Below are 57,671 nucleotides of genomic sequence, written 5' to 3'. Positions count from 1 at the left end.
GTTCCAGGAGTTCGACCGAGACCACTCGGTTGGATTCGAGGTTTCGACCAACAAGAGGCTCAGGGTCAGCGCCGGTTTTACTCTTGAAACTCTACGTGCCAACGAGTACCTGACAGATGTTGGGTACCAGGACTTACGGACGTTCGAAAATCGACAACGTGACTGCTGAACTCGCCCTCGTCCAACTGGTCGAAGGTCGTCTCTGGATACCAGCAGCCACCCGAGTGAGGTCTTAGTAGCAGAAAGGAGGCGTCTGAACCGCCCTGGCCCAGGAACCCAGGGCGGTTCACCGATGCATCAGACGATCTCGATGACCATCGCGGCGCCCATGCCGCCGCCGGCGCACATGGAAACGACGCCCAGGCTCGCGCCGCGGCGGCGCAGCTCGCCGATCATGGTGACGATCATGCGGGCGCCGGTGGCGGCGATCGGGTGGCCGAGGCTCGCGCCGCTGCCGTTGACGTTGACGATCGCGGGGTCGAGGCCGAGCTTGCGGATCGCGGCGACCGGGACGGAGCAGAACGCCTCGTTGATCTCGAACAGGGCGATGTCGGAAATGGTCAGCCCGGCGCGGTCGAGGGCCTTGGGGATCGCCAGGGTGGGGGCGAGGCCGGTCAGGGCCGGGTCGATCCCGGCGGTGGCCCAGGAGCGGATCCGGGCCAGCGGGGTGAGACCGTGGGCTGCGGCGTAGTCGTCGCTGGTCAGGGTGACCGCGGCGGCGGCGTCGTTGAGCCCGGCCGAGTTCGCGGCGGTGACGGTGGGGTTCGGGTAGTCGGGGCGGATCACCGGCAGTTCGGCGAGGCGCTCCAGGGTCGTCCCGCGGCGGGGGTGTTCGTCGGTGTCGAACCGCTTGGTGGTGCCGTCGGGCAGGGTGACGTCCAGCGGGATGATCTCGTCGACGAAGGCGCCGGCGTCGATCGAGGCCAGCGCGCGCTCCTGGGTGTAGACGGTCCACTCGTCGACGTCGCGGCGGGTCAGGCCCATCTCGCGGGCGGTGTTCTCGCCGACGGTGATCGGCATGTCGAACGAGGGCGCCTCCGGGGTGTCCGGGTTCGGCGGTGACATCCAGATCTTCTGGTTGCCGTCGGCGTCGCGGCGGGAGCCGAGGATCTGGTTGCTGAGGCTTTCGGTGCCGCCGGCGACGACGACCTTCTCCATCCCGGCGCGGATGCCGGCGGCGGCGATCGCGACGGCGCTCAGGCCGGAGGCGCAGTGCCGGTTGGTGGCCAGGCCCGACACGTCGGTCAGGCCGAGGCGGACCGCGGTGTGCCGGGCGATCACGCCACCGCCCTGGTAGCTCTCGGCCAGCACGAGGTCGTCGATGTCGCTGACGGGCACGCCGGCGCGTTCCACCACGGCGGGAACGACCGCCTCGGCGAGGGCGAAGGCGTCCAGCCCGACGAGGGAGCCCTTGCGGGCCCTCCCGATGGCGGTGCGGGCGGTCGACACAACAACAGCGTCGGTCACGGGTGTCTCCTCGGGAGGTCTGCGGCGGCACGGCAGGTGCCAGTTCGCAGTTTGAATATTATATTCGACCTGACGACGGCGCCTCCGGTGCTGACAGCCGGCCGGCCAGCTGGTCTGCTGGGCATCGTCGAAGGTCACCGTGACCCGGGAGAGGTGCGGCATGGCGGATGAGGCGCTGCGAGCGTTCGGCGCGGACGACCACCACGAAGCTGATCTGGACCTGACCCGCCGGTCGACGCCCGCCGGCCCTGCCCGCCACCACCTCCCGACCTCCGAAGGATCATGAAGCCATGGCGTTTCCCCTGGGAGTCCCGGTCATCGACACGATGATCGCCTTTCCGACCAAGGACTCCTCCCAGTACGACTTCATCCGGCGTCAGCTCAAGGRCTCCGAGTCGAGGGCGTTCGCGTTCCCGGCCGAGTACATGTTCAAGAGCGTGCCGCACGATCTGCCCACTGATGACCCGGTCAGCGTCACCCTGGGCGAGATGGACCGCTACAACGTCGAGAAGGGCCTGATCGGCTGCCGCGGTGAAGCCGCCCAGGTGGCTCTGCGTACCTTCCCGGACCGGTTCGTGCCGAGCGCGACGATCGAGAACCCGTCCGATGTCATGGGCAGTGTTCGCGGTCTGGTCGCCGATTACGAGRCCCATGGGGTGAAGGCGGTGGGTGTCTTCCCCGCCGGCACCTTCCCGCAGGTCGCGATCAACGACGAGAAGATGTACCCGATCTACGCCAAGTGCGTCGAGCTGGGGATTCCCATCTTCGTCTGCGCCGGCGTGCCCGGCCCGCGGCTGCCGTTCGCTCCGCAGAAGGTCGAGCTCATCGACCAGGTGATGTACGACTTCCCGGACCTGGTGTTCGTCACCCGGCACGGCTGCGAGCCGTGGACGGAGCTGGCGGTGAAGCTGCTGCTCAAGTGGCCGAACCTCTACTACTCGACGTCCGCCTTCGCGCCGAAGTACTACCCGAAGGACATCATCGACTTCGCGAACAGGCGCGGGGCCGACAAGGTCATCTACGCGGGCTACTTCCCCATGGGGCTGACCCTCGAGCGCATCATGCGGGACATGCAGGACGTCCCGTTCCGCGACGAGGTGTGGCCGAAGTTCCTGCATGAGAACGCCCGCCGAGTTCTGAAACTGGACGCCTGAGCCGGCAGCGGCACGGCAGCTGACGGCAGCTAGGAGAGACAGACGTGTCCATCGGTCTTGACGACGACCACGCGGCACTCGCCGACTCGGTGCGGGGGTTCGTGGCCCGCCACGCGCCGTCCGCCGTGGTCCGGGCGGCGATGCCGGAGTGGGTCGGCGGCGCACTGCCCGACTACTGGCCGGGCGTCGTCGAACAGGGGCTGACCGCCCTGCACCTGCCCGAGGAGCACGGCGGGGCCGGCGCCGGGCCGGTGGCGCTGGCCGTCGTGGTCGAGGAGGCCGCGCGCGGCCTGCTGCCCGGGCCGCTGCTGCCATCCCTGCTGACCAGCTCGGTGCTGGCCCGCTACGGGGATGACGACCTGCGCAAGCGGACCCTGCCGGCACTGGCGGAAGGGTCCGTCGGGGCCACCGCCCTCTCCGCGGCCGGGCTCGCGGCGAAGCCGGCCGGTGACGGCGGCTACCGGGTGAGCGGCACGACCGATCCGGTGCTCGGCGCGCCCGGCGCCTCCCTGCTGCTGCTGGGCGCGACCGCACCGGCCGGTGACGAGGTCTGGTTCGTCGTGGAGCCCGGCCCGGGGGTGGACGTCCGCGCCGGCGAGCCGGTCGACCACACCCGTGCGGTCGGCCCGGTGACGCTGGACGACGTGCTGATCAGCGCCGACCGGTGTGTCGCGGTCGGTTCCTCGCAGGTGCGGGCCGTCGCCGCGGTGCTCTTCGCCGCCGAGGCGACCGGCCTCGCCCAGTGGTGCGTCGACACCGGCGTCGCCTACGTCAAGGTGCGGGAGCAGTTCGGCCGGCCCGTCGGCTCCTTCCAGGCGATCAAGCACAAGTGCGCCCGGATGTTCGTCGACGTCCAGACCATGGCCGCCGCCGCGTGGGACGGTGCCCGGGCGCTCGACGAGAGCGACGAGCAGCTCGCGGTCGCGGCGGCCGGGGCGGCGGCGGTCTGCCTGCCCGGCGCCACCGACCTCGGGCTCGCGACGATCACCCTGCTCGGCGGCATCGGCTACACCTGGGAGCACGACGCCCACTTCTACTGGCGCCGGGCGATGGTGCTGGAGAACCTGCTCGGCCCGGCCAGCCGCTGGCAGCGTGAGCTCGGCGAGCGGGTCCGGACGACGTCCCGCGACTTCGACGTCGACCTCTCCGACGCCGACCCCGCGTTCCGGGAGCGGATCGCCGGCATCCTCGCCGAGGTCGCGGCGCTGCCCGCCGACGGCCCCGCCCGGCGCCTGCGCCTGGCCGAGGAAGGGCTGGTCGTGCCGCACTACCCGCGGCCGTACGGCCTCGGCGCGAGCCCGATCGAGCAGCTCGTCATCCAGCGTGAGTACGAGCGTGCCGGCCTGACGCCGCCGATGCTCATCGTCGGTGACTGGGCGCTGCCGACGGTCCTCGCCCACGGCACCGACGCCCAGCGGGACTTCTTCGTCCCGGCGACGCTGCGCGGCGACATCGAATGGTGCCAGCTGTTCAGCGAGCCCGGCGCCGGCTCCGACCTCGCCGCGCTGTCCACCCGCGCCGAGAAGGTCGACGGCGGCTGGCGGCTCAACGGGCAGAAGGTCTGGACGTCGAAGGCGCACGAGGCGCAGTACGGCATCTGCCTGGCCCGCACCGACCCGGACGCCCCCAAGCACAAGGGCATCTCCTACTTCCTGGTCGACATGGCCGCCCCCGGGCTGGAGATCCGCCCGCTGCAGGAGGCCAACGGCGGGTTCCTGTTCAACGAGGTGTTCCTCAACGACGTGTTCGTGCCGGACGACCGGCTGGTCGGCGAGGTGAACCAGGGCTGGACGCTGGCCCGCACCACGCTCGGCAACGAGCGGGTCAGCATCAGCGGCATGCAGCACATCCCGGTCGGTCTGGTGGAGCTCGCCGGCGAGCCGGGCCTCGCGGCGGAGCAGTCGGACGCCCTGCGGGAGCTGGGGGAGACCTTCGGGCCGGCGCACGCGCTCGCCGCGCTGGCGCTGCGCACCACACTGCGCAGCCTGTCGGGGCTGCGCCCCGGTGCGGAGTCGAGCGTCTCCAAGGTGCTGGCGGGCACCCTGGCCACCCGGGTGGCCGAACGGGCGATGCGCTGGACCGGGCCCGGCGCCGCCGTCGCCGACGGTCCGGCCGGGGCCCGCGCGCAGGGCTATCTCACGGTGCCGCCGAAGCTGATCGGCGGCGGGACCGTCGAGATCCAGCTGAACGTGATCGCCGAACGCATCCTCGGCCTGCCGCGTGGCTGACGTCGCCGGCGCTGCGYCTTCTCCTCTGTTCACCGGCCTACTGACGGGAATCTGATGGGCATCACGATCGATCTGACCGGCCGGCGCTTCCTGGTGGTGGGGGCGTCGTCCGGCATCGGGCGGGCGACCGCTCTGGCCCTGGGCCGCGCCGGCGGGCGGGTCGCTGTGGTCGGGCGGCGCGCCGCGCAGCTCGACGAGGTCGTCGCCACCCTGGACGGCGGGCTCGCGTTACCCGCAGACCTGCGCGTGGACGCCGAATGCGAGCGTGCCGTGGTGGCGGCGACCGAGGCCTTCGGCGGCCTGGACGCGGTGCTGTTCCCGATCGGGTACTCGCCGCTGAGCCTGCTGACGAGGACGGACGCGGCCACCTGGTCCGACGTCTTCGCCACGAACGTGACCGCACCGGCGCTGGTCACCGCGGCCGCGGTCACCGCCCGGGGCGACGAGCCGGGCCTGTTCGTCTACCTGTCGTCCAACTCGGTCGGGAACCCGGTGCACGGGCTCGGCGCCTACACGGCGAGCAAGGCCGCGCTCGAGCACACCATCCGCAGCTGGCGCCGCGAACACCCCGAGCACCGGTTCCTGCGCCTCTCGGTCGGGGCGACGATGCCCACCGAGATCCACCGGGAGTTCGGCGACGACATCCTCGGTGAGCTCCTGCCGAAATGGGCGTCCTCCGGCCTGGTCACCGCCGACTTCATGCACGTGGACGACGTCGGCGCGGCGGTCGCGCAGAGCACGGCCCTCGCGCTCATGTATGGCGGGATCGCACTCGACGACGTGACGCTCAACCCGGCCAGCGCTCCGCTCGATCCGGCGGCGCTGCAGGAACTGGGCGCGCACGCGGCCACCGGCGAGCGGCCTGACGGGACGACCGGCCAGTGGAGCACCGGCTGATGGGCGGGGCGCCGGCCCCGGGGCCGCTGGTGACCGTCGAGCAGGTGGACGGGTTCGCGGTGCTCACGCTGAACGACCCGGCGCATCGCAACGCGCTGTCGTACGAGATGAGCTGCGCGATCGCCGAGGCGGTCGAGCTGGTGCTCGCCGCGGACGCCGGTGCGATCGTGCTCACCGCGGCCCCGCCGGTGTTCTGCGCCGGCGGCAACCTGGACGACCTGATCGCGCCGCGCGTCCCGCTCGCCGACACCTACGCGGGCATGCTCGCGCTCGCGCACGCCCCGGTGCCGACGATCGCGGCCGTCGGCGGGGCGGCCATCGGCGCGGGGGTGAACCTGCCGCTGGCCTGCGACATCATCATCGCCGGGGAGTCGGCGTCGTTCGACCCGCGCTTCCTCGACGTCGGTATCGCTCCCGGCGGTGGTCATCTGTGGCGCCTCGCCGGGCGGATCGGCACCCAGGGCGCCGCCGCGCTCGTGCTCTGCGGGGACAGGCTGACCGGTGCGGAGGCCGCCCGCAGCGGGCTGGCCTGGCGATGCGTTCCCGACGACGAGCTGACCGCGGTCGCGACCCGGCTGGCCCGGCGGGCCGCCGGGCGCCAGCACGACCTGGTGGCCCGCACCAAGGAGACGCTGCGGACCACGGCCGCGCTCGCGGACGCGGACGAGGCGGTCGCGGCCGAGCTCGTCGTGCAGCAGTGGTCCGTCGACCGGCCCGGCTTCGCCGATCACGTCCGAGGAATACGTGACCGGCTGCGAGCCGCCCGCAGCGGGTGACCGGTCGCTAGACAGTCAGCGAAAAAGTGTGACAGTGATGTCATACCGAGGAGCGGAGGCTCGGCATGAAAGCGGACGATCTCATTCTCATCAGCGTGGACGACCATCTGGTCGAGCCACCGAACATGTTCGACGGGCGGCTGCCGGCCCGGTTCGCCGACGTGGCGCCGCGGGTGCGCCGGCTCGACGACGGCTCCGATGTGTGGACCTTCAACGGGTCGGTCATCCCGAACATCGGGCTGAACGCGGTGGCCGGGCGGCCCAAGGAGGAGTACGGCGTCGAGCCGACGGCCTTCGACGAGATGCGCCCGGGCTGTTTCGACATCCACGAGCGGGTGAAGGACATGAGCGCCGGCGGGGTGCTGGGCTCGATGTGCTTCCCGTCGTTCCCCGGCTTCAGCGCCCGGGTGTTCTCCGCGGCGGACGACAAGGATCTCGCCCTGGCGGTCGTGCGGGCCTACAACGACTGGCACATCGACGAGTGGTGCGGGGCCTACCCGGGCCGGTTCATCCCGATGGCGCTGCCGATCCTGTGGGATCCGCACCTGGCTGCCGCGGAGGTGCGCCGCCTCGCGGCCAAGGGCTGCCACTCGATCACCTTCACCGAGAACCCGGCGACCCTCGGGCTGCCCAGCTTCCACGACGAGCACTGGGACCCGCTGTGGCAGGCGCTGGTCGACGAGAACGTGGTGCTCTCCATCCACCTGGGCTCCTCGGGCAAGCTGTCGGTGACCGCGGCCGACGCCCCGGTCGACGTCATGATCACCCTGCAGCCGATGAACATCTGCCAGGCCGCTGCCGACCTGCTGTGGTCGCGTGTGATCAAGAAGTTCCCGGGGATCCGGATCGCGCTGTCCGAGGGCGGAACCGGCTGGATTCCGTACTTCCTCGACCGCATCGACCGCACCTACGACATGCACCACCTGTGGACGGGCCAGGACTTCGGCGGGAAGCTGCCCAGCGAGGTGTTCCGCGAGCACTTCCTGACCTGCTTCATCGCCGACCCGGTGGGCATCAAGCTGCGGGACATGATCGGCCTGGACAACATCGCCTGGGAGTGCGACTACCCGCACTCGGACTCGTCCTGGCCGAACGCGGGCGAGGAGCTGGCCGTGGTCGCCGCCGACGTCCCCGACGACGAGCTCAACAAGATCACGTTTGAGAACGCGATGCGCTGGTACTCGTTCGACCCGTTCGCGCACCGCCCGCGCGAGCGCTCCACGGTCGGAGCGCTGCGCGCGGAGGTCGCCGGGCACGATGTCTCGACTCGCTCCTTCGACAAGGGCCGCTTCGAGCGCACCGGCGCCGGCACCGACCTGTCCGCCCTCGCGAGCAACGCCACCGCCTGACGCCGCCGGCGGCCCGTGTCCCGCCGCGCTGACCGTGCGGTCCGCCGCGCAGCGAAGAGCAAAGGGTGAAGGATTCTGGTCGTTGGGACGACCAGAATCCTTCACCCTTACTTCGACCACCCTTACTTCGACTTTGTGCGTGGCGATGGTCGGCGGCAGGGCGAAGCAGGGTTATCCACCATGTTGGAGTGTGGCGTAGTTTTCCACAGATTTGGGGATGATCGGTACGGTCGAGAATTCTCGGCGACTGTGGAGTGGTGTCACCGACGCCGGTAGAACCGTCCCCGCTCACGTGGCAGGTGATCGCCGAGGCGCAGGACGGTGTCATCACCGTTTCGGCGGCCCTCGCTGGTGGAATGACCCGGGCTGAACTGCGCTGGCGGGTGTCGTCGGGCCGATGGCAACAACCGTTCGCGGGCGTGGCCATCACCCACTCCKGCCCGGTGACCGAACGGCAGCGAATGTGGTGCGCACTGCTGGTCGCCGGCCCAGGCGCGGCGCTGGCCGGGGCGACGGCCGCCTCGCTCGACGGTTTGCGGGGCCATACGTCGACCGTTGTGCACGTTCTCGTGCCGATGCACCGACCACGGATCGCCAGGCCTGGCGTCGTCATCCGGCGGACGGCCTACCTCGGCGAACAGGACGTCCATCCGACGAGGGTGCCCCGGCGAACCCGGCTGCCACGTTCGGTCGTCGACATGGCGAGCTGGGCCGCGAGGGACGACGATGCCCGTGCCGTGCTGGCGAGTGCCGTCGGGCAGCGGCTCGTCACGGTCGAGCAGCTCCGTCCGGAACTCGAACAGCGGATGACGTTGCGGCGACGAGCGCTCATCCTTGACACGTTGGACGACCTCTCCGACGGTGCCCACTCGGTCGCCGAGATCGTCTACCGACATATCGAGCGGCGTCACGGCCTGCCGGCCGCGCAACGGCAGGTGGCCGTCGACCTCGATGGACGCCGGTATCTCGACGTCTGGTACGAGCCGTGGCGGGTCTGGGTGGAGATCGACGGTGCCGCCCATCGGGAACCCCGCCAGTGGTGGGATGACCTCGCCCGTCAGAACCTGGGCGTCCTCGACGACCGGCTCGTGCTCAGGTTCCCGACCTGGCTGCTCCGCCAGGAACCGCAGCACGTGGCCGCGCAGGTGAGGCTCGCGCTCCACCAACGCGGCTGGAACCCCGATCCCGACAGGAGTAGACGGAGGAGCTGAGACGCAGTCGCCTGGGCTGAATCCAAAGAACGAAGAATTTTGGTTGTTCTGACGACCAGGTTCCTTCACTCTTCGCCCCAAGTCCTCGTGGCTGCCGGGCCGGGCGGGGCGGGGCGGGATCGTGCTTGTTCGTCAGGGCTGCCAGATTCCGAGGATCTCGGCTGTGGTGGTGATCGTCGCGACCAGCGAGAGGGTGTTGGCGATGAGGACGTCGGCGTAGTCGGCGGGCACCCCGCAGATCGCGTCGCGGGGGAGGACGACCTGGTAGCCGAGGTTCACCGCGTCGAACACCGCGTTGGGAATCGCGATGTTGGCGGACACGCCGACGATGACCAGGGTGCGGGTGCCGAGGTTGCGCAGCAGGGTGTCGGCGTCCGTGCCGGCGATGGGGGACAGGCCCGCCAGCCGGGTGGAGACGAGATCGGACGGGGCGTGCCCGATCTCGTCGACGACCTCGACCGCCGGGGTGCCGAGCAGCTGCTGGACCGGTGCGCGTTCCACCGCGGCGAACAGCCGGGCGTTGTGGCTGGCGCCGCGGCCGTCCGGCCGGCGGGCCGCGATGGCGTGCAGCACGCCCGCCCCGGCGGCCCGGGCGGCGGCGGCGAGCCGGCCGGCGTTGGCCAGCATGCCGCTGTCCCGGGCCGCCGCGGCCAGCGCCGGCAGCGAGCTCTGGGCCCCGACCACGCCGTTCTGGCATTCCTGGGTGAGCAGGACCGTGTGCGCCGGGCGCAGCAGCTCGGCGAGGTCGACGGGCATCTCTCGGCTCCTCGGCTCCTCGGTTCCTGGGGTCAGAAACGCATGCCGGGGGCGCGGGTCTCGAACAGGTCCTGGTTGATGACCTCGCTGAGCTTCGTCGCGTCCCACCGCTTCTGGCCGGCGGCGATGACCTTGCGCTCCTTCCAGCCCTGCATCCAGATGATCCGGTCCTCGATCGAGCGGATGACCTGGCCGGTCACGTGGTCCGCCTCGTCGCTGGCCAGCCAGGCGACCAGCGGCGAGCTGTTGGACGGGTCCATCGCGTGCCACTCGTCGTCGGCCACCGCGTCCGGCTCGAACGAGTCGCCCATGCCGGGGATGCTGGCGGTGATCCGGGTGAGTCCGGACGGGCCGACCGCGTTCACCGTGACCCCCGAGCGGTACAGCTCCATCGCGAGCGTCTGGGTGATCGCGACGATCGCCGCCTTGGCGGCGGCGTAGCCGGTCTGGCCGAAGTTGCCGCCGAGGCCCGCGCCCGAGGTGGTGTTGATGATCCGTCCGTGCACGGTCTCGCCGCTCTTGGCGGCCGCCCGCCAGTAACGCGCCGCGTGGTGGCAGGTCGACCAGGTGCCGCGGACGTGGACGCGGATGACCGCGTCGAAGTCCTCCGGAGGCATGTTCCAGATCGCCGCGTCACGCACGATGCCGGCGTTGTTCACGAGGATGTCGAGCCGGCCGAAGGCGTCGATGGCCCGCTTGATCAGCGCGCCGCACTGCTCGTGGTCGCCCACGTCGGAATAGTCGGCGACCGCGGTGCCGCCGCGCTTCTCGATCAGCGCGACGGTCTCGTCGGCCGCCCGTCCCTGCCCCTCGCCGCGCACCGATCCGCCGAGGTCGTTGACGACGACCTTCGCCCCGTGGCGGGCCAGTTCGAGCGCGTGCCCGCGCCCGATGCCGTGGCCGGCGCCGGTGATGATCGCGACCTTGCCGTCGAGCAGCCCCATGGCGTGCCCTCCCATCCGCGCCGACCGGGGTGGGAACGCCACCCCGGTCGGCTTCTCGCCTACAGGATCAGATGATCAGATGTCTGGTGTTTCGATCGGCCCGAACGCGCCGGCGGCGCGCGCGGCGGCGATCCGCTCGTCGTCGTAGCCGAGTTCGCCGAGGATCTCGGCGGTCTGCTGCCCGGGGGTCGGGGCCCGCCGTGCCGGCACCGGGTTGCGGCCGTCGAGGCGCACCGGGAACGGCAGCTCGTCCACCCCTAGGTCGGCGGCCGGCAGCCAGGGCAGCCGGTCGGCGAACTGCGGGTCGGTGTCGATCGCCTCGGGTGAGTTCACCGGCGACAGCGTGGTGTCGACCTCGCCGCCGAAGCGCACCCACTCGGCGGTCGTGCGGGTGGCGAAGATCTTGCGCAGCTCGTCGCGCAGCTCCACGTCACCGCGGGCGTGGTCGGCGTACTCGGCGCCGGGCCGGGCCTCGTACAGGTCCATCCGGCCGACCCCGGCGCAGAAGTTGCGCCAGAACCGCCGCTCCGAGGCCATGAACAGCACGTGGCCGTCGGACGTCGCGTACACCTGGTAGCGCACGGCGTCGCGCATCCCGCCGGTGCCCGGGGGGCGGCGCTCGTAGTTGTCGGACGGGTTGCCGGTGACCTCGTCCTCGGGGCGCTGGTAGGCCCGGTACGTCTCGATCCGCAGCCAGTCCATCGCGGCCGCGGCATCGGACTGGCCGACCTCGACGTGCCGGCCCTGCCCGGTCTCGCGGGCGGAGAGCACCGCGGCGACCAGCGTCAGCGCCCCGTACAGGGGCCCTGCGTGGATGCCGATCGAGGCGTGGTCGGGCAGGTAGGTGAAGCCGTCCTCGTCGACGGCGGGGGCGACCACCCCAGCCCAGGTGTCGTAGGCGATGCCGTGGCTGGGCAGGTCACGGTATGGACCGCTCGCCCCGTAGCCGGAGATCGACGCCAGCACGATCCGCGGGTTCAGCTCGCGCAGGGCGGCGAAGCCGAGGCCGCGTCGCTCCAGCGCACCGGGGCGCATCGCCTCGACCACCGCGTCCGCGCCGCGGACCAGGTCGTGGAACACCGCGACCCCCTCGGGCGTGCGCAGGTCGAGGACGATGCTGCGCTTGCCCCGGGAGATGTGCAGGTGCAGCAGGGACACCCCGTCGACGAACGGCCAGACCATGCGCCGTACGTAGTCGCCGCCGGGCGGCTCCACCTTGATGACGTCCGCGCCCAGGTCGGCGAGGTGTGTCGTGAGCGCGCCGGGCCCGAGCATCGACACGTCGACAACCCGGACGCCGGCGAGCGGCGCTGTCGCGTCGGGCATCCCAGCACTCCGTTCTTCCGGACTCGATTGAATAACTTATATAATCTGCGACTGTCGCGTGTCGCGTTGTGGGTGATACCGCCCGTCCCGGCGGCCGCGGCACCGGGCCGTACATCGGTGCTCGAAGCCGGGCCGGCCCTCCCGACGGCGAAGGGTGCCACATGAGCACGCGACCACAGGCTGCGGTGACGACGGCAGACACCACGGCGACGACAACGGTGACCACGTCGGCGGACCCGGCGCCGGGGGGCATGGCGTCGGCGCACCAGGCCTCGGCGGAAGTGGCGTCGCCGGAGACCGCGGGCAGTCCAGAGCAGGTGCCGGCGACGATCCCGGCGGCGCTGGCCCGGGCGGCGGCGCGGTGGCCACACGACGAGGCGATCGTCGACGGTGACCAGCGGCTCACCTTCGCCGATCTCGACGCGCGCACGGCCGAGGTGGCCCGCGCGCTGGTGGCCTCGGGCGTCCGTGCCGGTGACCGGGTCTCGGTGTGGGCGCCGAACACCTGCGAGTGGGCGCTGGTCGCCCTGGGTGTCTACCGGGCCGGGGCGGTCCTCGCGCCGATCAACTCCCGCTTCAAGGGCGCCGAGGCGGCCCGGATCCTGAGTACCGCCGGCTCCCGGCTCCTGTTCGTCGTCGACGGCTTCCTCGACACGGACTACCTGGCGATGCTCGCCGAGCAGCCGGCCCCGCCGGCGTTGGCGGAAATCGTGCTCATGGGTTCAGCCGCAGGCCGGGCGGGGGCGACCGGCTGGCCGGACTTCCTCGCCCGCGCCGAGGGGCAGCGCGGAGCCCTCGACGCCGAGGTGGCGGAACGGTTGGCGGCGCTGAGCGGCGATGACCTGTCCGACATCGTGTTCACCTCGGGGACGACCGGCGCGCCGAAGGGCGCCATGCTCACCCACGGCGCGTCGACCGGTGTCTACACCTCCTGGTCACAGCTCGTCGGGCTGCGCCACGGCGACCGCTACCTGCTCGTCTACCCCTTCTTCCACGCCGCGGGACTCAAGTCGGGGCTGCTCGCCTGCCTGCTCGTCGGCGCGACACTGGTGCCGCACCCGGTGTTCGACGTCCCGAGCGTGCTGCGGCGCGTCGAGCAGGAGCGGATCACGATGCTGCCCGGCCCGCCGGCGATCTACCAGAGCATCCTCAACACCGACCTGGCCGGCTACGACCTGTCCAGCCTGCGCCTGGCCGTCACCGGCGCGGCCGCGGTACCCGTCGAGCTGGTCCGCCGTCTGCGCTCGGAGCTCGGCCTGCAGACGGTGCTCACCGCGTACGGCCTCACCGAGACCACCGGCACCGCCACCGCGTGCCGGCAGAACGACGACCCGGAGACGATCGCACTGACGTCCGGCCGGGCCATTCCGGGGGTGGAGGTCCGGGTCGTCGACGACACCGGCGCCCCGCTGCCGCCGGGGGAGCCCGGGGAGATCGTCATCCGGGGCTACAACGTGATGCGCGGCTACTTCGACAACCCAGAGGCGACCGCCGAGGCGATCGACGCCGACGGGTGGCTGCACTCCGGCGACATCGGGGTCCAGGACGAGGCCGGCAACATCCGGATCACCGACCGCAAGAAGGACATGTTCATCGTCGGTGGCTTCAACGCCTACCCGGCGGAGATCGAGGCGATGCTGCTGGAACACGGCGGGATCGCGCAGGTCGCCGTGATCGGGGTGCCCGACGAACGGCTCGGCGAGGTTGGCATGGCCTTCGTGATCCCCCGGGCGGGAGTGACCGTCGACCCGGCCGAGGTGATCGCGTGGAGCCGGGAGCGGATGGCGAACTACAAGGTGCCCCGCCGGGTGGAGGTCGTGGACGCCCTCCCGCTGAACGCCACCGGCAAGATCGTCAAATACGAGCTGCGTGACCGGGTCCGCGCGGCGGAGCAGCGGGCCGGGGCCGATCAGGTCGGCTAGATCGGCGCCGCGCGGGTCAACACCCGTCCTGGCGGTCCTGGCGGTCCTGGCGGTCCCAGCGGCCCTGGCGGCCCGGTTGGGCCTCCAGCGCCAGCCACCGGCGCACCTGGCGTGGGCTGCGCAGCCGGACGACGCGTGACCAGGCGTCAGCCTCGGTGATCGCGGTGACGAGGCGGATCCGCCCGCTTCGGGGGTAGGTCCACAGCCAGGCCAGGAACTCCCCGGTGACATGCTCGGGGCAGCCTGGCCGCACGTCCGGGCGAGTCCGGCCGTGCCATCTGATCCGCCGCCACAGCACCCGTGGGACGGTGACGCGACGTGGCAGGTCGAGGAAGAGAATCAGGTCGGCGGCGGGAAGCCGGAGGTCCAGCGTGCCGGCGTAGTTGCCATCCATGATCCACTGTGGTGCGCCGAGGAGCCGCGTGAGAACCTCGCGCCAGGCGTCGTCGGGCATCTCGACCCATCCCGGGCTCCAGAAATGCTGGTCGAGATGGACCACCGGAAGCTCCCAGAGCTCACCGAGCCGTCGGCTCAGTGTGCTCTTTCCCGCCCCGCCGCTACCGACAACCAGAACCCGCTGGGCGTCCATTCGGCAATGGTCCCGCCTGGAACCGGCGACCGGGTGCGGAATCCCCCGATGGCCGGCAGGGGTTCCGGTGAGATCTACGTCCGGTTCCGCCGGTCCCACTCCCGCATGCGTCGGGGATAGCCGACAACCGCCGCGTCGTACACGGGGAGCGCGAGATCGCGGGCGAGCCGGCGGGCGACGGCAGGCCCGCCCACCCGGCGCCGGATCCAGGCGCCGTCACTGTCGACGGCCACGACCGTCGCGTCGGTGGCGGTCGTCTCCGGTTCCGCGTAGAACTCGACTCCGAGCCGCTCGCATGCGAAGCGGCGCAGGTCCGCGAGGTCACCGATGGTCGCCTCGCGATCCAGGACGGTTCGCCGTTCGGCGTGCCGCCACAGCAGCCAACGGTCCCTGATACCCACACCGGCTCCTGTCCCCGCATGGCCGCCGAGCGACCGTCGTCCCCGTCATCTCAGCAAAGGCCCGCAGCCCTAACGGGAGCTTAAGGAACATGCAGAAGAACCTGGGGAACGCGGATAAGCATGCAGCCTGCCGTGGTTCGGCCCGCGCAGCCGATGCTCCGGATCGCCGAGGCCGAGACTGCCCACCATCTGTCCAGAAATCGGGCACGGAGGTCTGCCGGCAGTCGGGTCCGGCCGGGACATGGTTCGGAGCAGGCAAAGAACACTCGCCGTCACGGTAGGATCACCCGATCCCGTCGCCGCCTCGTGTCAGCCGCGGGATGCGAAATCTGGATTCGCGCCATGACCTGGGCTGGAGGCGATGTGCGGTCGGAATCTGGGGGTCCGGGTGGGCTGGCCGATCCGGTTCCCGGCGGCCGCCCCGGCGACGTCGAACTCGCCGAAGAACTGTCCGCCCGGCTGGCCGGTGCCGGCGTGAAAGGGATCGCCTTCTGCTATGTCGACACCGCGGGAATAACCCGGGTGAAAGGGGTTGCCACGGCCGCGCTGGCAGCGGCGGCGAGGTGGGGTGTCGGCATGTCCCCGATCTTCGACATCATGCTCGCGGACGGGTCGATCCCGCCGGCGGATCGCCTTGGTGGGCCGGTCGGGGATCTCCGGCTCTATCCTGACCTCGGCCAGCTCACCGCGCTGGCAGGCCAGCCGGGATGGGCGTGGGCCCCCCTCGACCGGATCGAGCAGGGCGGCTCCGTTCATCCCGGGTGCAGCCGAACGCTGCTGCGGCACCTCCAGTCCCGCCTTCAGGACGAAGGCCTGGACTTCCAGGCCGCCATCGAGATCGAGTTCGTGCTCGCCCGCGGCGACACGCCGGCCGACGAATTCGTCCCCGCCTGTGGCGGACCCGCGTACGGAATGACGCGGATGATCGAGATGGCCGCGTTCACCGAGGACCTGTTGGCCGCCCTCGCCACGCAGGGAACAGAAGTGCACCAGCTGCACCCGGAATATGCACCGGGGCAGTTCGAACTGTCGGTGGGAGCACTCGACCCGGTGCGCGCCGCGGATCGCAGCGTCGTCGTCCGGCAGACTGTCCGGGCCATCGCCGGCCGGCATGCGCTGCGTGTTTCCTTCGCTCCGTCGGTGGTGGCCGGTGAGGTCGGCAACGGCGGGCATGTCCACCTCTCGGCCTGGCGCGACGGGGTCAACCTGTTCGCCGGCGGAAGCGGCAGGTACGGCCTGACCGGCGCGGGGGAAGGAATGGCCGCGGGTGTTCTCGAGGCATTGCCGGCGCTGGCCGTTCTCGCCACGCCGAGCCCGTCCAGCTTTCTGCGCCTGGGCCCCACCCGCTGGTCGGGCGCCTACGGCTGTTGGGGCTATGAGAACCGGGAGGCCGCGCTCCGCCTGGTCCGCGGGAGCATCGGGCAGCAGGCCGACGCGGCGAACATCGAGGTGAAGTGCGCCGATCTCGCGGCCAATCCATATCTGCTGCTGGCGGGGCTGCTGTTCGCCGCCCGCGACGGCCTGACCCGAGGCCTGAAGCTGCCGGCGGAGGTCACCGTCGACCCTGCCTGCCTGAGCCACGAAGAACTGGCCCGCGACGAGATCCGCCGCCTTCCGACCACGATGACGCAGGCGCTGGACGAGTTCGCCCGCCGCCCCGACCTGCAGGCCTGCCTCGGCCCGACCCTGACCGAGGCGATCGTCGCGGTCCGCCGCGGCGAGGCGGCCCGGATGGCGGACGCCGAACCCGCCGCGGTGGCAGCGGCCTACAGATGGGTCTACTGAGGCGCGACGGGTTCGCCGAGCCGTGGGAGACGGCCCGCCGTCCGCTCAGCGGAGCTGGTAGTCCTTGAGCAGGGCACGACCGATGATCATCTTCTGGATGTCGCTGGTGCCCTCGCCGATGAGCATGAACTTGACCTCGCGCATGAGACGCTCGATCTCGTACTCCTTGGAGTAGCCGTAGCCGCCGTGGATCCGGAAGGAGTCCTCGACGACCTCGTTGGCGTACTCCGAGGCCACCATCTTCGCCATCCCGGCCTCGACGTCCATGCGCCGGCCGGTCTCCTTCAGCCGGGCGGCCCGCACCATCATCGTGTGCGCGGTCTCGACCTTGGTCGCCATGTCCGCGATCCGGAACAACACCGCCTGATGGTCGGCGATGACCTTGCCGAACGTCCTGCGCTGCTGGGCGTAGGCGACGGCCAGCTCGAAACCGCGCCAGGCCAGGCCGCAGGCCCGGGCGGCCACGTTGACCCGGCCGACCTCGACCCCGTCCATCACGTGGAAGAAGCCCTTGCCGGGCTCCCCGCCCAGGATCTGCTCGGCCGCGATCTGGTGGCCATCCAGGAGGAGCTCGGTGGTCTCGACGCCCTTGTAGCCCATCTTGTCGATCTTGCCGGGCACGGTGACGCCCTGCGCGGTCTCGCCGAACCCGGCCTCCTTCTCGAGGAGGAACGTCGTCATGTTCTTGTAGACCGACTCCGCGCCCTCGTCGGTCTTGCACAGCAACGCCACCAGCGTCGAGGTGGCGCCGTTGGTCAGCCACATCTTCTGGCCCGTGATCGAGTACGACCCGTCGGCCTGCTTCGTCGCCTTGGTCGAGACCGCCGACACGTCGGAGCCCAGGCCCGGCTCGGACATCGAGAAGGCGCCGCGGACCTCGCCGGTCGCCATCCGCGGGAGGTACTTCTTCTTCTGCTCCGGGGTGCCGTGCTGCATGAGCATGTAGGCCATGATGAAGTGGGTGTTGATCACGCCCGACACGCTCATCCAGCCGCGCGCGATCTCCTCCACGCACAGCGCGTAGGTCAGCAGCGACTCACCCAGGCCGCCGTACTCCTCGGGGATCATCAGCCCGAACACGCCGAGCTCCTTGAGCCCGTCGACGATCTCCTGCGGGTACTCGTCCGCGTGCTCCAGCTCCTGGGCGACCGGGATGATCTGCTCGTCCACGAAGGTCCGCACGGTCTTCAGGATCTCGATCTGGTCCTCGGTGAGTCCCTCGGTCTGGCACAGTCGCGACATCGCTTCCCTCTCTGGTGGCGTCGAAGGCTAATAATGCTGGAGAACGCCTGGCGCGGGTGGTCGTCAGCCGGTGCGGGCCCAGTCGTCGACCGTGGTGACCAGGGCCTGCGGGGGGAAGACCTTCTCGGTCAGGAAGCCGTGCATCTGCGGGTCGGGGTCCGCGCAGGCATCGGCGAGGACGACCAGCCGGTAGTCGAGGTCGGCGGCCTGGCGCACGGTGGAGAGGACCACGCCGCTGGTGGAAATGCCGGCCAGGACCAGTGTGTCGGCCTTGGTGGCGCGCAGCAGTACGTCGAGGTCGCTTCCGCTGAACGCACTCACCCGGCGCTTGGTGACGACCGGCTCGTCGGGCCCGGGTGCGAGCGAGGTGTGGATCTGGGCGGCGGGCTGGTCCTCGACCGGCGCGCCGCCAGCCCGGCGCAGCGTGTCGAATCTCGCATTGGTTTCGGCGATCTCGGGAAAACCGGCGCGGAAGGCGACCCGGACGAAGATGACCGGAATCCCCCGGCCCCGGGCGGCACCGACCGCGCGCCCGGCGGCCTCGAGCACGGGCGGTGCACCCGCCGCGCCCAGGCGCTCGACGATGCCGTGCTGGAAGTCCATGACGAGCAGAACGGGCCGGGACCCGGACATGTTGCCTCCCGAACAGGCTGAGCTGACGTCAGCGGACGTAGGCCGTGTACGGCGGGGTCAGCGTAGGCCGTGGCGGCGGGCGACGGCCTTCTCGACCACGGCACGGGGCAGCAGGCGACGCAGCGCGAAAACCAGCCCGGCGTTGCTGCCGACCGCGTAGAGCGGCCTGGGATGGCGCGCCTCGATCGCCCGGAGCACGGTGCGGGCGACCTCGGCGGCCGAGATCCCGCCCGCCTCGTTCGCGTCGAGGGCGGCGAGCATCGTGTGGTACTCCGCCGTGAAGGGGGAGCCTGCGGCCAGGTACTGGGTGCGCCGCTGGCTGATCCCGGTGTTGATCGAGCCCGGTTCGACCGTGCTGATCCTGACCCCGTAGGGGGCGACCTCGCGGCGGGCGGCGTTCGCGAATCCCTTGATGGCCGCCTTGGATGCCACATAGGACGAGCGGTACGCCAGCGGGAAGCTCGCGAGCATCGAACCGATCATGATCACACAGCCGGAGCCGCGTTCACGCATGCCGGGGAGCACGAGCTGGGTCAGCCGGATGGCGCCGAAGACGTTGAGCTCGAAGAGGCGCCTGACCGCCTCGATCGGAAGCTCCTCCAACGGGCCGCTCTGGCTTTCGCCCGCATTGTTCACCAGGACGTCGACCCGCCCCACCGCGGCGGCGCAGCGCTCGACGGACGCCTCGTCGGTGAGGTCGAGCGCGATGAGCTCCACCCCCGCGGGCGGGCTGCCGACCGCCGCCGGGTCACGGCTGGTGCCGACAACGCGCAATCCCCGCCTGACCAGAGCTTCGGCGACGGCCGCGCCGATGCCCGAGGACGCCCCCGTGACCAGGGCGACCCTGGCGTTCTTGCTATTCCGCGGAGGACTGGCCATGTGCGTCCCTCATCAGGTGTGTCCTTGGATGAGCTCGTTGGCGGGCGGGCAGGTAGCGCGCCACCAGGGGGATCGCGCAGGCGACGACGATGCCGGCGGTGAGGGCGGCGGCGTGCAGGCCGCTCAGCGAAGGTGTGCTCGCCACGGTCGTCACCGACTCGTCGTCCGTCCGGCGGCTGCTGAGAATCGTACCGAGCACCGCGACGCCGAGCGCGCCGCCGACCTGCCGGGTGGTGTCGTTCATCGCCGAACCGACGCCGGCCCGCTCGCGGGGCACGGACGACATGATCGACGAGGTCGCCGGGCCGAGGGTCAGTCCCATTCCCACCCCCACCCCGCAGGTGATCGCCACGACGACGCCGAGTGACGTCCCGCTGTCGCAGAGCGCGAGCGCGGCGAAGAAGACGGAGAGTGCGCCGAGACCGGCGGTGATGACCGCGCGGGCGCCGGCCCGCTCGGCCAGCGGCGTCGCGACCCGGGTGGCGACCAGGAAGAAGACGACGGCCTGCGGTGCCACCAGCGTGCCGGCACCGAGCGGGGTGAGGCCGAGAACCTCCTGCAGGTACTGCGTCAGGATGAACGACGTCCCGTACATGCCGAAGAATGTCAACGCGATCGCGAGGCTCGCGACGCTGAACCGCGGGTCGCGGAAGAAGCCCAGATCGAGCATGGGAGCTCCGGTGCGGAATTCCCAGGCTATGAACGCGATGAGAAGTACGGCGCTGACAGCGAAGGCGGCGAGGACGGCGGGGGAGAGCCAGCCGTGGGTCGGTGCCTCGATGATCGCGAAGAGCAGGGCGACCAGGGTGAGTATCGAGAGCGCGGCTCCGAGGGGATCCAGCCGTCGGGCCGACGGGTCCCGCGATTCGGGGACGTACAGAAACACCAGCACCAGGACCACGGCGACGATCGGCAGGTTGACCAGGAAGACCGACCCCCACCAGAAGCGGGACAGCAGGAGCCCGCCGACGATCGGCCCGCTCACCGAGCCGATCGCCGAGACCCCCGACCAGATTCCGACCGCCACCCGGCGTTCCCGGTCGTCGGTGAAGACGTTCGACAGGATCGACAGCGTGGCGGGCATGATGAGCGCGGCACCGAGACCCATCACGCACCGGCCCGCGACCAGCTGGTCAGGCGACGAGGCCAGCGCCGACAGCAGCGAGCCCGCGGCGAAGGCGGCGAGGCCGCAGGTGAGAAGGCGTGCCCTTCCGAAGCGGTCGCCAAGGCTGCCGGTGGTCAGCAGGAGCCCGGCGAAGACGATGATGTAGCCCTCGTTGATCCATTGAAGCTGGCGCACCGAAGCGGAAAGACCACCATCGGCGCCGGGGGCACGCAGGGTCGGTAACGCCACGTTCAGGATCGTGGCGTCCAGCGCGATCAGCGCGAGGTTCGCGCACAGCACCACGAGTACCAGCCAGCGCACCCGCTGGATGTGTGCTGGCCGGCCGAGATCCGCACGGTGGCCCGCCGCCCGGCGAACGAACGACGGTGCTGGATGAACGAACGGCAGAGCTGGACGCATGTGTGCCTCACTACGCCGATGGTCGAGGCGGGCGCCGCTCGCCCGCCCGCCCCGCATCAGGCCCTCGGGTGGCGCCGCCCGGTGACGAGCCCGTCATCGGCCACTGGCCGTTGGAACGGGGCCGGCCGTAGGATGGGCGTCACTGGATGGATAAAATATACAGCCCTGGTCCCCGAGGATATCCGCAGGCATAAGCGCCTCCAGCGCTCGCAGCGGACTCGTCATCTGAGTCGTGACGCGGCAGTTACGCCTGCGGGGCGTCCGTGAGGCCGAGGGCGGTGGCGAGCACGGCGATCAGGGGCTCGCGCAGCTCGTCGGCGGAGGCGGTGGACAGCCGGGGGAGGGTGCCGGCGTCCCTGGCGACGCCGACGCCGAACAGCAGCGCCACCGCGAGCTCGGCCGCAAGCTCCGGATCGGGGCCGGTGATCGTGTCGCGCAGGGGCAGGAGCACGGTGTCGAGCCGTTCGCGGGTCGCCTCGCGCGCGGCGGCGTCCACCTCGCGTCGGAACACGTTCTGGGCGGCGGCGCTCACGCCGGTGGACGTCCACCTGGTGATCGCTCGGTCCACCAGAGCGCTGACCGCGGCCAGGGGCTCCACCGGCTCCCCATCGTTCGGCCTCGCGGAGCCAGCCGCGCCAGCCATGCCGACTGCGCTGGTGGTTCGGGTCGTGCCAGCCGTACCGACTGTGCCAACGGTCCCAGTCGTGCTGGTCGCGGTGTCGCCGGCCTGGGCGACGGATCCCGCGGCGGATTCGCTGGTGCCATTCCCCGACTGCGCCGGGGACGGGGGGGCTGGCGGGCCCGGATGATCCCCGGAGCTCTGGCCAAGGAGCGGATCGGCCGCCAGGACGGCCTGGTACAGCCCCTCCTTGCCGCCGAAGTAGCGGGCGATCAGGGCCGGGTCGACGCCCGCCCGATCCCCGACCGACCGGATGGCGGTGCCCGCGTAGCCGCGTTCGGCGAACAGATCGGCCGCCGCGGCCAGCAGAGCCTGACGGCTACGCGCCGCGTCGCGCCGTCGGGTGGTGTTCATGGTTCGACATCATCGGCCATGACGAGTCCGGAGGCGGCGGCGTCCGCCGCCTCCTCCTGCAGAGTCTCCAGCTCCGCCTGCCGGGAGGCGGGCACCGCGGGCTCGCCGGCGCGCGGTGAGCTGGGCAGAGCCAGTGCGGCGAGCATCGCCAGCACGCCGACGCCGCCGGCGATGACGAACGCCACCGTGTAGCCGCTGTTGCTGGGTTCGGTGGCACCAGCTGGGGTATGGGCGGCGAGCATCGCCGCTCCGAGCGCGCTGCCGACCGAGCCGCCGACGGTGCGCAGCACCTGGTTGAAGCTGGTGGCGCTGCCCGTCTCATGCGGCGGTACGGAGCCGATGATGAGGCCGGGCATCGCCGCGAAGGCGAGCCCGATACCCACTCCGAACAGGAAGGTGGCCCCGCCCAGCTCGACGAGATGGTCGTGCCGGACGGCCAGGCCGAACTCGGCGAGGGCGACCGCGAACAGGCCGACCAGCAGCAGGCCACGGCCGCCGCCGGTGCGTGGGCCCAGCCAACGTGACCACCGGCTGGCCAGCACCGTCCCGACCGCCAGCGGCAGGATCACCAGGCCGAGCACGGCCGGTGACGCGCCGAACCCGTAGCCGGTCGACGTCGGGGCCTGCGCGAGCCGGTTGATCAAGGTCATCGCGTTGAACATGCCGAACCCGGCGAGAATCGCGCAGACGTCGGCGATGAGGACCGGCCGGGCGGCAAGGTACTTCAGCTCGACCAGCGGATGCGCGCTGTGCAGCTCCAGCATGATCCACGCAACCAGGCAGACGACTCCGGCGCCGAACAGCGCGATGATCCGCGGCGACGTCCAGCCCCACGATTCGCCCTCGCTCAGCGCGACCAGCAGCGGGCTGAGCCCGGCGGCGAACAGCAGCGCGCCCACCAGGTCGACCGGCCCGCGGGCGGCTCGGGTGCTCGCCCTGCCCGGCACGACGGCGAGCACCGCGGCCATCGCTGCCGCCGTGAGCACGGCCGCCACCCAGAACCCGGCGTGGTAGTCGAACGATTCCGCGATCAGCCCGCTGAGCGGGTAGCCGAGGCCCGCGCCGGTCGCGACCGTGATCGACAGTGCGCCGATGCCCGCGGCCAGCTGGCGCGGTGGCAGCAGGTCGCGCGCGATCGCCAGCGCCAGCGGCATCAGGCCCACGCCGACGCCCATGAGGCCGCGCCCGACCAGAAGCTGCGTGAATCCGTTCGCGGTGGCGGCGAGGAGGGAGCCCGCCGCGACGGTGCCGAGCCCGGCGAGCAGCACGGTGCGCCGGTGCGGCCCGTCGCCGAGCCGGCCGAGCAGGGGAGTGGAGGCCGCGCCGGTCAGCAGGGTCAGGGTGAGCAACCACTGGGCGTCGGAAAGCGACACGTGCTGGGCGTCCGCGATCAGCGGGATCAGTGGTGTGCCCAGCGTGCCGATGACCGCGATCACGAGTCCGCAGTAGATGAGGACCCCGAGCAGCAGGCCGGGACGGGGGTGGGTGTGCGCGGCGACCGCACCCGGCTGCTGGTGGGCTCCGGACCGCTCGTCGCGGCGTGTGCGGTCGGTTCGTGCTGGTCGGGCGGGGTTCGGCTTCGCGTGCACGTAGCGTCCCAACGTCTGAAGCAGGTTTGTCATCGCATGATGTCATCGAATGAAGACATGCGTGAAGGGGTGGCGTCGGCAACCCTGTCGCCGGGACTTCTTGTGGAGGTGAGACACTCGCCCTCTTGTGTTTCACCATGGGACGTGTGGAGTGATTTGGTGTGAGTCAGCCTTCGCGTCGATGCGCCCCACCCGACGAGTCGTCGCCCCCGCCGCGCGGTACCCGGGTACGCGATCGTCTGCTGCGACGGATGTCGCTGGGGTCGGCCTCCGTGCTGGTCCTCGCCGCCGCCGCGGGGTGTTCGGGGTCCGGATCAGGCGGCGTCGAGGCGAACGCCTGCACCAGTCCCGGGGTGACCAGCACCCAGGTGCGGCTCGGGCTCGTCCTCTCCGACTCCGGCCCGTCCGGTGACGTCTTCTCCCCGGCCCGGTCCGGGGTGGAGGCGAGGCTGGGCCTGGCCAACGCCGAGGGTGGCGTGCACGGCCGTCAGGTCGTCTACGAGTGGCGCGACGACGAGGACCTGCAGAGCCGCAACGCGCTGGTGACCAGGGAACTCGTCGGGTCGAGACAGGTGATCGGCCTGGTGACCGTCACCACGGCACTCGAGGAGTCGACGGACGCGCTCACCGAGCAGGATGTGCCCGTCGTGGGCCTGCCCGGGAGCCCGGACTGGGCCGAGCACCCGAACATGTTCTCCTACGCCTATGACGCGTCACCGGTGACGATCGGGCGTTACATCCAGGCCAGTTCAGGTAGGAAAGTCGCCCTCGTGCTCTCCGGGATCGCGGGCAACACCACCGGAGCCGCCGATCGCTACACCCAGGCGCTGCAGTCGGTGGGACTGAAGGTGGTGGGAGCGGTCTCCTACGCACGCCTGGCCGACAGCCCCGCGCAGATCGCCCACAAGATCGCCGCTCTGGGTGCGGACTCCATCGTCGGCCTGACCACGGCGGAGGACCTCGCCGAGATCCTGCCCGCCATCCGAACCACCGTGCCACGCCTCGTGGTCACCGTCGCGCTGAGCGGGTACGACCATGCGCGGCTGGCCAGGCTCGGGCCGGCGCTCGCCGGTGTGTCGTTTCCCGTCTACTTCCGGCCGTTCGAGGCCGGCGGTCCCGCCATCGACCGCTATCGCGAGGCGATGAGCCGCTTCGCTCCGCAGGCCGTCCGGGCCGAGCAGGAGTACTCGATGAACGCCTACATCTACACCGACCTGTTCCTGCAGGGGCTGGAGAGGGCCGGTGCCTGCCCGACCCGCGCCGGTGTCGTCAGCGCCCTGCGCGATCTCACCGGCTACGACGCCGGCGGCCTGGTCAGCCCGGTGAACATGAGGAACAACTCCGATGTCCTGCTGGAGTGCTACGCGTTCGTGCAGGTGAACCCGACGGGCGACGCGTTCCAGCCCGTTCGCGAGCGGATGTGCGCCAACGGAGAATGACCGTGGTCATGAGATGAGGTGATCCGCAGGATGGCCGAACCTGTCCGGATGGGGTTTCTGGCGCCGACGTCCCGAGAGGAGGTCGCGGAGCTGGAGGCCCTGGGCGCGCATTCGCTGTGGGTGGGTGGGCATGTCGCGTCGCTGAACCCGACTCGGGAGCCCCTGGTCTGGCTGGCGAGGCTGGTCGAGCAGACCCGCACCGTCCGCATCGGCACCGCCACCCTGATCCTGCCGCTGTATCCGCCTGGCCTGCTTGCCAAGCAGCTCGCCGACCTGGACGAGGCATCGGCCGGGCGGCTCACGGTCGGAGTGGGAGTCGGCGGGGAGTACCCGTCCGACTTCGATGCCTGCGGGGTTCCGCGCGAGGAGCGTGGCAGCCGCGCCAACGAGGCGATCGGGCTGTTGCGTGCCTTCTGGACCGCTGAACCGGTCACGCATGCCGGCCGCCACCACCGTCACGACCAGGTGCGGATCCACCCCGCTCCCGCCCAGCCGGGTGGACCGCCGATCGTGGTGACCGGCCGCCGTGACCCGGCGATGCGCCGCGCGGCCCAGCTCGGCGACGGATGGATGCCCTACCTGTACTCGCCGGAGCGTTACGCGGCCTCGGTGGCCGAGATCCGGGCCCAGGCCGAACGCGCCGGCCGCGATCTGCGCGACTTCGGCTGGTACGCGTACGTCTTCGTCAGCCTGGACGACGACGAGGCGCAGGCCCGAGCGGAGGCGGAACAGTTCCTCGGCGGCACGTATCGGGGCGACTTCTCGGCCATGCTGCAGCGCGTCGCCTGCGTCGGCACGGCGGAGCAGGTGACCGCACGGCTGCGCGCGTTCGTCGATGCCGGCGCCGAGCACCTCGTCCTGGTGCCCTGTGCCCGTGCGCCGCAGACCCGCCGCCGGCTGCTGGCGGAGGTGCTGCCGGCGCTGACCCGCTGACCTGCTGAGCTACGCCTTCGTTCAGGTCAGCCCCACGGGTGACGCGTTCCAGCCCGTACGGGAACGGATGTGCGCCGACGGACGCTGACCGGTGGCTCGTGGGTCGCGCCGCTCGCCGTGGGCGCGGCCGTCCGGGGGACCGGCGCCGTGCGCCTCAGGCCGAGGCTCCTGATCGCGCGTCGCCTGAGCCGGCCGGCGTCCTGGCGAGGTTCCCGCCGCGGAAGACCGCCCCCGCCCGAGCATCCGGTTGATGACGCCGGAAGTCCGATAAGTCTGGGATCTGGCTGATGCCGCATGTGGCATCCTGATCCGGGCATGCGCCGGACGGTGACCGAATCGTGACCTGACTCGCGTGCCTCCTTCTGTGTCCGGGGTCGCCGCCGTCGTCAGATGCACCTGCGAGGGGGGGCACCCGGAGCGCAATGACTGACAGGGGGCGTACGTCATGACATCGCTCGGTGATGGCCCGCAGTGGCGGCCTCAACCGCCTCGCGAGCGCCGGGACCCTCCGCCGCGGGCTGCCGCGGGTCGCCCTGGGAGACCTCCGGGAAACGTCGAGCGGCCTGACGCACGGCAGGGCGACGGCCGGTCGCAACAGTCCCGACCGGAGGATGCCGCCGGCGGACGGGGAGCCGGTCCGCGAAACGGTCCGCTCCCGGAAGGCGATGGCCAGCCGGACAAGAACAATGAACAGGGCGCGGACAAGGAGGAGAAGAGTCGCCGGCAGAAACGGGACAGCGCCGCCCAGGAAGCAGGAGACCTCGTCAGGGACCGCGCGAGCGCCGAGGATGCGGCATTTGTCGGCGCCGGGGTGAACGCGGCACGGCTGAACTTCACCGTCGCCGGCGGAAATGTGATCTTCGGTGGTCAGCAGGATGCCGTCGTCGGCACCAGCGGCGTCGGGTCTGGCGGCGTCGGGAAGCGTGTCCCCGGTGTGATCAGCGATCGTGAACTGGCGAGAGTCGTGCACACGTTCGTGAAGCCGCCGGTGTACCCGAAACTGCGGCAGGCCCTGTCGGGCCGGCATCTGGTGGTCCTGCGCGCGAGCCGCGGCTGGGGCCGCACCGCTGTCGCCGAACACCTTCTCCACGATGTCCTGACCGCCGCGGATCCCGACGGAACATCGCGGGCGCGGATTCGGATCAGCCGGCTTGGGACGRATGTCGAACCGGGTGAGCTGGGTATCGCGGATCTCACCAGTAGTCCGGACGCCACCGCGGGAACGGCGGGCGGCGCGACGAACCCGCCGGGCCGTGGGTTCCTCCTGGACGTCGGCGTGTTGCCGAACGCCGAAACCCTGCGCGGCAGCGACCTCGAACGGCTCGCCCATGATCTGGTGGCCGCAGGTCTGTATCTGGTCGTGACCGTGGACGCGGACGTCGCCTTCGGCGACGAGCTCGAAGGATTCCTGCACGAGGGTGGACCGGCACCGGACACACTGGAACTGCTCGCCGCTCACGGGGCCCGCGTGCTGGCGATCGACCGGGCGCAGGCCGGGACGGCTGTAGCCGCCGATCCGGAGCTGGAACTGATGGCGCGGGAGCTCCAGCGTGAGGGCGTCCGCACCGAGGCTGTCGCGGCGCTGGGCGAGCGGTGGGCGCGAGGCTGTGGTGCCGCCCTGATGCGAGGTGATCCGGTTGAGCAGGCGATGCGTGATGATCTGCGGCAGTGGCTGAAGGAACAGATCGACAGCCAGTTCGTGGAGTGGATGACGGCCACCGAGGACCTCACTCACCGGGCCTTCGTCATCGCCCTGGCGGTCTTCAACGGAATGCCGTACTCCAAGGTCACGCGGCTTGGCCGTGATCTCGAGACACGGCTGCGGCGTGCCCTGCGGCCCGCCGGGCACCTCCTTGACGGCCGGGAGGAGACCAGCCTCTCGCGCGGAGACCTGGATGACCCGACTCGTGAGAACCGCCGGGTGCCAGCGGGGCCGCCGTTGTTCAGCGGGCCCCGGGGGCCGCGGTTGGAGGCGGCCCGAGCAGCGGTCGGGATCGGTGTCGATGAGACCCCGTACGGCGACATCACCGTCGAGCTCGTGCGACTGCGTACGGACGGGTACGCGTGGAAGATCCTCAACTGGCTGTGGCATGAGCAGGACGGCGTCCACAAGGTTCTGGTCGAATGGCTCTCGGCGCTGGGCGGCGATCGCGACCTTCTGGTGCGGGTGCGTGCGGCGGCCGCGGTCGGCCTGCTGACAAGCTGGGGCTTCGACGAGATGCGGTCACAGGTACTGCTGCGGTGGGCGGATCTGGACCGGCCCTCGGAAAGATCGGCCGTGGGTATCGCGCTGGGCCTCGCCGTCCATTACGAGCCGTCGCTACTGCCTGTCGTCACGAAGATGCTGCGGGACTGGAAGTGGCACACTCTCGTTCCGCAGCGGCGGCACGCGGCCGTCCGCGCCTGGGGGGCGGGCCTCGGCTCGGCCGATATCGGAGCTGCGCTTGACCAGATTCTCTGGTTGATCGGGCTGCTCGAGACCGAACGCGTCATCGACGCCGATGCCCACGACAGCGTCGACTACGCGCTGATAGGCGAGGCGGCGCAGAGCGTCCTGGAGCTGTTCGAGTGCCCCACGCACGATGCGACCGCCATCGTCGTGAAGGCGCTTGCCGAGTGGACGGAGAAGGAAAATCCGCGCCGGACGCGGCTCATGGGCCTTCTCGGCTTCCTGCGCATCGCGCTCCACGCGAAGGTCACCGAAGGCCTCGACCCGGACGGGCGGCCCACCCTGCTCGCGCTGAGCATGCCCGGTCGGCCGACCGGGCCCCGGACGCTGCGGCTGGTGGCGGTGCTGTGGGGGAGAGCTCTGGCGGAACCAGTGACGAACGAGATCGCGCTCGGCTGCCTGCGCGAGTGGGCCGAATACGCGGAACTAGACGGAGAGACCTCCCGGACGACTCTCGCGCATGTCGTCTGGGAGTCGCTGGAAACGCCGGCGGACTTCCGGAGAATGTGGCGTTCCTTCTCTTTCTGGGAGGAGACGTGCCCTCATACGTCTCGGGAGGTCATGGCGGTGATCGGGAGATCCGTTCAAGAGGAGAACCATGGTCCACGGTAATTTTCCGCCGGTCGGCCCATCGGAATGGCAAGGGCTGTGGTCTCTGGTTAGCCCGCGGTGCGACGTCCCCTTCTTCGGGAAGCCCCTGGCGCCACCAGGCTGGCAGCTGGCGTACGCGGACGGCCGCGGCTCCTACTACTATCTGCCGCCAGGTGAGCGCCTGAACAAGTCAATATGGCGTTACTATTACCTGGTCGACGGGCGAACCTATCATCTCAAGCTGTCGGTGGAGTCGGCGAGCACCGCCAGTGCATCCCGTTTTCAGGTCGAGGTCTGGGCTCGCTGGAGAATCAGCGGTCCGATGGACTTCCTCCGGCAACCGCTGGAGCCGGCGGGGCACTGCTGGGCCATGATCATGGTTATCCTGTCGGACATAACGAGGTCGGTGCGTCCGGATTCGGCGGCGTTGGCCCAGCATCTCGTCGACGCCAAACGTGGTGTCGAATTCACCATCGGCAGTGGACTGGTCGTCTGGCTGGACAATGTCATCGTCGCGCCGCCGAAGGGATTCGAGGAGCTGCAGGTCGAACTTGAGCGCGGCGAGGTGCAGGTCAATGTCGACCGGTTGCGGCAGTTCCGGAGAAATGAGCGGCGGGTCGACGACTTCGACTTCGAGGCGGTGCAGGAGGAGACGGAGAGGACGGCTCGTCGGGATCGGGCCTCCGCGTTCCTGGATCGCGTTGACGAGGGCCGCAGGCCGGCGGGCCTGGAGGACGGCCGATTCCGGCGCCGCGCCGAACTGGTCGCCACCGACGGCGATCACTACGCCGGCGCATCCTTCGATGACGACCTGGTGGACGAGACATCCACGGTCGGCGACGAGGCGGATGAGGATGGGAACGGCGGTGACGGTGGTGACCGATGGTGACCGATGGGCCTGGCGGAGCCCTGACCCGCGGGCCGAGCACGGGAGCCGTCGTGCGGGTGCGCTACCGCGGGGGCGGCTCGGGGCTCCCGTGCTGCACACCGATCACGCTGGCCTGGCGTCCGCCGAAAATCACGTTGCCGCCGTGGACGATGACAGTCGCACCGGCCGGACCAGCTTGTACGGCCGCGGCCGGTGCTTCGTGGTCATCGTCGCCGGGCCACGCAGGCGCCCGAGCGGTTCCCTCGGATGCCTGCGTGATTCCCAGCGCCTGGCGAAAGACCTCGTTGTCCGGATATCGCGCCGCCGCGGCGATGAGGACGCGCAGCCGCCCGTCAGGCAGCCGGCCCGCGCCGATGTCGGCGCTTACGGCATGCCAGAACTCGAACGCGTTCGCCGCCTGTCGCGGGTGGTACTGCGGGCCAAGGCCGGCCGACGACAGCAGGTGCCCCGCGCCAGTGGGCGTCGGGAAAACTCTGGCCAGCTCGTCGACCTCTGCATCGGTCAAGGGATCAGCCACAGTTCCGCCCGTCTCCGTGTTCCGAATGCGGTGCCAACCGAGGTGCGGTGCCAACCAGGGAAAGAAACGACTCCCGCTGGTCAAAGTGACAAGAACATACCATCCATCCCGCGATTTCAGGCCTGGTGCGCGGAGGCTTCGATGGCCGTTTCGGTGACCGTCAGTTCGGCGAGGCGGAGCAGGTCACCGGCTCTGACCTTGCCGACCTCGGTGCGGGGTAGCTCGTCGACCGACACGAACCGGACCGGGACCTTGTAGGGGAGGAGGCGGTCGCGGGCGGCTTTCCGCAGGGCCGCCGAGTGCACCGTCGCACCCGGCCGGGGCACGACGAAGGCCCAGGGCACCTCGCCGAGCCGGTCGTCGGGGACACCTACGACCGCGCAGTCGGCGACCTCCGGGACCAGGCGCAGCACCTCCTCGACCTCGCCGGGGAAGACCTTGAGCCCGCCGCGGTTGATCATGTCGGAGACCCGGCCCTCGATCCAGATGAAGCCGTCCGGGTCGATGCGGGCGATGTCACCGGTGCGGAACCAGCCGTCGGCGGTGAGCCGGTCGCCCAGCGCCGAGCCGTCGGCGTAGCCGGCCGACACCGCGGGGGTGCGGACATGCAGCTCACCGGGCTCGTCGACGGGAAGCTCGGCACCGTCCGCCCCGACGATCCGCGGGGTGACACCGGCGTGGGGGCGGCCGATCGAACCGAGCTTGGACTCGCCGAACTCGCGGGAGTCGGCGGCGTTCCAGCCGATGATCTCCCCGCCGATCTCGGTCTGGCCGTAGCAGTTGAGCACCATGACGCCGAAGCGGTCCCGGAACATCCGGGCCCGCAGCGGGGACAGCGGGGCGGTGATGCCCCGCACGTAGCGCAGCGGCGCCAGCGAGGTGATCGCCGGGTCGTCGGTCAGCATGTTCATCGCCGCCGGCGGGAGCACCGTCGAGCGGATCCCGTGCCGGGCCACGGCCGCGGCGAAGGCCGCCGTCGTGAACGTCGGCATGATCACGACCGGCGCCCCGACCCGGAACGCGAACAGCACGTTGTAGATGCCGGCCGACAGCGACATCGACGTCGGGATGAGGTTCGGCATCGGCGCCTTGCGCCGCGCGAGGTCGCCGGCCGCGGCGTCGCCGACCAGCTTGCGCAGCACCGGTTCCAGCAGCGCCAGGTAGCCGGAGTGCCGCAGCAGAACGGGCTTGGGCCGCCCGGTCGTGCCGGAGGTGAACTGCACGAGCGCGATGTCGGCGTCGTGGGCCGGCACGTCCGGAGCCTGGAGCGTGCCCGTCTCGTTACGCCATCCGATCGATCCGGCGGCCTCGTCGTCGACGGCCACGATCACCGGCCGGGTGGTGTCCTGGAGCCGCTCGGCCCAGGGTGCCAGGGTGACGACGGCCGCCGGCTGGACGGCATCCACCAGGTGGCCGATCTCCGCGTCGGAGCTGCGCGGGTTGAGCGGCACGTACACCGCCTCGGCCGACCACACGCCGAACATCGCGGCGACCACCTCGGCGGTGTTCGGCAGCATCACCGCGACCGGGTGGCCCGGTCGCACCCCGACCGCGCGCAGGCGCTCGGCCAACGCGTCCGAGCCGGTGCGCAGCGCCGCCCGGGTGACCACCTGCTCTTCGACGAAGACAGCGGGTGTGGTCTCGTCGTCCGGCCGTGGTTCGAGCAGGTCGACCAGCCTCATGGGCGGGTACCGCCGGCGGCCTCGGGCCCGGGAATGGTCAGCCCGAGCAGGCCGGCCGCGTTCCCCCGCGCGATCTTGTGAATGTCGGTCGCCGACAGGTGACCGAACTGGCTCGCCGCGGCGGCACGGGACCGCGGCCAGGTGCCGTCCTGGTGCGGGTAGTCGGTCTCGAAGACCACGTTGTCGATGCCGATCCGGTCGAGCAGGCCGACACCGACCGGGTCCTTGAAGAAGCAGCTGTAGACCTGCCGGCGGTAGTACGTCGACGGCGGCTCGGGGCAGTTCTGCTGGCCGTGCGCCCAGCCGCGGTGGGTGAGCCAGACGTCGTCGGCGCGGTCGAGCACGTAGGGGATCCAGCCGATCTGCGCCTCGGCGTACATCAGCTTCAGCGCCGGGTGGCGGTGCAGCACCCCGGAGAACAGGAAGTCGACCAGGCTGGCCGCGCTGTTGCCGAACAGGATGGTGGCCGCGACGGCCTCGGGTGCGTCCGCCGAGGTCTGCGGGGTCTTCGTGCCCGAGCCGATGTGCATCGACACGACCGTGCCGGTCTCGGCGCAGGCGGCGAAGAACGGGTCCCAGTACCGGGAGTGCAGGCTGGGCAGGTCCAGGTAGGCGGGCAGCTCACTGAACGCGACGGCTCGCACCCCGCGGGCGGCGTTGCGGCGCACCTCGGCGACGGCCAGGTCGACGTCCCACAGCGGCACGATGCACAGCGGGATGAGCCGGCCGCCCGAGGTGCCGCACCACTCCTCGACCATCCAGTCGTTGTAGGCCTGGACGGACAGCAGCGCCAGCTCCTTGTCCTTGCCCCACAGGAACATCTGGCCGCAGAACCGCGGGTAGTTCGGGAAGCTGAGCTGTGCCTCGACCCCGTTGAGGTCCATGTCGGCCAGCCGGTCGGGAACCTTCCAGCAGCCGGGGCGCATCTCGTCGAAGGTGATGCCGTCCATGGTCACCTCGTCGGCCGGGACGCCGGCGGCCGCGATGTAGCGCTTGAGGCTGGTGTGGCGGCCTTCGTAGACCCACCAGGCCACGTCCGGGCCCTCGGTGCCGGGTGCCTCGATGTAGCTCGACCCGACCAGCTTCACCTCGCCGGCCGGTGCGTGGACGACGTGCGGGCCGGCCTCGCGGTAGCGCTGCGGAAGCCGGGAGCTCCACACGTCGGGAGGCTCGACCACATGTGCGTCCATGTCGATGAGCCGCGGGATCCGGGCCACCGACGTCTCGTCGACCGGCTCCTGGGCCGGTGCCTGCGTCAGGTCATGCGTCATCTGATCTGTCAAGATCGCCTCGCCATGTCGACCGGTTCGCCTGCTGCTGCCTGTGCCGGGCCGGCGAAACAAGGAATCGCCTCGGCTGCAGAGAGGATAATGTATATGATATCGATAGCCAACTGTCGCAGGTCAGACGGTCTGGCCGCAGCGTTCGAGTGCGGATTCGAGGAGGTCGGCCTTGCCGGAACCAGACGTGGACTCGGCCTCGCCCGCGGCGCCGGCGCTGCGGCAGATCGACTGGTCGCGGCTGTTCTCGCCGCGGGTCGTCGCCGTCGTCGGCGCGACCGACACCGAGGGTAGCCCGCAGCGGGCCCAGTGGACACAGGTCCGCGAGCGCCTCGGCGCGCTCGGCGCCGACGTCGTCCCGGTGCACCCGAAGAAGAACGACATCCTCGGCGTTCGGGCCTATCCGTCCGTCGCCGAGCTGCCCGCGGACCCGGACGTGGTGGTCGTGCTCGTCCGTGACCCGCTGCCGGCCGTCGAGGAGGCGGTGGCCCGCGGGGCCGGCTTCGTCATCGTCTTCTCCGCCGGCTTCTCCGAGCTCGGCACCGCCGAGGGCGACGCGGCCGAGGCCCGGCTGCGTGAGCTGGCCGCGGGCTCCACCCGCATCATCGGCCCCAACACCAACCTCAACATCTTCGAGCCCTGGAAGCAGGGTTTACCTGGACGCAAGCTCGCGATCATCACGCAGTCCGGCTACCAGGGGCGGCCGATCACCCAGGGCCAGGTGCTCGGGATCGGCATCGAGATGTGGGCGACGCTGGGCAACGAGACCGACATCGAATGGGCCGACGTCGCCGGCCATCTCGCCACCCGGCCCGGCGTCGGCGCGATCGCGACCTACGTCGAGGGCTTCCAGGACGGGCGCGCGTTCATGCTGGCCGCCGACGCCTGTGTGCGGGCCGGCATCCCCATCGTCGCGATCAAGGTCGGGCGCAGCGAGGAGGGCCGGGCCATGGCCGCCGCCCACACCGGCCACCTGACCGGGCCGGATGCCGTGCACGACGCGGTGTTCGAGCAGTACGGCGTGATCCGGGTCGACGACATCGACGAGGTCATCGAGATCTCCGGCCTGTTCTGCCACGCCGGCCTGCTCCCGGGGGCCGGTGGGGTCGCCGTCTACGCGATGTCCGGTGGCACCGCGTCGCACGTCGCCGACCTGTGTGGCCTGGCGGGCGTGCCGGTGCCGCACTTCACGCCCGAGACGGTCGCCGCCCTCGGCGAGTACATCCCCTGGTACCTCAAGCGCGACAACCCGGTCGACTCCGGCGGTGTGATCACCGCGCGTCCGGAGAATCGCCGGGTACTCGAGATCATGCTCGACGACCCGAACGTGGACGTGCTGTTCGCGCCGATCACCGGCGTGTTCCCGGGTATGAGCGACGCGCTGGCCCGCGACCTGATCGCGTTGCACGAGCGCGCGCAGGCCGGGCAGGGCAAGCCGGTGGTCGCCGCCTGGACGTCGCCGATCCGCGACGACGACGCGTACCGCGCGCTGTGCGCGGCCGGTGTGCCGCTGTTCCACTCGTTCGGCGCCGCGGTGCGCGGGCTCGGCGAGCTCGGGCGGTTCTCCCGGCTGGTCCGTGAGTACCGCAGTCCGTTCACCGCGGAGGCCGAGGGCAGCGTGCCGCGGGCGTCCGCGGGGGCCACCACACGGGCGCGGGCGCTGCTGGCGACCCGCTCCGGCGCGCTCAACGAGGTCGACTCCAAGCAGCTGCTGGCGGCCTACGGCATCCCGGTGGTGACGGAGCGGCTCACCACCTCCCCGGACGAGGCGGTCGCGACCGCGACGGAGCTGGGCTTCCCGGTGGTGCTGAAGATCGCCTCCGCCGACATCGCGCACAAGTCCGACCTGGGCCTGGTGGCCGTGGGTGTCGGGGACGCCGACGATGTGCGGGCGACCTACACCCGGCTGACGTCCACCGCCCGCTCGGCGGCCCCGGACGCCCGAATCGACGGGGTCGTCGTCGCCGAGATGGTGACCGACGCGGTCGCCGAGGTGATTCTGGGCCTGTCGCACCAGCCGCCGTTCGGCCCGACGATCACCTTCGGGCTCGGTGGTGTGTTCACCGAGGTGTTCGCCGATGTCGCCTTCGCGGTGCCGCCGTTCGACGCGGACCGGGCCCGGGCGGTCATCGAGTCCACCCGGGGCGTGCGGCTGCTACGGGGCGCGCGCGGCCGCCCGGCTGGCGACATCGACGCGCTCGTCGAGACGATCATGTGTCTGCAGGCTCTCGCCGTCGACCTCGGCGATCAGATCTCCGAGCTCGACATCAACCCGATCATGGTGCGGCCGGCCGGCCGGGGTGTCGTCGCGGTCGACGCGCTCGTGATCCCGCGCCGGTAGCCGGCCGGTCCGCCAGACTGTATTTACTATCCAATCTTCCGCTCGTCGGGCCGGGCCTGATCCGTGCCGGGGCCGGTGGAGCGCCGTCAGGAGAGCACATGGACGAAGGTGGAGTCTTCTTCGAGGATCTCGGGGAGGGTGAACAGGCACCGGCGCGCAGCCATCGGCTCACCCGCACCGACCTGGTGCGGTACGCGGGTGCGTCGCACGACTTCAACCCGATGCACCACGACGAGGTGAAGGCCCAGGCCGCGGGCATGCGCTCGGTGTTCGGCCACGGGATGTTCACCGCGGGCTTCCTGGCCACCGCGCTCACCGACTTCGTCGGCATCGGGAACCTGCGCGGCTACAAGGTCCGCTTCACCGAGCAGGCCTGGCCCGACGACACCCTGACCACCGAGATCACGGTGCGCGGCAAGGACGAGGCCACCCACCTCGTCGAGCTCGACTGCCGGGTGGTCACCGAGAAGGGTGCGGTCGTCCTCACCGGCTCGGCGGTCGCGGCACCGCGGCGGAGGTCGGCATGAGCGGCGCACGGTACGACCTGCCGACGATCGAGGCGGAGACCGCGCCCTGGTGGGAGGCGGCGCGCCGCGGCGAGCTTTTGGTGCGCCGGTGCGGCGGCTGCGGGCGGGCGCACCTGTACCCGCGGCCGTTCTGCCCGACCTGCTGGAGCGAGGACGTCAGCTGGGAGCAGGCCGCCGGCACCGCGACGCTCTACACCTGGTCGCAGGTCCATGCCAACGACCTCCCGCCCTTCCGGGACCGGGTTCCCTACCTCGCGGCCGTCGTCGACCTCGACGAGGGACCGCGGATGGAGACCACCATCGTCGGCGTGACCGAGGCCGACCTGACCATCGGCATGCGCCTCAAGGTCGACTTCTCCGACGTCGGCGAGGTCACCCTGCCGGTGTTCCGGCCCGCCTGAACCGCGTCTCGCCTTCCCCGGGAGTTCTGATCATGAGTGCACCTGATGTGACCGGCCGCGTGCTGCGGTCGTCCACGGTCGTGGTGGAACGCGGGCAGGTGTCCGCGTTCGCCACCGCGGTCACCGACACCTCGCCCGTCTACCGGCGCCCGGACGCGGCGGCCGAGGCCGGCTTCGCCGGCATTCCCGCGCCCCCCACGTTCACCTTCGCCGCCCGCCTGCTCGCCGCCTACGAGGAGCTGAGCCCGGAGCAGCCGCCGGGCGCGGTGGATCTCACCGAGCTGATCGGCGAGCTGCGCGCGGGCGGTGGGCTGATCCTGCACGCGGAGCAGGAGTTCACCTACCACGCGCCGGTTCTCGTCGGCGCCGTCCTGACCCTCACCGGTGTGGTCGAGGACGTCCAGGTGAAGACCGGTCGCGACGACCGGCGCCGGACGTTCGTCCGGGTCCGCTCGGAGTTCCGCGACGAGGCCGGCGAGCTTGTCGTGACCGAGGTGATGACCTTGCTCCATCGGTCCTGAGCTGCTGCTGTGTCGATCCTGAGCTGGTCCGAGCCCTTTCGGTTATGAAGATCTGGTCCGTCGCGGCGGGCCTTGGAAATAAGGAGTCGCGCTGATGAGCGAGGAAAAGCCCGTGCAGTACGCGCACCGGATGTTCCCGGCGCCGATCGACCATGGGATCGCCCGGACCGACCGGGCGGTGTCGACGGTGGAGCGCGGGACGGACGCGGTCACCTACAACGACCCGCAGGGCCGCTGGTACGAGGGCGGCGGCCAGGTCGGGGAGAAGGCGGTCGAGTCGATCGTCGTCTACCCGCCGACCCGCGGCGTGGTCGGCCAGGGGGACCCGTTCGAGCCCGTCAAGATCGGCATCCTGGTCGACATGGACCTCGGCCAGTTGCTGTCGGACTGGATCGACTCGACCATCCTGGCGATCGAGGACGCGCTGAACGAGGGGGTCTACGACCGGCCGGTCGAGATCATCACCGTCGACGCGCGCGGCCTGCCGCGGGAGAACTACCGCAAGGTCCGCGAAGGCTACCTGAGCCTGGTCGAGCGGGGCTGCGTGGTGGTGCTCGGCCCGATGATCTCCGACAACTCGCTGAACCTGCAGGACGTCGTCAACGCCACCGGCGTGGCCTGCATCGGCTGGACCGGCAGCGTGAAGTTCGCGGGGGACTACTGCTTCACGGTCGCCAACGGGGACATCCCGACCGAGTCGGTGATGGGCGCCAACTGGTGCGCGCAGCAGGGATACACCAAGGTCGGTTTCTTCTGGGAGAAGGGCTCCTCCGGAGACCACTACTCGGACTACTTCCGGCTCGCCGCGCAGAACGTCGGCGTGGAGATCGTCAAGGAGGTCAGCCTCGGGCCGAACCCGCGCGGCTTCCAGGAGAAGCTGGCGACGATGCGCGAGCAGGGCGCCGAGGCGATCGTCTACATGGGCTACGGCTACTCGACGTTCCACTTCGCGGCCGCGTTCAAGGCCCTGGACTGGGACCCGCCCCGCTTCATGGGCACCGCGTTCATGTTCTACTCCAACTCCAACGCCTGGGCGGAGGGGCTGGAGGGCTGGCACGGCGTCGACCAGCTCGGTGAGGACGGCGCGAACCCGAACTACGAGGCGATGGTCCGCCGGTTCGAGGCGAGGTTCGGGCGGGTGACCCGCAACGTCGTCGTCGCGCTGGGCTACGACACGGCCCGCGCCGGCATCCACGGCATCGCGAACGCGATGATCCCCATCCCGAGCGAGGTCCGGCTCGGGCTCGAGAAGATCAAGTGGATGCCGTGCACGAACGGTGGCCCGGGCGCCTACATCACCTTCGCGCCGTACGACCACCGCGGCTACAAGGGCGACTTCCTGACGATCCGTGAGCTGCGCGGTGGCGAACTGCACTTCCGCGGCTACTACCGGCCGCAGTGGCCGTCGAACACCCACTCGCCGCTGCTGACCGCCGAGCCGAAGCCCGCGGACCCGGCCGACGCCGGCTGACGAGCGCCGGCCTAGTAGCGCCCCCCGACGCTGCGCCCCGCGCGATAGGCTCGCCGGAGCCTGGGAGGAGACGGGTGGAACCCGCGCACGAGACCGAATCCAAGACCGAGACCCAGGCCGCCGCCGGTGCACGGCGCGCGCCCTGGTCCGGCCGTGCGCCCGTTCCCGTCGACCACTCCGCGTCGCCGGTGGACCGGTCCGTCCCGGCCCGGGAGAAGATTCTCGACGCCACGGTGGCGTGTATCCGCCGCCGTGGCGTCGAGCGGACGTCGATCAGCGCGGTCGCGACGATCGCGGGGGTGTCCCGGCCGACTGTCTACGCCTACTTCGACACCCGCGAGGCGTTGGTCTCGGCGGCACTGGGCCGGGTCGGCGCGCAGATCGCCGAGCGGGTCGCCGTCACCGCGCGCGGTCGCGCCACGACGGCGGGCGAGTTCGCGGTCGAGGCGCTGGTCGCCGTCCGCCGGGAGTTCCGCGCGGAGCCGGCGCTGCGGCCGATCATGGGCATCGGCCCGGCGTGGGACGCGACCGACGCGCTGTCCGTGGAGGCGCTGGCGATCGCCAGGCCGATCATCGCGCCGGTGGTGGACTACGACCCCCGGCTCGAGCAGCATCTGGACGAGATCGTGGAGACGATCGTGCGCTGGCTGCTGTCCCTGCTCATGTTCGACAGCAGCCGGACCGGGTCGGAGCCGGTGCTGCGCGACTACCTGCGGCGGGCCGTGGTGCCGGTGATCGAGTCCATGGCGGCTGCCGGGGGCTGACCGGGCGGGGCGACCCCGGCGGGTGGCGGCCCGGCGGACTCGCGGTGAACCGCCGTCGACCTTCGCGTGCCGTGTTCCGGATGGTCGCGCAACGCGAAGCCTTGATATATACAATATCCATCATCCTTGGATGGCTGCCGGGCGGCGCTCGGCCCGTTCCCGCTGTGCCGGTCCCGGTGGCCGGCGGGTACCAGCGGGGTGAGCCGGTGATCCGACGAACGGAGGCAGCCCAGGTGAGTGCGAGGTCTTGGCAGATGGCGACCAGTACCAGCTCCGAATCCGAGCCGCAGGCCGATCCCCGGGGTGAGCCCCGGGCCGACGCCGAGGCCGCCGCCGCAACCGGTGCAGCCCCGCCGGAGCCGGCGCCGCGGCGCCCGCGCGGGGTGATCACCGACGAGGGCGTCGCCCGGCTGCGCGCGCGGATCGGCGTTCCCGAGCCGAACCCGCGGCCGCCGCACTACCGCCTGCCCGGCGCGGACGCCTTCCGGCACGTCGCCACCGCCTACGGCGACGACAACCCGCTCTACGCCGAGGAGGACTACGCCGCCGGCACCCGCTGGCAGGGCCTGATCGCCCCGCCGCCCCTGGTCGGCGGGGACACGCTGATCGGTGAGGACGAGGTCGCCGAGGTGCCGGCCGACCGGCGGGACCTGATGAAGGGCGACCCGCTGCGCGGCGTCCACGCCTTCTACTCCGCCAGTGTGCGCGAGTGGTGGGCTCCGCTGCGGCCCGGCACCCGGGTGCGCCGGCGCAACGCCCTGGTCGGCGTGCACGACAAGGTCAGCGAGTTCGCCGGGCGGGCCATCCACGAGTGGACCGGTCAGGTCTTCGCCGACGCCGCGGGCGGGCCGCTGTCGGGGCAGTACAAGATGATGATCCGTACCGAGCGCTCGAAGGCCCGCGCGCGTGGCAAGTACACCGCGATCGAGCCGGCGCCCTACACCGACGACCAGATCGCCGAGATCGAGCAGGCCGCCGCCGCCGAGACCCGCCGCGGGGCGCTGCCGCGCTACTGGGAGGACGTCGCCGTCGGGGATGAGCTCGGCCCCATGGTGAAGGGCCCGCTCACCGTCACCGACATCGTCTGCTGGCACGTCGGCATGGGCATGGGCCTGTACGGCGTGGTCCCGCTGCGGCTCGCGGTGGCGAACCGCAGGCGGATCCCGGGCTTCTACCACCGCGACGAGCTGAACATCCCCGACGTGCTGCAGCGCGTCCACTGGGATCCCGAGTACGCCCGGCGCTCCGGCAACCCGACCACCTTCGACTACGGCCGGATGCGCGAGACCTGGCTCATCCACCTGTGCACGGACTGGATGGGCGACGACGCCTGGCTGTGGAAGCTGCGCTGCGAGTTCCGGGCGTTCAACTACGTCGGCGACACCCAGTGGCTGCGCGGGACGGTGACCCGGCACTATCTCGCCGAGGGTGACCGCCCCGCCGTCGACGTCGAGCTGACCGCGACGAACCAGCGCGGCGCCGTGACCACCCCGGGGTCGGCGACCATCCTGCTGCCCAGCCGTGAGCGCGGGCCGGTGGTCCTGCCCGACCCGCCCGGCGGCGCGAACACTCTCACCGAGACGCTCGACGCCATCATCGACCGGTTCGCCGAATGAGCGGCACCTCCGGCGGGCTCGTGGTCAGCGCCGAGGGCGGGGTGCTGCGCCTGCGACTGAACCGGCCGGACAAGCGCAACGCGATCGACGACGCCATGATGCGCCAGCTCATCGACGAGATCGAGGCGGCCGGCCAGGACGAGTCCGTGCGGGTGATCGTGCTGTCCGGCGCCGGGGATCATTTCTGCGGCGGCGCGGACATCATCGCCCGCAACGCGAAGCCCAGCGCCAACGGCAGCACCAGCGGCAGCGCGAGCGCCAACGGCAGCGCCAGCGGCAACGGCGGTGCGGTGGTCCGGCCGCGGGCGGGCAGCATCCAGCGGCGGCTGCCGACCACAGCCCACCGGCTCATCCCGTTGGTGCAGACGGTGCAGACGCCGGTCGTCTGCGCGGTGCGGGGCTGGGCCGCCGGGATCGGCCTGGCTCTCGCCGTCGCCGCGGACATCACCGTGACCACGGCCGACGCCACCTTCTGGGCGCCGTTCGCGGATCGTGGCTTCACCCCGGACAGCGGCCTGAGCTGGCTGCTGCAACGCCGCGTCGGGGAGGTCCGGGCCCGGCGGATGCTGCTGCTCGGCGAGAAGGTCACCGGCGCGGACGCGGCGCAGTGGGGCCTGGTCGACCGGGCTGTCCCGGCCACCGACCTGGACGGCGCCGTCGAGGAGATCGTGGCGGAGCTCGCGGGGGCCGCGACGGTCGCGGTCGGGCTCACCAAGTGGCTGCTGGCCGCCGGTGCCACCGCCGAGCTGGACGACCAGCTGCGCAACGAGGCGTTCGCGCTGGAGCTGTCCTCGCGCAGCGAGGACTTCCGGGAGGGGCTCGGCGCCTTCCGGGAGAAGCGGCGCCCGCGGTTCAGCGGCCGCTAGGCACCGGACGGACCGGACCCAGGCACCCGAGCAGCAAGCACCTGAGCAGCCGGGCACCTGAACACCCGAGCACCCGAGCATTTTCCGATGGTGAAGGAGCACGAGATGGTGGAGGGCCCGCGGACGTCCACGGGCGTGGACGGGCGGCTGGAGCTCCCGCCGTCGCCGGACGCGGAGCAGGTCCGCGCCGCCGTCCAGGCGTGGGTGGCCGAGCACGTCCCGGCCGCCTGGCAGGAGGCCGGGCGCCGCGGTGGCGCCGCGGCGATCCGACTGGTGCGCTCGCGGGACGAGTACGAGCGCTGGTACCCGGTGTTCGGCCGGTCCGGGCTGGTCGCGCCCACCTGGGAGCCGGCCTACGGCGGGCTGGGCCTGGCGCCCGACCTCGCCCGCGTCGTCGACGCGGAGCTGCGTCCGTTCAACCTGGGCCGGCTCAACCCGCTCGGCCTGTCGAACGCGGCACCGGCCCTGTTCGCGCACGGCACCGAGGAGYAGCGGCTGCGGTTCCTGCCGCCGATCGTGCGCAACGAGGAGTTCTGGTGCCAGCTGTTCTCCGAGCCCGGCGCCGGCTCCGATCTCGCGTCGCTCGCGACCAGGGCGGTCCGCGAGGGTGACTCGTGGATCATCACCGGCCAGAAGGTCTGGACGACCTGGGGCTTCCGCGCCGACTACGGCGTGCTGCTGGCCCGCACCGATCCGGACGTCCCCAAGCGGGCCGGGATCACCTACTTCCTGCTGGACATGCACCAGCCGGGGGTGGACGTCCGACCGCTGCGGCACATCACCGGCGAGGTCGACTTCTGCGAGGTCTTCCTGGACGAGGCCGTCGTCCCCGACAGCCAGCGGATCGGCCGGGTCGGCGACGGCTGGCGGGTGGCGGGCGCGACGCTGTCCGGTGAGCGGCAGATGGTGTCGGGCGCGGGGTCGGGCGGTGTGGACCGCATCGGCGGCTCGGGTATCGCCAGCCTGATCCGGCTGGCCCGCAAGGTCAGCGCGCAGGGCCTGCCGGGTGGCTGGGACGACCCGGTGATGCGCCAGGAGATCGTGAAGCTCTACACCGAGGAACGGATCCGGGGCTGGACGAACGAGCGGGTGCGCCAGCGGCTGCGGGCCGGCCTGGCGCCGGGGCCGGAGAGCTCGATCGGCAAGGTGCAGCAGGGCACGCTCAACCAGCGCATGCAGGCGCTCGCCGTCGAGATCCTCGGGGCGTCCGGCGCGGCCTGGGAGAGCCCGGCCGTCCAGGCGGCGCCCGCCGCCGGTGCCGCGCATGCCGACAACGGCGCCGGATCTGGCACCGATGCCGATGCGGTCGCGGCCCAGTACGCGGAGTCGCTCATCCACGAGGTGCGGGGCATGCTCCGCAGCCGCGCGAACACCATCGAGGGAGGCACCACCGAGGTGAACAAGAACATCCTCGCCGAGCGTGTGCTCGGCCTGCCCCGCGAGCCCGACCCGTACCAGGGCAAGCCCTGGCGCGACGTCCCCCGGAGCTGACGGGTGTCGTCGGGGCTGCTGGTGGAGCGGCACGGGCCGGTGGGCTGGCTCGTGTTCGACCGGCCCGAGGTCGGCAACGCCATGGACGCCGCCATGCTCTCGGCGCTGCCGGAGGCCTGGGCGGAGCTGGACGCGGATCCGGCCGTGCGGGCCATTGTCAACACCGGTGCCGGTGAGCGGTTCCAGACCGGGCTTGACGTGGTCCAGCTGAGCCGTGACCCGGCGGCGCTGCGGGAGCACTCGCGGCAGACCCGCCGAGCCGAGCTGAAGATCACCGCGTGGCACACGAAGGTCGCGAAGCCCGTCATCGCCGCGGTGAACGGGCTGTGCGCCGGCGGCGGCCTGCACTTCGTCGCCGACGCCGACATCGTGATCGCCGCCGCCGACGCCGAGTTCACCGACCCGCATGTGTCGGTCGGGCAGGCGACGGCGTTCGAGGGGATCGCGCTGAGCCGGCGGATGGCCGCGGAGACCATCGCCCGGATGGCGCTGGCCGGCCGGCACGAGCGGATCGGTGCCGCCCGCGCCTACCAGCTAGGCATGATCAGCGAGATCGTCGATCCGCCCGATCGGCTGCGGGAGCGGGCGCAGGAGCTCGCCGAGACCATCGCCCGCAACTCGCCGGCCGCGATGGCGGCGACGAAGCGGGCGCTGTGGGGTGCGCTGGAGTCCGGCCTGTCCGACGCCTGCGTCACCGGCGCGGCCGAGCTGATGGGCATGTGGGGCCATCCCGACCAGCTGGAAGGCCCAGCGGCCTTCGCCGAGCGACGTGAGCCGCGGTGGGCCGAGCCCGGACCGCCCGTGAGAGAGGCACATCGGTGAGCTATTCGTCCTACGAGACCCTGATTGTGGAGCGCCGGGGGCCGGTCGGCTGGTTGATCAACAACCGGCCGCGCCAGCTGAACGCGATGAGCAGCCGGATGCGGGACGAGTTCGCCACGGCGTGGACCGAGCTCGACGCCGACCCGGCGGTCAAGGTGATCGTCCACACCGGTGAGGGACGGGCGTTCCAGACCGGCGTGGACATGACCGAGCTCGCCACCGACGGGCTGGGCATGGAGCGTTACCGCGAGTCCGTGGAGAAGCTGGACCTGCACTTCACCGCCTGGCACCAGAAGGTGCGCAAGCCGGTGATCGCCGCCGTGAACGGCCTGTGCGCCGGGGGCGGGTTCCACTTCGTGGCGGACGCCGACATCGTGCTGGCGTCGTCCGACGCGCAGTTCTTCGACCCGCACGTGTCAGCCGGCCAGGTGGTGGCGTTCGAGAACATCGCGCTGCTGCGCAAGATGCCGTTCGAGCCGGTGATGCGGATGGCGCTGGTCGGCCGGTTCGAGCGGATGTCGGCGCAGCGGGCCTACGAGCTCGGCATGGTCAGCGAGCTCGTCGAGCCCGAGCGGCTGCGGGAACGCGCGGGGGAGCTCGCCGAGACGATCGCGCGCAACTCGCCGGCCGCGATGGCGGCGACGAAGCGGGCGCTGTGGGGCGCGCTGGAGAGCGGCCTGACCGACGCCTGCCGCAACGGCGCCGACGAGCTGGTCTCCGTATGGGGGCATCCGGACCAGACGGAGGGCCCGCAGGCCTTCGTGGAGAAGCGCGAGCCGCGCTGGGTGGAACTCGCGCCGCAGACCCCGCCCGTGGGTGAATAGCCCGGACGGCCCGCGAACGCGCCCCCGGGCGCGGGCATACGGGCGGGCAGGTCAGCGGATGGACGGCGGCGTGAGTGATCGGGATGGTGTGTGATGCGTGAAGCGGTGATCTGCGAGCCGGTTCGAACCGCGGTCGGCCGCTACGGCGGGGCACTGCAGCCGCTGAGTGCGCACGCGCTCGGCGCGGCGGTCGTGCGTGGGCTGCTGGAGCGGACGGGTCTGGGCTCGGCGGACGTCGACGACGTGGTGTTCGGCTCCTGCTACCCGACGATGGAGGCCCCGGCACTGGGCCGCGTCGTCGCGCTGGACGCCGGCCTGGACATCACCGTCCCCGGCCTGCAGCTCGACCGCAGGTGCGGATCGGGGGTCCAGGCGATGGCCCTGGCCGCGATGCAGGTGCAGACCGGCGTCGCCGAGGTGGTCATCGCCGGCGGTGCGGAGAGCATGAGCAACGCGGCCTTCTACTCCACCGAGCTGCGGTGGGGTGCGCGCGGCGGCAACCTGACCCTGCACGACGCGCTCGCCCGCGGGCGGGTCACCGCCGGTGGCGAGAACCACCCGGTACCCGGCGGGATGATCGAGACGGCGGAGAACCTGCGGCGCGAGTACGGGATCCCCCGGGCCGAGCAGGACGAGTTCGCGTTGCGCTCGCACCAGCGGGCCGTCGCCGCGCAGGCCGCCGGCCGGTTCGCCGAGGAGATCATCCCCGTGTCCGTGCCGAAGCGCGGCGGAGCGACGGTGGTGGACACCGACGAGCATCCTCGCGCGGACACCACCCTCGAGTCACTGGCCCGGCTGCGGCCGGTGATGGGCCGCACCGACCCGGAGTCGACCGTCACCGCCGGGAACTCCAGCGGGCAGAACGACGGGGCGTCGGCATGTGTGGTGACGCACCCGGAGGCGGCCGAGCGGCTCGGGCTGCGTCCGCTGGCCCGTCTGGTGAGCTGGGCCGCCGCCGGCGTGGAACCGTCGCGGATGGGCATCGGACCGGTGCCGGCGACCGCCAAGGCGCTGGAGCGCGCCGGCCTGAAGCTCTCGGACATCGATCTGATCGAGCTGAACGAGGCCTTCGCGGCGCAGGTGCTGGCCTGCACCCGCGAGTGGGGGTTCGGCGCCGCGGACTGGGACCGTTTCAACGTGAACGGCTCCGGGATCTCGCTCGGGCACCCGGTCGCCGCGACCGGCGGGCGGATCCTCGCGACGCTGCTGCACGAGATGCACCGCCGTGAGGTCCGCTACGGGCTGGAAACCCTGTGCATCGGCGGCGGGCAGGGCATCACCGCGGTCTTCGAGCGCATCCCCGCCTAGCGCCTAGCGCCTGGCGTCTGGCGCGCGGCGGGGCTCCGCTGCTGCCGAGCAAGATCTGAGGATGCTGGTTGCTGGAACGGCCGAGATCCTCAGATCTTCGCGCTCGCCCGGTCGAAACCAGAGGTTCAGCCGCGTTGGTGGAGCGTGAGCTTCACCAACGCGGCGGCGTGCCGTCCGCTCACACGGGGGGCCCGCTCACTCGGGGATGAGCTGGGCGACCCGCTCCCGGTGGTAGGCCGGGTCCCCGAACATCAACCGTGCACTGGACGCCCGCTTGAAGTACAGGTGGGCCGGGTGCTCCCAGGTGAAGCCGATGCCTCCGTGGATCTGGATGTTCTCCGACGCGGCGTGCAGGTGGGCCTCCGTGCAGTAGGCGGCCGCGAGGCTCGCCAGCAGCGGCAGCTCCGGGTCGTCGGCCGCGGCGGCCGCCGCGGCCGCGTAGGCGGCCGAACGGGCCGACTCGACCTCGATCAGGATGTCCGCACACTTGTGCTTGATCGACTGGAAGGAGCCGACGGGCCGGCCGAACTGGAACCGGGAGCGGGCGTAGTCCACCGCCATGTCCAGGGCCCTGGCCGCGCCGCCGACCTGCTCCGCCGCGAGCGCGACCAGAACACGCTGGTAGGTGCCCTCGACCGCGGCCCACCCGGCTCCCTCGGCGCCGATCAGCCGGGCCTCGACACCGTCGAGGTCGATGCGGGCCTGCTTCCGGGTCTGGTCGAGGGTCGCCAGCGGGGTGCGCCGCAACCCACCGGCTGTGCCGGCGGTCGCGGCGTCGACGGCGAACAGGCCGACACCGCGGTCGGTGCGCGCGGCGACGAGGATCAGGTCCGCGGCGCAGCCGTCGAGCACGAACATCTTGGTGCCGTCGAGGCGCCAGCCGGCTCCGCCGTCACCGTCACCGGTGCGGGTCGCGCGGGTCTGGACGGAGGCCTCCTCCCAGCGCCCGTCGCGCTCGGCGACGGCGACGGTGGCCACGGTCTGGCCGGAGGCGATCGCGGGCAGCAGGTCCGCGCTGGCCGCGGCGTCCCCGATGAGCAGGATCGCCTGGCCCGCCGCGACGGTGGCCAGGAACGGGCCGCCGTACAGGGCCCGGCCCATCTCCTCGAACACCACCGCCAGTTCGGTGAAGCCGTGGTCGGCGCCGCCGTACTCCTCCGGAATGGCGAGCCCGAGCAGGCCGAGCTGCTCGGCCAGGACCGACCACGCGGTGCGATCGAATTCCTCGGCGGCGCCCAGGTACGCCCGGACCGCGCTCTCCCCGGTGGTGTCGTCGAGGAACGACCGGACCGCTGAGCGTAGTTCTTCGAGTTCCGTGCTGAACGACGAGGTCATCGAACCTCCCGAATGTTCGGTGTCGCCGGACGGCCAAGGTGGCCGGTGGTTATCGCGAAAACGGTACTAGCCATCAGAACAGGACACCAGTTATTCTGTCGGAACCGTCTGATGCATGCTTTGGCCCCGTTCGGGAGGCCGGGAGGGCGTGATCCGTGAATACCAAGGTCTACACGCACGAGTTCATTGATATCAAGGGTTCGAACAGGGCCCGTTACGTCCACCACATGACGGCGAACTGGAGCCCGATCGCGCAGGAGGAGCGTAATCAGCTCTGCTACGGGGTCTGGGGCGTCGTCGGCACGACGGGCCGGTGGCCGCAGGTCGTGAACCTGTGGGAGGAGGACGGCTTCGACGGGCTGGCCGCCGGCCTGCAGCATGAGACGTCCAGCGCCACGTTCCAGGACCCGAAGCTCGAGAAATGGTGGCTGGAGGCGGCCGAGTACCGCAGCGGCGGATTCGACCGGATCCTCGTTCCGGCCCCCTGGACCCGCACCATTTCCGAGCTCTGTGCCGACGGTGTGCGCGGCGAGCTGTACGCGCATGAAATGATCAGGGTGCCGCGGGGCACTGCGCCGGAATTCCTCTCCGTGGTCGCGGAGGAGGCGATTCCGCGTTATACCGAACATGGGTGGCAGCTGGTCGGCGCATTCCACACGGCCATGGCGGATGATGCCGAATGCGTGCTGATCTGGGCTATTCCGAGCTGGGCGGAGTGGGCCGACCTCGAAAAGGCCACGCTGGACCGGAGCTCGGGCGCGGGCCAATGGCACCGCCGGCTGCTGGATGCCAGCGAGTCGCGACACAGGTTCCTCATGCGGGATGCTCCGCTGTCACCGCTGCGGATCGGTCGGCAGCCGAGCCGGGCGGATCGGGAGGAAGGGTGGCAGGATCTGTGACGTCTTGTTGATCGTGGTTCCTCCCCTGGCTGGAGCTCGCCGGTGCCCGCCCGGCGTCCCGGACTGGGTGTGCCCTCGGCACTGATTTTGTATAAATTATCCTAGCAGCGATCGGTGGAGGTGGCATGGCACTGATGGATCTGCTCGCACGGCTGGGTGTCGGTGTCCTGGCCTGCACGCCTGGCGGGCCGCCGCTCGGGGGCGGCGGCGAGGTCGCATGCCTGGATGCTCCCGACCTGCCGAGCGCGCTGCTCGTCGCGGAGGCCGAAGGCACGATGGGCGGCGGCCTCGGGGCGGTGCTCGACGGCGATGTGCTCACCCTGGTGTCGCGCCCCGTCACAGCGGCGGCGCGGCCCACGCCGGTCTCCACACCGGCGGATGTCGTCGCCGAGGTTGCCGAGGCCCGCCGGCGAGGCCTGGGTGTGATCGCCGTCCGGCTCGGATTCGACCCGGCCGCGCCACCCCAGCCGCTCGTACCACCGGCAGGGGCCGTACTTCCCGCGTCGGCCGCGTCATCCGCGGCGGGCGGCGCGTCCGCGGACCAGCCCGGCGTGCCGCGGCTGTGGGCCGACCCCGGTCTCGCGGCCCGTTTCCCGGCCGGTGCGGGCGCCGTCACCTCCGACGACGCGGGCGCTGTGCCGCCGGTCGATCTCATCCTCGCGGGCCGGGGCGTGATCCGGTCCGGTGCCGTCGAGCAGTTGCGGGCGTTCGCCGAGCGCACCGGCCTGGGTGTGCTGAACACCTTCACGGCCAAAGGCCTGTTCCGCTGGGACAGTCCCTTCCACCTGGGGACCGGTGGCCTGCAGGAACTCGACCTGGCGCTCGCCGGCGCCAGCGGGTCCGGGCTCGTCGTCGCCGTGGGGCTCGACGCCGACGAGTGGCCGACAGACCTGCTGCGGGCCGCGGGCGTGCGGCTGGATCAGATCCTCGAGCTGGCACCGGAGGAGCTGATGGGCGCCCCGGCCGCGCTGCGCCCACGCGGCGGGGCCGGCGTCCAGGCCGGCGGCGAGCGTCCGCGGCTCTACCGGGAGCTGGCCGCGGTCGTGCAGCCGCTTTACCAGCAGACCGCCGCGCCGCTGAACCCCGCGCGGGCCGCCGCCGACATCGCCGAGATGCTGCCGGACGGCGCCGCCGTCTGGACGCAGCCCGGCCATGCCGCGCTCTGGGTCGCCCGGGCGCTGCCGACGACCCGGCTCGGCAGTGTCCGGGTGCCACCGGTCGGCTCGGCGGGCGTGGCGCTGGCCGGTGCGCTCGGCGCGGCGTCCCGGCCGGGCGGGTCCGCCGTAGCGGTGGTCGACGCCCTGCCCACGACCGGAGTGGCCGGCACACTGCTTGACCGGGCGGCTGGTGCCCCAGGAACGATCGTGATCGAGATCTGGGGCGATGGCGGCGATCTGCGCTCGGCGCAGGCACACCGTGATCGGCTCGCGGCGGCGCTGGCGAAGCCCGGCGTGCATGTGATCGAGGTTCCGGTCGACTTCTCGGCGACCGCGGAGCTGGTTGGTGTGGCCGGCCCGCCGCTCGCCTGGCCCGGCCGGCTACCCGGGTGACCGGCCGGCCGGGGGCCGTACCGCCCTGTCCAGCCTCACCGGATCTTCCGGTGTCCGTCTGTGTCTCAGCATTGTCTCCGACCGGTGCGGATCGGCGCTGACCAGCGTGGGCCTGGGCCGGTGCGGTGCGTAGCTTGGATACGATTGGCAGGCTGTCTCAGTCTTGCGCTGGGCGGCATGGAGAGATCCGGTGCCTGGCGTCAGCGCCGGATGACGAGAAGGAGCCCCCCGATACCTGCCCATGGCCGAGTCCCGTCGGCGCCCGTCGCGGAACATGCGTCCGGCCGCCGCCCGGCGATTGATCGCCGCAGCAGCGGTGCCCAGGTGGCGGAGCACATCCGCAACCTGATTTTCTCGGGCGTGCTGCGCCAGGGTGATCATGTGCGCCAGGACGAGATCGCCGAGGAGCTCGGCGTGAGCCGGATTCCGGTGCGGGAGGCGATCATCGTCCTCGACCGTGAGGGCTGGGTGACCAACGAGCTGCACCGCGGCGCCTTCGTGCACGGTCTGGACGAGAACTCGGTCCGTGACCACTACGGCATCCTCGGCATGCTCTACGGGTTCGCGGCGGCGCGTGCGACCGAGCGTGGCGATGACGAGGGCATCGGCCGGTTGCGGACGGCGGAGCGTACGCTGCACGCGGCGACCGACCCGGAGGTGGTGCTCGACGCGAACGAGGTGTTTCTCCGGCAGATCTTCGCACTGGCGGCCTCGCCCCGGCTCAAGGCGATGAGCCGCCTGATGATGGGCATCGTGCCGGGGAACTTCTTCGCGCTCGTCCCGGGCACGATCACGCCGCAGAAGAAGGGCATCTCCGCTGTCTACCGGGCGGTGAAGGCGCGGGACGGCGCGAGTGCCGAAGCGGCGTTCGTCGCGTTGCTCGAACAGCACGGAGAACGCGTCGTCACCATGCTGAGGACCCGTAACATCCTCTGGGCCCCCGACGGCACGTCGTAGCGTTCTCGACCGCGATCGTTCTCGGCCGCGCGAACGGCCGTGGCCACCGACCCGGCACTCGCTGAGCCTTCTCCGCGGAGGAGGCTCAGTACTCGTGCTGCATCAGGTCGATCACGGTCTTCGCGCGGTGAGCCAGCAGGACCCGCCCGACGACCGCCATGTGCTCCGCCCAGTGCCTCTCGGCCGCCGAGGCGTCACCGGCCTCCACGAGTGCGGCGAGACGGGCCTGGGAACGAAGGCCGCGCAGGCGCGTCTCCTCCGACTCCAGCGGGTCCCCACCGTCCTCCGGGTGGCTCACCGCGGCGACGGCGCGTGCGACGATCTCGTTGAGCATCTCCGCGACGATGCCCAGCGTCTGGTTCCCGGCCAGTTCGACCAGCCGGGCATGGAACCGCGAGTTGGCCTGACCGAACCGCTCCGGATCGTCGATGACCTCGAGCTGCTCGGCGGTCAGCCGGCGCAGCTCGGTGGCGGCTTCCTGATGGCTGTCGGAGCCAGCGACGATCTGGGCGGCGAAGCGTTCGAGCGTGCTGCGCGCCTCGTACACGTCCGCCAGCGGGACGTCGCGTGCCTGCAGGACCAGGGCGGCCGTGCGGGCGGTCATCCGATGGTTGGGCCGGTGCGCCACGATGCCGCCGAGGACACCGCGCTTGACCGAGATCAGGCCCTCGGCCTCGAGGATGCGCAGTGCCTCGCGCAGTGACGGGCGGGAGACACCGAAACGGGCGACCAGGTCTGGTTCGTGCCCGAGGGACTCGCCGTCCGCCAGCTCGCCCTGGATGATGAGCCGCCGCAGCTCGTCGGCGATGCGCTGCGGCTTCTCCCGCGGCACCACCCGCTCGCGGTTGCGTGCTCTCCTCGGCTCGTCCACCCTCGTCGACCTTCTCTGCGTCGGCCGCTTCGGCGGCCGAGGTGGTCCATCCGCACGGCGCGCGATCAACGCGTACGGTGCGCGATCAACGCACCGCTGTGGTCCGGCACCACGAGGCGGGCGAGTTCTTGCAGTTGATAACCCTACCTGCCGGCGGTACCCAACCCTGCCCGGTGGGCGGCGACGCCGCCCGGCCGGTGTGGGACCGAGGCACCCGAGGGTGGTCCGGGCCGCCGCGGACCGGGACATGCCGCCCGCGCGGCCAGGCGACGTCCGGGCAGGGAAACAGTGGGTTAAATCGGGTGAAACGGGCAAGTTGGACGATGGTCCACGGCTGCGCCCCGGATTGCGGGACAATGCGACGAGAATGCCCGGGGCCGGTCGTCGCAGCTGATCCGGAGRAAAGGGTTCGGTGCGTTGATGCACACCGCCGGGCCGGACGGGGACCTGCGCGCCCGGCGTGGCGGCGGAGATGGAATCATCCAGGTACCTGGTCCCACGAAGGGCCGATGGCCTGTTGCCGCACTACGTCCTGTTGGGGAATTGTCGTCTGCTGAGAGGGTGCGATTCATGCGGTCACCGCAGTGAACGGACCCTGGCGAACGGGCTCGGCCGGCTACGGCACATACCTGCCACCTCGACGAAGATTCGGAGGAAGATATCCGTGGACCTGATGCGGGCGGCCCGCCTCCACGTCCCCAGCCGCACCCTGACGATCGAGGACGTCCCCAGGCCGGTGCCCGGGCCCTGGCAGGTGCTGGTGAAGGTCGCGGCGGCCGGGGTGTGCATGTCGGACGTCCACCTCATCGACGGATCGCTCGGCCGGCCGCGCCATCTCGCCGAGGACACCGTCACGATCGGGCACGAGGTCGCGGGCACGATCGCGGAGCTCGGGCCCGAGGTCGGCGGATGGTCCATCGGCCAGCGGGTCGTCCTGCAGGCCGGCGAGATCAGGGACGGCGAGACCTACACCCGCGGTGTCGACTACGACGGCGGCTGGGCCGACTACGCGCTGGCCAGCGTCGACTCGATCTTCGCCCTGCCGGACTCGATCCCCTTCGAGCAGGCCGCCATCATTCCGGACGCCGTCTCCACCCCCTGGAGCGCGATCGTCAACACCGCGCAGGTCCGCCCTGGCGAGGCGGCCGGCGTGTGGGGTGTGGGCGGTCTGGGCTCGCACGCGATCCAGTTGCTCCGGGCCGTGTGCGCCTATCCGCTCGTGGCGGTCGATCCGGTGCCGGGCGCGCGGGCACGGGCACTGGAGCTCGGCGCCGATCTCGCCCTCGATCCCCGCGACCCGACGCTCAAGGACCAGATCCTCTTCCTCACCGAGGGCGCCGGGCTGAACGCGGCCTTCGACTTCGCCGGGGTCGCCTCGGTCTACGACCAGGTGCTGGGCGTGCTCGCGGAGGAGGGCCGCCTGGTGGTCGTCGGGCTGTCCGGCCGGCCCCTGACACTGCGGGACAGCACGACCTTCAGCTACCGCAAGCACCGGATCATGGGGCACTTCGGCTCGGGCGACGACGTCGTGCCGCGGCTGGTCGACCTGGTCGACCACGGCCGGCTCGACTTCTCCCGTTCCATCACCGACGTCCTGCCGCTGGGCAAGGCGAGCGTCGCGGTCCGGCGCATGCACACCAAGGAGGGAAACCCGCTGCGCCTCATCCTGGCTCCCTGAGGCGAAACCGCGGCCAGCCTGCGGACCAGTCGGTCAGTGGCTGGCCGATCAGTGGCTGGTCGTTCAGTGGTTGGCCGGTCAGCGGTTGGCCGGTCAGCGGTCAGTCGGCGTCCGTCAGGCTGACGGCGAGCATCGCCACGTCGTCCTCGTTGCCGTGGGTCCGGTCGAGGGTGGCGAGCAGGCCGTCGCAGAGCCGTTCGGGTGACAGACCGGGCGCCGCGTGGCGGCGGAGCAGCTCCAGGCCCTGGTCGATGGGCCGGGAACGGTCCTCGACGAGCCCGTCGGTGAACAGCACCACGGTGCTTCCGGGCTCCAGCGGCACCTCCAGCTCCGGGTAGTCCGCGACGCCGGCACCCAACGGCGGCCCCGGCTCCACGGGCGGGAACCAGGGCCGCCGCCGACGCGGGATCAGCAACGGCGGGAGGTGGCCGGCCGAGGCCACGGTGAGCACCCGGCGGCGCGGGTCGAGGACGGCCGTCGTCACGGTGCTGATGCTCGCCTGCTCCAGGCGGTTCATCGCGGCGTCGAGCGCGGTGAGGATGGCGGCGGGCCGGAAGCTGTCCAGGGCGTAGGCCCGCGCGGTCGCGCGCAGCTGCCCCATGGTCGCGGCGGCGTGCAGCCCGTGCCCCATGACGTCGCCGATGATGAGCGCGGCCCGGCCACCCTCCAGGGCGAGAACGTCGTACCAGTCGCCGCCGACCAGCGCACCCGCGCTGCCCGGCAGGTAGCGCCAGGCGAAGGTGAGCCCGGCGACGCGCGGCAGCCGGCGGGGCAGCAGGCTGCGCTGCAGCGTCACCGCGATCTCGCGCTCGCGCTCGAACTGGAGCGCGTTCCCGAACGCACCGCTCGCACGGCGGATGAGCTCCTCGACCAGTGCCTCGTCCTCGGAAGCGGTGTCCGCCCCGGCGGTGCCGGCGAAGGCGGTGTCCGGGAAGGCGGTGTCCGGGAAGGCAGCGGCTGCGAAGGTGGTGCCGCCGGGAAGCCTGGCGGGGGCGCGGCCGGGCCGGCTGGCGTCGTCCGCCGTGCTGCCCGCTGTGTCGTCGGCTGTGCCGTCCGCGGTGCCGTCTGCCGAGCCGTCCGCGAAGCCGGCGCGGCCCAGGGCGACGACGGCGGCGGTGCGCCCGGCGACGATGAGCGGGAACGCCACCGTGCCCGTGGTCGGCTCACGGACGACCGCGCCCCGCCCGGCCGCCGCCACCACCGGGCCCGGTGGTGGGACGCCTTGCGTCCGGACGACGTCCGCCCCGCCGGTGGCGGCGGTGACGACGGTGGCGTCGAGCGGGACCGCCGCCGAGATGCCGTGCGGTGGGATCCGCCAGCTGGCCGCCGCCGCGGAATGCCGCGGTACCAGCAGCCGCAGGAGGCGTTCGAGGATCCGGCCGGAGTCGAGCGTCGAGGCGAACAGGTCGCTCGCGGAGGTGAGGAACGCGGCCCGCTCCCTGGCGCGGCGCTCGGCGGTGAACAGGCGGGCTCGTTCCAGCGCCAGCGCGGTCTGCGCGGCCAGCGCCTCGATGAAGTTCCGCTCGTCGGCGTCGAACAGGCGCGAATGGTCGAACGAGAAGCGCAGCGCGCCGAGCACCTGCCTGGTGACCACCAGCGGTAGGCAGCACATGGCCACCACCGACGGCTCCAGCCGGGCCAGATCCGGATAGCGCAGGTAGCACTCGGCGCGGGACTCCAACCAGATCGCCCGACCGTTGCGCAGCGCGTCCACGGCGGGCAGCCGGTCGTCGAGGCGCTCGGCACGCAGCTGGGCCATCAGCTCCTCGCCGTACCCGACCGCGCCCGGGATCAGCACCTGACCGCCGCGCTGCCCGGCGTGGCCGGGATCCGCCGGCACGAGCAGGACGCCACCCGACGCGGCCAGGGCGGTCACGCTTTCGGAGACGACGACGTCCGCGACCTGCTCCGCGGTTGTCGCGCTGGCCAGCGCGGCGGTGACCCGCTGCAGCCGGGCCGCGCGTTCGGTGGCCCGGCCGGCGAGAACCTCCGCGTCGAGGGTGTTGAGCAGGTACTGCTCGAAGCTCGGTGTCGTGATCGGGCCGCCGCCGCCCTCCAGCGCCCGCAGCTGGTCGACCAGCGCGCGGACGTACCAGCGGCGGAAGGCGACATGTTGCGGCGGTGACTGCAGGGTCAGCAGCCGGGCCGCGCGGGCGTAGCTCTCGATCTCCTCCAGCGCCGCGAGGTAGGCCTCGCCCGCGACCGCGGAACGGGGTGACAGGGCGAGGTCCAGGGTGGTGCGCGGGAGGCCGGCCGCCGCGGCGGCCAGCGCCTGCCGTTTGATCGCCTTGCGGGGCTCGGAGAAGCGGGTGGTCACGATCCGCAGCAGTTCGGCCAGCCTGGTGGGCAGCGGCCCGCTCGACCCGGCCTGCGCACCTGTGGTGGCCAGGGTGAACTCCCGGACCAGCCCGTCGACATGGTTTTTCGCCGCGAGCAGGAGATCCGTCGGGACGTCCCCGAGCCTGACGTTGAAGCTGGCCCGACCGGCCGCCGAAGGGTCGGCGTCGATGGAGGTGTCGATGATCGGCGCGGTGCCCGAGTCGGCGCACCCGCGGGCCAGCTCCGCCCAGACGACCTTGCCGCTGACACCGGCGCCGTCGACCCCCCACCGGGTGGCGAGGGCGGCGACCAGCCCGAGGCCGCGGCCGGTCAGCCCCTGCCCACCGACCGGCGGGCACACCGGGGGAGTGGGGCTGCCGTCACTGATCTCGATGCGCACGGCCTCCTGGGCGGCGAAAAGCCGGGCCTCGACGGGTGGCAGGCCATGCAGCCAGGCGTTCGCCGTCAGCTCGCTCGCGATGAGGGCGACGTCGGGACGAAGATCGTCAGCCCACGCGTCCCCGGCCAGCGCGGCCTTGATCAGCCGGCGGACCATGGCCGGGGCCGAGGGCTCGCTGGCCAGGATCCAGCGGCCTCGCAGCAGCCAGCCGTCAGCCGCCCGCGCCGCCGCTACCGGCTCCGCCGCTGGCCACGGGTCCGGCGCGGCCGAGCCGTTGTCCACTGCCCATGTATACCCGGGATCGGCGAAAAGCACCTCTTCAGACATTCGGGGATGCCTAGCCGGCCAGACCGGTCGCGGCCGCGACCGGAACGTGTAACGCGGACCCGGCGCACCGGGGTGGCAGCCCGGATCTTTTGTGCTTCTGGCACATCGGTGCGGGTACCGGGCCGTTCCTAGCATCTCGGCACGACGGTGGGTGCCCGGCGGACGTGGCACCGGCGGCCGAACCGGGTAGGAGTTCCAGACGGCCGGGCGGGGAGCGACCGCGACAGGCGGACCACGTGGACGCACCATCTCGCCACGTGGGCGGAGCATGAGGAGTGACGTCGGGTGACGATCGAAGCGACAACAGCAGCGCGGCCTGAGACCACATCGCGGCCTGAGAGTACGGCGCGGCCTGAGAGCGTGCGGCCTGAGAGCGTGCGGTCTGAGAGCGACAGCGCCGCCGCGGTCACGGGTGGGTCGGGGCTCGCGCAGCCGCGCTGGACCCACATCGCGCTGCCGTCGGGCGACCTGGACGCGTCCGTCGCCTTCTACACGAGCATGACTCCGCTGGTCGTGGTGGCCGAACGGGAGGACGCCGACGGCCGCAACGCCTGGCTGTCCAACCCCGGCCAGTGGGAGACGCCGTTCGTGCTGGTCCTCGCGGCGTTCAACAACGCGYGGGGCAGCCAGCAGGGGATCATGAAGCCGTTCGCGCACATCGGCATCGAGCTGCCTACCCGCGCGGACGTGGACAAGGCCGCCGACCGGGCCCGGGACGCCGGCTGCCTGCACTGGGAGCCCCGGGACATGCCGGACCCGATCGGCTACATCTGCGCCGTCACCGACCCGGACGGCAACGTGATCGAGTTCAGCCACAACCAGCGGGTGTTCTCGACCGTCCGCGAACTGTGGGGCCCGAAGTCGTGACCTCCGCACCACCCACGGACGGAACCTCGG

The 57,671-nt window shown here is 71.5% G+C and carries 50 protein-coding genes (2 of these 50 running past the window's edge); 32 read left to right on the top strand and 18 right to left on the bottom strand.

Annotation, left to right across the window (positions count from 1 at the left end):
• Nucleotides 1–169: the 3' portion of a hypothetical protein gene (locus CcI49_RS41410; RefSeq protein WP_131831005.1), read on the top strand. 383 nt of this gene lie to the left of the window's left edge; 169 of the gene's 552 nt are visible here — the last part of the coding sequence; its start codon lies beyond the left edge, outside the window; the stop codon is at nt 167–169.
• 128 nt (nt 170–297) lie between these two features.
• Here the strand turns inward: CcI49_RS41410 and CcI49_RS04910 are convergent, their stop codons facing one another.
• The gene (locus tag CcI49_RS04910; RefSeq protein WP_076824607.1) at nt 298–1,467 is read right to left on the bottom strand and encodes a thiolase family protein; all 1,170 of its coding nucleotides are present in this window, start codon (nt 1,465–1,467) and stop codon (nt 298–300) included.
• Nucleotides 1,468–1,627: 160 nt separating this feature from the next.
• On the opposite strand from CcI49_RS04910, the gene CcI49_RS44070 reads away from it, so the two are divergent.
• The 7 genes from CcI49_RS44070 (at nt 1,628) to CcI49_RS04880 (ending at nt 9,082) form a co-directional block, all read left to right on the top strand.
• On the top strand, nt 1,628–1,753 hold the full coding sequence (locus tag CcI49_RS44070; protein ID WP_255354758.1) for a hypothetical protein: 126 nt from the start codon (nt 1,628–1,630) through the stop codon (nt 1,751–1,753).
• Between the two features lie 4 nt (nt 1,754–1,757).
• Nucleotides 1,758–2,621 carry an amidohydrolase family protein gene (locus CcI49_RS04905; RefSeq protein WP_076824605.1) on the top strand — a complete coding sequence of 288 codons (864 nt, stop codon included), beginning with the start codon at nt 1,758–1,760 and terminating at the stop codon, nt 2,619–2,621.
• 44 nt (nt 2,622–2,665) lie between these two features.
• Entirely contained in the window at nt 2,666–4,849 is a 2,184-nt protein-coding gene (locus tag CcI49_RS04900) for an acyl-CoA dehydrogenase (protein ID WP_076824603.1), read from the top strand.
• Nucleotides 4,850–4,903: 54 nt separating this feature from the next.
• Nucleotides 4,904–5,746 carry an SDR family oxidoreductase gene (locus CcI49_RS04895; RefSeq protein WP_054567558.1) on the top strand — a complete coding sequence of 281 codons (843 nt, stop codon included), beginning with the start codon at nt 4,904–4,906 and terminating at the stop codon, nt 5,744–5,746.
• Entirely contained in the window at nt 5,746–6,522 is a 777-nt protein-coding gene (locus tag CcI49_RS04890; protein ID WP_076824937.1) for an enoyl-CoA hydratase-related protein, read from the top strand. The genes CcI49_RS04895 and CcI49_RS04890 overlap by 1 nt, the downstream gene beginning before the upstream one ends.
• 65 nt (nt 6,523–6,587) lie before the next feature.
• The gene (locus tag CcI49_RS04885) at nt 6,588–7,871 is read left to right on the top strand and encodes an amidohydrolase family protein (RefSeq protein WP_076824601.1); all 1,284 of its coding nucleotides are present in this window, start codon (nt 6,588–6,590) and stop codon (nt 7,869–7,871) included.
• A 299-nt stretch (nt 7,872–8,170) separates the two neighbouring features.
• Nucleotides 8,171–9,082: a hypothetical protein gene (locus tag CcI49_RS04880; RefSeq protein WP_241839902.1), complete on the top strand. Its 912-nt coding sequence runs from the start codon at nt 8,171–8,173 to the stop codon at nt 9,080–9,082.
• 132 nt (nt 9,083–9,214) lie between these two features.
• On the opposite strand, the gene CcI49_RS04875 is transcribed toward CcI49_RS04880, so the two are convergent.
• The 3 genes from CcI49_RS04875 to CcI49_RS04865 form a co-directional block, all read right to left on the bottom strand.
• Nucleotides 9,215–9,838: an isochorismatase family protein gene (locus CcI49_RS04875; RefSeq protein WP_054567555.1), complete on the bottom strand. Its 624-nt coding sequence runs from the start codon at nt 9,836–9,838 to the stop codon at nt 9,215–9,217.
• 32 nt (nt 9,839–9,870) lie between these two features.
• A complete protein-coding gene (locus CcI49_RS04870; RefSeq protein ID WP_076824597.1) occupies nt 9,871–10,782 on the bottom strand; it encodes an SDR family NAD(P)-dependent oxidoreductase in 912 nt (303 codons plus the stop codon).
• Between the two features lie 75 nt (nt 10,783–10,857).
• Complete coding sequence (locus CcI49_RS04865; RefSeq protein WP_054567553.1) at nt 10,858–12,108, bottom strand: CoA transferase; 1,251 nt, start codon at nt 12,106–12,108, stop codon at nt 10,858–10,860.
• 161 nt (nt 12,109–12,269) lie between these two features.
• On the opposite strand from CcI49_RS04865, the gene CcI49_RS04860 reads away from it, so the two are divergent.
• Nucleotides 12,270–14,030 (top strand): FadD3 family acyl-CoA ligase, encoded by a 1,761-nt coding sequence (locus tag CcI49_RS04860; RefSeq protein ID WP_241839900.1) that lies wholly within the window; start codon nt 12,270–12,272, stop codon nt 14,028–14,030.
• A 16-nt stretch (nt 14,031–14,046) separates the two neighbouring features.
• Here CcI49_RS04860 and CcI49_RS04855 read toward each other — a convergent pair whose 3' ends face one another.
• Together CcI49_RS04855 and CcI49_RS04850 are read right to left on the bottom strand one after the other, a co-directional pair.
• Nucleotides 14,047–14,619: an adenylate kinase gene (locus tag CcI49_RS04855; RefSeq protein WP_076824595.1), complete on the bottom strand. Its 573-nt coding sequence runs from the start codon at nt 14,617–14,619 to the stop codon at nt 14,047–14,049.
• A 74-nt stretch (nt 14,620–14,693) separates the two neighbouring features.
• The gene (locus CcI49_RS04850; protein WP_054567551.1) at nt 14,694–15,020 is read right to left on the bottom strand and encodes a hypothetical protein; all 327 of its coding nucleotides are present in this window, start codon (nt 15,018–15,020) and stop codon (nt 14,694–14,696) included.
• Between the two features lie 363 nt (nt 15,021–15,383).
• On the opposite strand from CcI49_RS04850, the gene CcI49_RS04845 reads away from it, so the two are divergent.
• Nucleotides 15,384–16,805: a glutamine synthetase family protein gene (locus tag CcI49_RS04845; protein WP_241839899.1), complete on the top strand. Its 1,422-nt coding sequence runs from the start codon at nt 15,384–15,386 to the stop codon at nt 16,803–16,805.
• A 45-nt stretch (nt 16,806–16,850) separates the two neighbouring features.
• Here CcI49_RS04845 and CcI49_RS04840 read toward each other — a convergent pair whose 3' ends face one another.
• The 6 genes from CcI49_RS04840 to CcI49_RS04815 all read right to left on the bottom strand — a co-directional run bounded on the left by CcI49_RS04840 (nt 16,851) and on the right by CcI49_RS04815 (nt 23,739).
• Nucleotides 16,851–18,047 carry an acyl-CoA dehydrogenase family protein gene (locus CcI49_RS04840; RefSeq protein WP_054567549.1) on the bottom strand — a complete coding sequence of 399 codons (1,197 nt, stop codon included), beginning with the start codon at nt 18,045–18,047 and terminating at the stop codon, nt 16,851–16,853.
• A 63-nt stretch (nt 18,048–18,110) separates the two neighbouring features.
• The gene (locus CcI49_RS04835; protein WP_076824591.1) at nt 18,111–18,680 is read right to left on the bottom strand and encodes a cysteine hydrolase; all 570 of its coding nucleotides are present in this window, start codon (nt 18,678–18,680) and stop codon (nt 18,111–18,113) included.
• Nucleotides 18,681–18,737: 57 nt separating this feature from the next.
• A complete protein-coding gene (locus CcI49_RS04830) occupies nt 18,738–19,559 on the bottom strand; it encodes an SDR family oxidoreductase (RefSeq protein WP_076824589.1) in 822 nt (273 codons plus the stop codon).
• On the bottom strand, nt 19,537–21,084 hold the full coding sequence (locus tag CcI49_RS04825) for an MFS transporter (RefSeq protein ID WP_076824587.1): 1,548 nt from the start codon (nt 21,082–21,084) through the stop codon (nt 19,537–19,539). Before CcI49_RS04825 ends, CcI49_RS04830 begins: the two co-directional genes overlap by 23 nt.
• Nucleotides 21,085–21,328: 244 nt before the next feature.
• Nucleotides 21,329–22,117 (bottom strand): helix-turn-helix domain-containing protein, encoded by a 789-nt coding sequence (locus CcI49_RS04820; protein ID WP_054567545.1) that lies wholly within the window; start codon nt 22,115–22,117, stop codon nt 21,329–21,331.
• A complete protein-coding gene (locus CcI49_RS04815) occupies nt 22,114–23,739 on the bottom strand; it encodes an MFS transporter (protein WP_241839898.1) in 1,626 nt (541 codons plus the stop codon). The genes CcI49_RS04820 and CcI49_RS04815 overlap by 4 nt, the downstream gene beginning before the upstream one ends.
• Nucleotides 23,740–23,867: 128 nt before the next feature.
• Between CcI49_RS04815 and CcI49_RS04810 the strand changes: the two genes are divergently transcribed.
• The 4 genes from CcI49_RS04810 to CcI49_RS04795 all read left to right on the top strand — a co-directional run bounded on the left by CcI49_RS04810 (nt 23,868) and on the right by CcI49_RS04795 (nt 30,007).
• Entirely contained in the window at nt 23,868–25,145 is a 1,278-nt protein-coding gene (locus CcI49_RS04810) for an ABC transporter substrate-binding protein (RefSeq protein WP_083473365.1), read from the top strand.
• A 30-nt stretch (nt 25,146–25,175) separates the two neighbouring features.
• The gene (locus CcI49_RS04805; RefSeq protein WP_054567543.1) at nt 25,176–26,078 is read left to right on the top strand and encodes an LLM class flavin-dependent oxidoreductase; all 903 of its coding nucleotides are present in this window, start codon (nt 25,176–25,178) and stop codon (nt 26,076–26,078) included.
• 811 nt (nt 26,079–26,889) lie between these two features.
• Entirely contained in the window at nt 26,890–29,139 is a 2,250-nt protein-coding gene (locus CcI49_RS04800) for a hypothetical protein (protein WP_076824585.1), read from the top strand.
• Complete coding sequence (locus tag CcI49_RS04795) at nt 29,126–30,007, top strand: hypothetical protein (protein ID WP_241839897.1); 882 nt, start codon at nt 29,126–29,128, stop codon at nt 30,005–30,007. Before CcI49_RS04800 ends, CcI49_RS04795 begins: the two co-directional genes overlap by 14 nt.
• Before the next feature lie 61 nt (nt 30,008–30,068).
• Here the strand turns inward: CcI49_RS04795 and CcI49_RS04790 are convergent, their stop codons facing one another.
• From CcI49_RS04790 to CcI49_RS04780, 3 genes are all read right to left on the bottom strand, one after another.
• Complete coding sequence (locus tag CcI49_RS04790) at nt 30,069–30,524, bottom strand: effector-associated domain EAD1-containing protein (RefSeq protein WP_131831004.1); 456 nt, start codon at nt 30,522–30,524, stop codon at nt 30,069–30,071.
• 116 nt (nt 30,525–30,640) lie between these two features.
• Nucleotides 30,641–32,206, bottom strand: a complete 1,566-nt coding sequence (locus CcI49_RS04785; protein WP_076824581.1) for a class I adenylate-forming enzyme family protein — start codon at nt 32,204–32,206, stop codon at nt 30,641–30,643.
• Nucleotides 32,203–33,489, bottom strand: coding sequence for an amidohydrolase family protein (locus CcI49_RS04780; protein WP_083749308.1), 1,287 nt, complete (start codon nt 33,487–33,489; stop codon nt 32,203–32,205). Before CcI49_RS04780 ends, CcI49_RS04785 begins: the two co-directional genes overlap by 4 nt.
• 169 nt (nt 33,490–33,658) lie before the next feature.
• Here CcI49_RS04780 and CcI49_RS04775 point away from each other — a divergent pair, with 169 nt between their 5' ends.
• From CcI49_RS04775 to CcI49_RS04720, 12 genes are all read left to right on the top strand, one after another.
• Nucleotides 33,659–35,827 carry an acetate--CoA ligase family protein gene (locus tag CcI49_RS04775; protein ID WP_076824577.1) on the top strand — a complete coding sequence of 723 codons (2,169 nt, stop codon included), beginning with the start codon at nt 33,659–33,661 and terminating at the stop codon, nt 35,825–35,827.
• 98 nt (nt 35,828–35,925) lie between these two features.
• The gene (locus CcI49_RS04770; RefSeq protein WP_076824575.1) at nt 35,926–36,354 is read left to right on the top strand and encodes a MaoC/PaaZ C-terminal domain-containing protein; all 429 of its coding nucleotides are present in this window, start codon (nt 35,926–35,928) and stop codon (nt 36,352–36,354) included.
• Nucleotides 36,351–36,755 (top strand): OB-fold domain-containing protein, encoded by a 405-nt coding sequence (locus tag CcI49_RS04765; RefSeq protein WP_076824573.1) that lies wholly within the window; start codon nt 36,351–36,353, stop codon nt 36,753–36,755. Before CcI49_RS04770 ends, CcI49_RS04765 begins: the two co-directional genes overlap by 4 nt.
• Nucleotides 36,756–36,787: 32 nt before the next feature.
• Nucleotides 36,788–37,276 carry a MaoC family dehydratase N-terminal domain-containing protein gene (locus CcI49_RS04760; protein WP_076824571.1) on the top strand — a complete coding sequence of 163 codons (489 nt, stop codon included), beginning with the start codon at nt 36,788–36,790 and terminating at the stop codon, nt 37,274–37,276.
• A 94-nt stretch (nt 37,277–37,370) separates the two neighbouring features.
• Entirely contained in the window at nt 37,371–38,747 is a 1,377-nt protein-coding gene (locus CcI49_RS04755) for an ABC transporter substrate-binding protein (protein ID WP_054567536.1), read from the top strand.
• A gap of 74 nt (nt 38,748–38,821) precedes the next feature.
• Entirely contained in the window at nt 38,822–39,511 is a 690-nt protein-coding gene (locus CcI49_RS04750; protein ID WP_054567535.1) for a TetR/AcrR family transcriptional regulator, read from the top strand.
• Nucleotides 39,512–39,765: 254 nt separating this feature from the next.
• Nucleotides 39,766–41,127, top strand: coding sequence for a MaoC family dehydratase N-terminal domain-containing protein (locus CcI49_RS04745; RefSeq protein ID WP_198955449.1), 1,362 nt, complete (start codon nt 39,766–39,768; stop codon nt 41,125–41,127).
• Nucleotides 41,124–41,993, top strand: a complete 870-nt coding sequence (locus CcI49_RS04740) for an enoyl-CoA hydratase-related protein (protein ID WP_076824569.1) — start codon at nt 41,124–41,126, stop codon at nt 41,991–41,993. Before CcI49_RS04745 ends, CcI49_RS04740 begins: the two co-directional genes overlap by 4 nt.
• 87 nt (nt 41,994–42,080) lie before the next feature.
• Entirely contained in the window at nt 42,081–43,484 is a 1,404-nt protein-coding gene (locus CcI49_RS04735) for an acyl-CoA dehydrogenase family protein (protein WP_241839896.1), read from the top strand.
• Nucleotides 43,485–43,487: 3 nt separating this feature from the next.
• Nucleotides 43,488–44,306, top strand: a complete 819-nt coding sequence (locus CcI49_RS04730) for an enoyl-CoA hydratase/isomerase family protein (protein ID WP_076824567.1) — start codon at nt 43,488–43,490, stop codon at nt 44,304–44,306.
• A complete protein-coding gene (locus tag CcI49_RS04725) occupies nt 44,303–45,130 on the top strand; it encodes an enoyl-CoA hydratase/isomerase family protein (RefSeq protein ID WP_006541760.1) in 828 nt (275 codons plus the stop codon). Before CcI49_RS04730 ends, CcI49_RS04725 begins: the two co-directional genes overlap by 4 nt.
• Before the next feature lie 93 nt (nt 45,131–45,223).
• A complete protein-coding gene (locus CcI49_RS04720; protein ID WP_076824565.1) occupies nt 45,224–46,438 on the top strand; it encodes an acetyl-CoA C-acetyltransferase in 1,215 nt (404 codons plus the stop codon).
• A 195-nt stretch (nt 46,439–46,633) separates the two neighbouring features.
• On the opposite strand, the gene CcI49_RS04715 is transcribed toward CcI49_RS04720, so the two are convergent.
• Nucleotides 46,634–47,773, bottom strand: a complete 1,140-nt coding sequence (locus CcI49_RS04715; RefSeq protein ID WP_076824563.1) for an acyl-CoA dehydrogenase family protein — start codon at nt 47,771–47,773, stop codon at nt 46,634–46,636.
• A 155-nt stretch (nt 47,774–47,928) separates the two neighbouring features.
• Here CcI49_RS04715 and CcI49_RS04710 point away from each other — a divergent pair, with 155 nt between their 5' ends.
• The 3 genes from CcI49_RS04710 (at nt 47,929) to CcI49_RS04700 (ending at nt 51,179) form a co-directional block, all read left to right on the top strand.
• Nucleotides 47,929–48,672, top strand: a complete 744-nt coding sequence (locus CcI49_RS04710) for an NIPSNAP family protein (RefSeq protein WP_076824561.1) — start codon at nt 47,929–47,931, stop codon at nt 48,670–48,672.
• Between the two features lie 125 nt (nt 48,673–48,797).
• On the top strand, nt 48,798–50,222 hold the full coding sequence (locus tag CcI49_RS04705) for a hypothetical protein (protein WP_076824559.1): 1,425 nt from the start codon (nt 48,798–48,800) through the stop codon (nt 50,220–50,222).
• 324 nt (nt 50,223–50,546) lie between these two features.
• Nucleotides 50,547–51,179: a GntR family transcriptional regulator gene (locus tag CcI49_RS04700; RefSeq protein WP_054567527.1), complete on the top strand. Its 633-nt coding sequence runs from the start codon at nt 50,547–50,549 to the stop codon at nt 51,177–51,179.
• Nucleotides 51,180–51,264: 85 nt separating this feature from the next.
• On the opposite strand, the gene CcI49_RS04695 is transcribed toward CcI49_RS04700, so the two are convergent.
• Nucleotides 51,265–52,050, bottom strand: a complete 786-nt coding sequence (locus CcI49_RS04695) for a GntR family transcriptional regulator (protein WP_054567526.1) — start codon at nt 52,048–52,050, stop codon at nt 51,265–51,267.
• Nucleotides 52,051–52,714: 664 nt separating this feature from the next.
• Here CcI49_RS04695 and CcI49_RS04690 point away from each other — a divergent pair.
• Nucleotides 52,715–53,728 carry a zinc-binding dehydrogenase gene (locus tag CcI49_RS04690; RefSeq protein ID WP_054567525.1) on the top strand — a complete coding sequence of 338 codons (1,014 nt, stop codon included), beginning with the start codon at nt 52,715–52,717 and terminating at the stop codon, nt 53,726–53,728.
• Between the two features lie 100 nt (nt 53,729–53,828).
• Here the strand turns inward: CcI49_RS04690 and CcI49_RS04685 are convergent, their stop codons facing one another.
• On the bottom strand, nt 53,829–56,774 hold the full coding sequence (locus CcI49_RS04685; RefSeq protein ID WP_241839895.1) for an ATP-binding SpoIIE family protein phosphatase: 2,946 nt from the start codon (nt 56,772–56,774) through the stop codon (nt 53,829–53,831).
• Nucleotides 56,775–57,149: 375 nt separating this feature from the next.
• Here CcI49_RS04685 and CcI49_RS04680 point away from each other — a divergent pair, with 375 nt between their 5' ends.
• Entirely contained in the window at nt 57,150–57,641 is a 492-nt protein-coding gene (locus CcI49_RS04680; RefSeq protein WP_076824924.1) for a VOC family protein, read from the top strand.
• On the top strand, nt 57,638–57,671 hold the 5' portion of the coding sequence (locus CcI49_RS04675; protein ID WP_063793130.1) for a nuclear transport factor 2 family protein. It continues 494 nt past the right edge of the window; the window shows 34 of its 528 coding nt (coding positions 1–34); the start codon lies at nt 57,638–57,640; its stop codon lies beyond the right edge, outside the window. The genes CcI49_RS04680 and CcI49_RS04675 overlap by 4 nt, the downstream gene beginning before the upstream one ends.

The sequence above is a fragment of the Frankia sp. CcI49 genome (assembly GCF_001983215.1).
Taxonomy (GTDB): domain Bacteria; phylum Actinomycetota; class Actinomycetes; order Frankiales; family Frankiaceae; genus Parafrankia; species Parafrankia irregularis.
This window is presented reverse-complemented; position numbering and strand designations above follow the sequence as displayed.

Bases quoted from the DNA above. Each gene is read 5' to 3' on its own strand.
- CcI49_RS04820 (WP_054567545.1), bottom strand. From the start codon at position 22,117: ATGAACACCACCCGACGGCGCGACGCGGCGCGTAGCCGTCAGGCTCTG.
- CcI49_RS04715 (WP_076824563.1), bottom strand. From the start codon at position 47,773: ATGACCTCGTCGTTCAGCACGGAACTCGAAGAACTACGCTCAGCGGTC.
- CcI49_RS44070 (WP_255354758.1), top strand. From the start codon at position 1,628: ATGGCGGATGAGGCGCTGCGAGCGTTCGGCGCGGACGACCACCACGAA.
- CcI49_RS04760 (WP_076824571.1), top strand. From the start codon at position 36,788: ATGAGTGCACCTGATGTGACCGGCCGCGTGCTGCGGTCGTCCACGGTC.
- CcI49_RS04805 (WP_054567543.1), top strand. From the start codon at position 25,176: ATGGCCGAACCTGTCCGGATGGGGTTTCTGGCGCCGACGTCCCGAGAG.
- CcI49_RS04860 (WP_241839900.1), top strand. From the start codon at position 12,270: ATGAGCACGCGACCACAGGCTGCGGTGACGACGGCAGACACCACGGCG.
- CcI49_RS04865 (WP_054567553.1), bottom strand. From the start codon at position 12,108: ATGCCCGACGCGACAGCGCCGCTCGCCGGCGTCCGGGTTGTCGACGTG.
- CcI49_RS04785 (WP_076824581.1), bottom strand. From the start codon at position 32,206: ATGAGGCTGGTCGACCTGCTCGAACCACGGCCGGACGACGAGACCACA.
- CcI49_RS04830 (WP_076824589.1), bottom strand. From the start codon at position 19,559: ATGGCCAGTCCTCCGCGGAATAGCAAGAACGCCAGGGTCGCCCTGGTC.
- CcI49_RS04875 (WP_054567555.1), bottom strand. From the start codon at position 9,838: ATGCCCGTCGACCTCGCCGAGCTGCTGCGCCCGGCGCACACGGTCCTG.
- CcI49_RS04835 (WP_076824591.1), bottom strand. From the start codon at position 18,680: ATGTCCGGGTCCCGGCCCGTTCTGCTCGTCATGGACTTCCAGCACGGC.
- CcI49_RS04755 (WP_054567536.1), top strand. From the start codon at position 37,371: ATGAGCGAGGAAAAGCCCGTGCAGTACGCGCACCGGATGTTCCCGGCG.
- CcI49_RS04870 (WP_076824597.1), bottom strand. From the start codon at position 10,782: ATGGGGCTGCTCGACGGCAAGGTCGCGATCATCACCGGCGCCGGCCAC.
- CcI49_RS04855 (WP_076824595.1), bottom strand. From the start codon at position 14,619: ATGGACGCCCAGCGGGTTCTGGTTGTCGGTAGCGGCGGGGCGGGAAAG.
- CcI49_RS04895 (WP_054567558.1), top strand. From the start codon at position 4,904: ATGGGCATCACGATCGATCTGACCGGCCGGCGCTTCCTGGTGGTGGGG.
- CcI49_RS04840 (WP_054567549.1), bottom strand. From the start codon at position 18,047: ATGTCGCGACTGTGCCAGACCGAGGGACTCACCGAGGACCAGATCGAG.
- CcI49_RS04825 (WP_076824587.1), bottom strand. From the start codon at position 21,084: ATGCGTCCAGCTCTGCCGTTCGTTCATCCAGCACCGTCGTTCGTTCGC.
- CcI49_RS04815 (WP_241839898.1), bottom strand. From the start codon at position 23,739: ATGACAAACCTGCTTCAGACGTTGGGACGCTACGTGCACGCGAAGCCG.
- CcI49_RS04795 (WP_241839897.1), top strand. From the start codon at position 29,126: ATGGTCCACGGTAATTTTCCGCCGGTCGGCCCATCGGAATGGCAAGGG.
- CcI49_RS04770 (WP_076824575.1), top strand. From the start codon at position 35,926: ATGGACGAAGGTGGAGTCTTCTTCGAGGATCTCGGGGAGGGTGAACAG.
- CcI49_RS04890 (WP_076824937.1), top strand. From the start codon at position 5,746: ATGGGCGGGGCGCCGGCCCCGGGGCCGCTGGTGACCGTCGAGCAGGTG.
- CcI49_RS04765 (WP_076824573.1), top strand. From the start codon at position 36,351: ATGAGCGGCGCACGGTACGACCTGCCGACGATCGAGGCGGAGACCGCG.
- CcI49_RS04685 (WP_241839895.1), bottom strand. From the start codon at position 56,774: ATGTCTGAAGAGGTGCTTTTCGCCGATCCCGGGTATACATGGGCAGTG.
- CcI49_RS04740 (WP_076824569.1), top strand. From the start codon at position 41,124: ATGAGCGGCACCTCCGGCGGGCTCGTGGTCAGCGCCGAGGGCGGGGTG.
- CcI49_RS04745 (WP_198955449.1), top strand. From the start codon at position 39,766: ATGGCGACCAGTACCAGCTCCGAATCCGAGCCGCAGGCCGATCCCCGG.
- CcI49_RS04705 (WP_076824559.1), top strand. From the start codon at position 48,798: ATGGCACTGATGGATCTGCTCGCACGGCTGGGTGTCGGTGTCCTGGCC.
- CcI49_RS04885 (WP_076824601.1), top strand. From the start codon at position 6,588: ATGAAAGCGGACGATCTCATTCTCATCAGCGTGGACGACCATCTGGTC.
- CcI49_RS04720 (WP_076824565.1), top strand. From the start codon at position 45,224: ATGCGTGAAGCGGTGATCTGCGAGCCGGTTCGAACCGCGGTCGGCCGC.